At 55.5% G+C, this 57671-nt stretch carries 46 protein-coding genes (2 of these 46 only partly in view); 29 read left to right on the top strand and 17 right to left on the bottom strand.

The window, feature by feature from the left end; genetic code table 11:
* A protein-coding gene (locus RVY89_RS11730) for a peptidoglycan-binding protein (protein ID WP_484825397.1) crosses the window boundary here: on the bottom strand, window positions 1–119 show its 5' portion. It extends 1456 nt beyond the left edge of the window; only the first 119 of its 1575 coding nucleotides appear in the window; the start codon lies at window positions 117–119; the stop codon falls past the left edge of the window.
* Window positions 120–419: 300 nt separating this feature from the next.
* On the opposite strand from RVY89_RS11730, the gene gspC reads away from it, so the two are divergent.
* The 15 genes from gspC to RVY89_RS11655 all read left to right on the top strand — a co-directional run bounded on the left by gspC (window position 420) and on the right by RVY89_RS11655 (window position 16640).
* On the top strand, window positions 420–1151 hold the full coding sequence (gene gspC / locus RVY89_RS11725; protein ID WP_484827933.1) for a type II secretion system protein GspC: 732 nt from the start codon (window positions 420–422) through the stop codon (window positions 1149–1151).
* Window positions 1152–1164: 13 nt separating this feature from the next.
* On the top strand, window positions 1165–3090 hold the full coding sequence (gene gspD, locus RVY89_RS11720; RefSeq protein ID WP_484825396.1) for a type II secretion system secretin GspD: 1926 nt from the start codon (window positions 1165–1167) through the stop codon (window positions 3088–3090).
* A 12-nt stretch (window positions 3091–3102) separates the two neighbouring features.
* Window positions 3103–4581: a type II secretion system ATPase GspE gene (gene gspE, locus RVY89_RS11715; RefSeq protein ID WP_484825395.1), complete on the top strand. Its 1479-nt coding sequence runs from the start codon at window positions 3103–3105 to the stop codon at window positions 4579–4581.
* The gene (gene gspF, locus RVY89_RS11710; protein WP_484825394.1) at window positions 4581–5789 is read left to right on the top strand and encodes a type II secretion system inner membrane protein GspF; all 1209 of its coding nucleotides are present in this window, start codon (window positions 4581–4583) and stop codon (window positions 5787–5789) included. Before gspE ends, gspF begins: the two co-directional genes overlap by 1 nt.
* A gap of 2 nt (window positions 5790–5791) precedes the next feature.
* On the top strand, window positions 5792–6241 hold the full coding sequence (gene gspG / locus RVY89_RS11705) for a type II secretion system major pseudopilin GspG (RefSeq protein ID WP_029739462.1): 450 nt from the start codon (window positions 5792–5794) through the stop codon (window positions 6239–6241).
* On the top strand, window positions 6241–6726 hold the full coding sequence (gspH, locus tag RVY89_RS11700; RefSeq protein WP_371898451.1) for a type II secretion system minor pseudopilin GspH: 486 nt from the start codon (window positions 6241–6243) through the stop codon (window positions 6724–6726). Before gspG ends, gspH begins: the two co-directional genes overlap by 1 nt.
* Window positions 6719–7102 carry a type II secretion system minor pseudopilin GspI gene (gspI, locus tag RVY89_RS11695; RefSeq protein ID WP_484825393.1) on the top strand — a complete coding sequence of 128 codons (384 nt, stop codon included), beginning with the start codon at window positions 6719–6721 and terminating at the stop codon, window positions 7100–7102. Before gspH ends, gspI begins: the two co-directional genes overlap by 8 nt.
* On the top strand, window positions 7095–7775 hold the full coding sequence (gspJ, locus tag RVY89_RS11690) for a type II secretion system minor pseudopilin GspJ (RefSeq protein WP_484825392.1): 681 nt from the start codon (window positions 7095–7097) through the stop codon (window positions 7773–7775). The genes gspI and gspJ overlap by 8 nt, the downstream gene beginning before the upstream one ends.
* Window positions 7772–8791: a type II secretion system minor pseudopilin GspK gene (gene gspK, locus RVY89_RS11685; protein WP_484825391.1), complete on the top strand. Its 1020-nt coding sequence runs from the start codon at window positions 7772–7774 to the stop codon at window positions 8789–8791. The genes gspJ and gspK overlap by 4 nt, the downstream gene beginning before the upstream one ends.
* A gap of 15 nt (window positions 8792–8806) precedes the next feature.
* On the top strand, window positions 8807–9952 hold the full coding sequence (gspL, locus tag RVY89_RS11680) for a type II secretion system protein GspL (RefSeq protein ID WP_484825390.1): 1146 nt from the start codon (window positions 8807–8809) through the stop codon (window positions 9950–9952).
* Entirely contained in the window at window positions 9949–10434 is a 486-nt protein-coding gene (gene gspM / locus RVY89_RS11675; protein ID WP_484825389.1) for a type II secretion system protein GspM, read from the top strand. The genes gspL and gspM overlap by 4 nt, the downstream gene beginning before the upstream one ends.
* Entirely contained in the window at window positions 10431–11228 is a 798-nt protein-coding gene (locus RVY89_RS11670) for a prepilin peptidase (protein WP_484825388.1), read from the top strand. Before gspM ends, RVY89_RS11670 begins: the two co-directional genes overlap by 4 nt.
* A gap of 211 nt (window positions 11229–11439) precedes the next feature.
* Complete coding sequence (locus RVY89_RS11665) at window positions 11440–14082, top strand: glycosyl hydrolase family 18 protein (protein WP_484825387.1); 2643 nt, start codon at window positions 11440–11442, stop codon at window positions 14080–14082.
* A gap of 133 nt (window positions 14083–14215) precedes the next feature.
* On the top strand, window positions 14216–14668 hold the full coding sequence (gene iagB, locus RVY89_RS11660) for a type III secretion system invasion protein IagB (protein WP_371898443.1): 453 nt from the start codon (window positions 14216–14218) through the stop codon (window positions 14666–14668).
* Window positions 14669–14810: 142 nt separating this feature from the next.
* Window positions 14811–16640, top strand: coding sequence for a glycoside hydrolase family 19 protein (locus RVY89_RS11655; RefSeq protein WP_484825386.1), 1830 nt, complete (start codon window positions 14811–14813; stop codon window positions 16638–16640).
* Window positions 16641–16709: 69 nt separating this feature from the next.
* On the opposite strand, the gene RVY89_RS11650 is transcribed toward RVY89_RS11655, so the two are convergent.
* From RVY89_RS11650 to poxB, 4 genes are all read right to left on the bottom strand, one after another.
* Window positions 16710–17723: an NAD-dependent epimerase/dehydratase family protein gene (locus tag RVY89_RS11650; protein ID WP_484825385.1), complete on the bottom strand. Its 1014-nt coding sequence runs from the start codon at window positions 17721–17723 to the stop codon at window positions 16710–16712.
* A 92-nt stretch (window positions 17724–17815) separates the two neighbouring features.
* Complete coding sequence (locus RVY89_RS11645) at window positions 17816–19252, bottom strand: SDR family oxidoreductase (protein WP_484825384.1); 1437 nt, start codon at window positions 19250–19252, stop codon at window positions 17816–17818.
* 10 nt (window positions 19253–19262) lie between these two features.
* The gene (ltaE, locus tag RVY89_RS11640; RefSeq protein WP_484825383.1) at window positions 19263–20264 is read right to left on the bottom strand and encodes a low-specificity L-threonine aldolase; all 1002 of its coding nucleotides are present in this window, start codon (window positions 20262–20264) and stop codon (window positions 19263–19265) included.
* A 38-nt stretch (window positions 20265–20302) separates the two neighbouring features.
* The gene (gene poxB / locus RVY89_RS11635; RefSeq protein ID WP_484825382.1) at window positions 20303–22021 is read right to left on the bottom strand and encodes a ubiquinone-dependent pyruvate dehydrogenase; all 1719 of its coding nucleotides are present in this window, start codon (window positions 22019–22021) and stop codon (window positions 20303–20305) included.
* A 152-nt stretch (window positions 22022–22173) separates the two neighbouring features.
* Here poxB and RVY89_RS11630 point away from each other — a divergent pair, with 152 nt between their 5' ends.
* Window positions 22174–22608 (top strand): DoxX family protein, encoded by a 435-nt coding sequence (locus tag RVY89_RS11630; protein WP_484825381.1) that lies wholly within the window; start codon window positions 22174–22176, stop codon window positions 22606–22608.
* 91 nt (window positions 22609–22699) lie between these two features.
* Here the strand turns inward: RVY89_RS11630 and hcr are convergent, their stop codons facing one another.
* The 4 genes from hcr to aqpZ all read right to left on the bottom strand — a co-directional run bounded on the left by hcr (window position 22700) and on the right by aqpZ (window position 27248).
* A complete protein-coding gene (hcr, locus tag RVY89_RS11625) occupies window positions 22700–23668 on the bottom strand; it encodes an NADH oxidoreductase (RefSeq protein ID WP_484825380.1) in 969 nt (322 codons plus the stop codon).
* Window positions 23669–23678: 10 nt separating this feature from the next.
* Complete coding sequence (hcp, locus tag RVY89_RS11620) at window positions 23679–25331, bottom strand: hydroxylamine reductase (protein ID WP_484825379.1); 1653 nt, start codon at window positions 25329–25331, stop codon at window positions 23679–23681.
* A gap of 144 nt (window positions 25332–25475) precedes the next feature.
* On the bottom strand, window positions 25476–26375 hold the full coding sequence (locus RVY89_RS11615) for a LysO family transporter (protein WP_484825378.1): 900 nt from the start codon (window positions 26373–26375) through the stop codon (window positions 25476–25478).
* A gap of 177 nt (window positions 26376–26552) precedes the next feature.
* Window positions 26553–27248, bottom strand: coding sequence for an aquaporin Z (gene aqpZ / locus RVY89_RS11610; RefSeq protein ID WP_032642513.1), 696 nt, complete (start codon window positions 27246–27248; stop codon window positions 26553–26555).
* Between the two features lie 372 nt (window positions 27249–27620).
* Here aqpZ and RVY89_RS11605 point away from each other — a divergent pair, with 372 nt between their 5' ends.
* Window positions 27621–29279: an ATP-dependent endonuclease gene (locus RVY89_RS11605; protein ID WP_484825377.1), complete on the top strand. Its 1659-nt coding sequence runs from the start codon at window positions 27621–27623 to the stop codon at window positions 29277–29279.
* On the opposite strand, the gene RVY89_RS11600 is transcribed toward RVY89_RS11605, so the two are convergent.
* Window positions 29276–30232: a VirK/YbjX family protein gene (locus RVY89_RS11600; RefSeq protein WP_484825376.1), complete on the bottom strand. Its 957-nt coding sequence runs from the start codon at window positions 30230–30232 to the stop codon at window positions 29276–29278. The two genes, RVY89_RS11605 and RVY89_RS11600, sit on opposite strands and share 4 nt — an antisense overlap.
* Before the next feature lie 159 nt (window positions 30233–30391).
* Here RVY89_RS11600 and macA point away from each other — a divergent pair, with 159 nt between their 5' ends.
* The gene (gene macA, locus RVY89_RS11595; RefSeq protein ID WP_371898431.1) at window positions 30392–31507 is read left to right on the top strand and encodes a macrolide transporter subunit MacA; all 1116 of its coding nucleotides are present in this window, start codon (window positions 30392–30394) and stop codon (window positions 31505–31507) included.
* Window positions 31504–33444 (top strand): macrolide ABC transporter ATP-binding protein/permease MacB, encoded by a 1941-nt coding sequence (gene macB, locus RVY89_RS11590; RefSeq protein WP_484825375.1) that lies wholly within the window; start codon window positions 31504–31506, stop codon window positions 33442–33444. The genes macA and macB overlap by 4 nt, the downstream gene beginning before the upstream one ends.
* Window positions 33445–33514: 70 nt before the next feature.
* On the opposite strand, the gene cspD is transcribed toward macB, so the two are convergent.
* Window positions 33515–33736 carry a cold shock-like protein CspD gene (gene cspD / locus RVY89_RS11585; RefSeq protein WP_006809408.1) on the bottom strand — a complete coding sequence of 74 codons (222 nt, stop codon included), beginning with the start codon at window positions 33734–33736 and terminating at the stop codon, window positions 33515–33517.
* A 267-nt stretch (window positions 33737–34003) separates the two neighbouring features.
* On the opposite strand from cspD, the gene clpS reads away from it, so the two are divergent.
* Together clpS and clpA are read left to right on the top strand one after the other, a co-directional pair.
* Entirely contained in the window at window positions 34004–34324 is a 321-nt protein-coding gene (gene clpS, locus RVY89_RS11580) for an ATP-dependent Clp protease adapter ClpS (protein WP_006174393.1), read from the top strand.
* A gap of 27 nt (window positions 34325–34351) precedes the next feature.
* On the top strand, window positions 34352–36631 hold the full coding sequence (gene clpA / locus RVY89_RS11575) for an ATP-dependent Clp protease ATP-binding subunit ClpA (RefSeq protein WP_023335109.1): 2280 nt from the start codon (window positions 34352–34354) through the stop codon (window positions 36629–36631).
* Window positions 36632–36649: 18 nt separating this feature from the next.
* Here clpA and RVY89_RS11570 read toward each other — a convergent pair whose 3' ends face one another.
* Window positions 36650–38017: a hypothetical protein gene (locus tag RVY89_RS11570; protein ID WP_484825374.1), complete on the bottom strand. Its 1368-nt coding sequence runs from the start codon at window positions 38015–38017 to the stop codon at window positions 36650–36652.
* Between the two features lie 92 nt (window positions 38018–38109).
* Between RVY89_RS11570 and RVY89_RS11565 the strand changes: the two genes are divergently transcribed.
* Both RVY89_RS11565 and RVY89_RS11560 read left to right on the top strand, forming a co-directional pair.
* Window positions 38110–39663 (top strand): bifunctional metallophosphatase/5'-nucleotidase, encoded by a 1554-nt coding sequence (locus RVY89_RS11565; protein ID WP_484825373.1) that lies wholly within the window; start codon window positions 38110–38112, stop codon window positions 39661–39663.
* A 21-nt stretch (window positions 39664–39684) separates the two neighbouring features.
* Window positions 39685–41211, top strand: a complete 1527-nt coding sequence (locus RVY89_RS11560; protein WP_484825372.1) for an aryl-sulfate sulfotransferase — start codon at window positions 39685–39687, stop codon at window positions 41209–41211.
* Between the two features lie 206 nt (window positions 41212–41417).
* On the opposite strand, the gene infA is transcribed toward RVY89_RS11560, so the two are convergent.
* The 5 genes from infA to trxB all read right to left on the bottom strand — a co-directional run bounded on the left by infA (window position 41418) and on the right by trxB (window position 47241).
* On the bottom strand, window positions 41418–41636 hold the full coding sequence (gene infA / locus RVY89_RS11555) for a translation initiation factor IF-1 (RefSeq protein WP_002211347.1): 219 nt from the start codon (window positions 41634–41636) through the stop codon (window positions 41418–41420).
* Window positions 41637–41920: 284 nt separating this feature from the next.
* On the bottom strand, window positions 41921–42625 hold the full coding sequence (gene aat, locus RVY89_RS11550) for a leucyl/phenylalanyl-tRNA--protein transferase (RefSeq protein ID WP_484825371.1): 705 nt from the start codon (window positions 42623–42625) through the stop codon (window positions 41921–41923).
* A 45-nt stretch (window positions 42626–42670) separates the two neighbouring features.
* Complete coding sequence (gene cydC / locus RVY89_RS11545) at window positions 42671–44392, bottom strand: heme ABC transporter ATP-binding protein/permease CydC (protein ID WP_484825370.1); 1722 nt, start codon at window positions 44390–44392, stop codon at window positions 42671–42673.
* On the bottom strand, window positions 44392–46158 hold the full coding sequence (gene cydD / locus RVY89_RS11540; protein WP_484825369.1) for a heme ABC transporter permease/ATP-binding protein CydD: 1767 nt from the start codon (window positions 46156–46158) through the stop codon (window positions 44392–44394). Before cydD ends, cydC begins: the two co-directional genes overlap by 1 nt.
* Window positions 46159–46272: 114 nt before the next feature.
* Window positions 46273–47241 (bottom strand): thioredoxin-disulfide reductase, encoded by a 969-nt coding sequence (gene trxB, locus RVY89_RS11535; protein ID WP_484825368.1) that lies wholly within the window; start codon window positions 47239–47241, stop codon window positions 46273–46275.
* 543 nt (window positions 47242–47784) lie between these two features.
* Here trxB and lrp point away from each other — a divergent pair.
* The 6 genes from lrp to dmsA form a co-directional block, all read left to right on the top strand.
* Window positions 47785–48279 (top strand): leucine-responsive transcriptional regulator Lrp, encoded by a 495-nt coding sequence (gene lrp, locus RVY89_RS11530; RefSeq protein ID WP_000228469.1) that lies wholly within the window; start codon window positions 47785–47787, stop codon window positions 48277–48279.
* Between the two features lie 135 nt (window positions 48280–48414).
* The gene (locus RVY89_RS11525; protein WP_484825367.1) at window positions 48415–52113 is read left to right on the top strand and encodes a DNA translocase FtsK 4TM domain-containing protein; all 3699 of its coding nucleotides are present in this window, start codon (window positions 48415–48417) and stop codon (window positions 52111–52113) included.
* Window positions 52114–52241: 128 nt separating this feature from the next.
* A complete protein-coding gene (gene lolA / locus RVY89_RS11520) occupies window positions 52242–52856 on the top strand; it encodes an outer membrane lipoprotein periplasmic chaperone LolA (protein ID WP_032639238.1) in 615 nt (204 codons plus the stop codon).
* Between the two features lie 9 nt (window positions 52857–52865).
* Window positions 52866–54209, top strand: coding sequence for a replication-associated recombination protein RarA (rarA, locus tag RVY89_RS11515; protein ID WP_484827880.1), 1344 nt, complete (start codon window positions 52866–52868; stop codon window positions 54207–54209).
* Window positions 54210–54301: 92 nt separating this feature from the next.
* A complete protein-coding gene (gene serS, locus RVY89_RS11510; RefSeq protein ID WP_008499983.1) occupies window positions 54302–55594 on the top strand; it encodes a serine--tRNA ligase in 1293 nt (430 codons plus the stop codon).
* Between the two features lie 211 nt (window positions 55595–55805).
* A protein-coding gene (dmsA, locus tag RVY89_RS11505; RefSeq protein ID WP_484827879.1) for a dimethylsulfoxide reductase subunit A crosses the window boundary here: on the top strand, window positions 55806–57671 show its 5' portion. Its footprint extends 579 nt past the window's final position; the window shows 1866 of its 2445 coding nt (coding positions 1–1866); the start codon lies at window positions 55806–55808; its stop codon lies off the right edge, out of view.

Genomic DNA, 57671 nt, shown 5'->3' with positions numbered 1-57671 from the left:
TGGCACTTCTCTTTCAGCAAACCGAACACATCCTGATGATATGGAACAAAAAAATCACCAGGCACTCGGGTGATAGCCCGGAAAGGCTGGGTAGTGAAATTAAAATGGCGCATATACATAGCGTATTACCGTCTCTTTCATTCTTAACAAGGAGCCGGAAAAGTAAAGGAGATAGGCGGAAGGGGCAATTTAAATGCAGGATAAAAATATTCTGTCTGCGCTCCTATCATAGGTTTATTTAACGATCAATATTTTTCTAAATTATTGTTAGCGGAAGTGTGAATGGGCGGGAGCGAGGAAACACATTAGTATTTACATCACTCACTCATACAGCCCTGTGCTGTGAATTACTGACTGGCAGAAAGGCTCGTTAAAAAATGCGGATGTCATTTGTTACTCAATTGATTATGCCCTGCGTCATGTTTGTGCTGCTTATTTTCTGCGGCCAGCAAGGGTATATGGTTTATAAAGATTATAAAAAAGTGACGAACAGGTTGTCTGATTCAAAAAAGAATATGCACAAAAAAAGTCACGATGAAACTCAGTTTGTACTTTTTTCTCCGGCGGTGATGCCAGCGAAACAGCCAGCGGCGGTGAAAAAGCCGCTCAGTGCGGAAATCGAAGGTATTCTCAGCAGCGATGATGCCTGGCTGTCCTTTGCGGTGATAAAAACCCCCGCCGGACAAAAGAGCTATCGCGAGGGCGAAATGCTCGCTGGTTTTGACAATGCTTATATTGCCGAAATTCATCCTGATAATGTGGTGGTGAATTATGAAGGCGCACCGCAGGTTATTTCACTTAAAAAACAAGACTATTTCAAAGGCGGCGTTGACAGCGCCCCGGTAACCAAATCGAAGAAAGATGCAGGGCTGGATAATCTGCATCTGGATGATTATCTGGTGTTAAAGCCATTAATCGAAAAAGGCCAGCTGGAAGGCTACAACATTAATCCACGCAATGCGTCGCCTTTCTACAGCCATGCTGGCCTGGAAAAAGGTGATGTGGTGGTAAAAGTTGACGATGTGGATATGACTAAAGAGGCGCAGGCAAAAGAGCTCGTTGCCCGCTGGTCAAAAATGAAAGAGGCGGATGTCGTTATTCGGCGTCACGCTCACCTTGAAAATATTCGGGTCAATGTTCTAAACAATTAATAAGTGTACAGACATGAAGAAATTTCCATGGGCGTGCGTAGCGCTAACCGCATTGTCGTTATATTCTGGTTCGCTGTTCGCGGCGAACTTTAGCGCCAGTTTTAAAAATACCGATGTCCGCGAATTTATCGATACCGTCGGGCGTAACCTCAATAAAACCATTCTGGTCGATCCTTCCGTTCAGGGAACGGTGTCGGTTCGCACCTACAACGTACTGACGGAAGATGAATATTACCAGTTCTTCCTGAGCGTGCTGGATCTCTATGGTCTGTCGGTGATTCCGATGGATAACGGGATGGTGAAAGTCGTGCGCTCTTCGGTGGCGCGCATGTCGGGCGCACCGATTGCCGACAGCAAAAACCCTGGCAAAGGCGACGAAGTCATCACCCGCGTGGTGCGAATGGAGAACGTCCCGGTACGTGAGCTGGCCCCCCTGTTGCGTCAGCTGAACGACGCCTCCGGCATCGGCAACGTGGTCCATTTTGAACCGTCAAACGTGCTGCTGTTAACCGGCAAAGCCTCGGTGGTTAACCGTCTGGTGGATCTGGTGCAGCGTGTGGACCAAAGCGGCGTCCAGCGCCGTGAAATCGTGCCACTGCGTTTTGCCTCGGCCAAAGCGCTTTCTGACATGTTGAACAACCTCAACAACGAAGAGCAGAAAGGTCAAAACGCCCCGCAGCTGGCGACCAAAGTGGTCGCCGACGATGAAACCAACAGCCTGGTAATCAGCGGCAGCCCGGACGCGCGTCAGCGCACCCGAATGCTGATCTCCCAGCTCGATCGCGAGCAGAACAACGAGGGCAACACCCGCGTCTTCTACCTGAAATACGCCAACGCCAGCAAAGTGGTGCCGGTGCTGACGGGGATCGGCGAGCAATTGAAGGATAAAGTTGGCGGTGGCAAGAGCAAAGCCGCGCCGATGGCAGGCGATCTGAATATTTCCGCCGATGAGTCTACCAATTCGCTGGTGATCACCGCCCAGCCAAACGTCATGAATTCGCTGGAGAAAGTGATCGACAAGCTGGATATTCGCCGTCCGCAGGTACTGGTGGAGGCGATCATCGCCGAAGTTCAGGACGGTAACGGTCTGGATCTGGGCGTGCAGTGGACAAGTAAGCACGGTGGGGTTCAGTTTGGTTCTACCGGTCTGCCGATTAGCCAGATCAAGAAGTCAAAAGTCATTGGCAGCTATACGGGCCTGGCGACCGGTTTCTTTAACGGCGACTTTGGCGCGCTGATGACGGCGTTGTCCACTAACGGCAAAAACGACATTCTGTCGACACCGAGCGTGGTGACGCTGGATAACAAAGAGGCGTCGTTCAACGTCGGTCAGGATGTACCAGTACTCTCCGGTTCACAGACCACCAGCGGCGATAACGTCTTTAACTCGGTGGAACGTAAAACCGTCGGTACGAAGCTGAAAATCGTACCGCAGATCAACGATGGCGACATGATCCATCTGAAGATCGAACAGGAAGTTTCCAGCGTTGATAACAACTCGACGGCCGATGCCAGCCTGGGCCCAACGTTCAACACCCGCACCATCAACAACGAAGTGATGGTCCACAGCGGGCAGACGGTGGTGTTGGGTGGTTTGATGGAAAACGTCACCAAACAGTCGGTCTCTAAAGTGCCGCTGTTGGGCGATATTCCGGTGGTAGGCCAGTTGTTCCGCTATACCTCCCAGGACAGCGCCAAACGTAACCTGATGGTGTTTATCCACACTACCGTACTGCGCGACGATGACAACTACAGCGCGACGTCGAAAGAGAAATACGATCAGATCCAGGCGCGTCAGCAGCAGCGTATGGAAGAGCACAAGCTGGGCATCGTAGAGAATTCTGATTCACCGATACTGCCAGCCTATCCGTCCCAGAGCCGCGCCGCGCCGGTAAGCGCCAGTGCGCCGGTGTCGTCCCGCAACCCGTTTAAAGAATAAGGCGCAAGCGACATGACCGAGATGAGTAATGCGCTCTGTACCAGCACCTGGGCGAAAGAGAACGGGGTACTGTTCTATAACGACGAGGTTTATATCCGCGAGGATGCGCAGGCGTATGCTCTGCTGGAGATGCGCCGCGTGCTGGGGCGCTCCTATGCCCCGACGATCCTGACGGCGGAAGCGTTTGACGAACTGCTGACCAACATCTGGCAGCAGAACAGCGGCGTCTCGCAGCAGCTGGTGGACGACATGGACGCCGATATTGACCTGATGGCGTTAACCGAGGAGATCCCTGACAACGAAGATCTGCTCGATAATGACGAGAACTCGCCGGTGATCCGCCTGATCAACGCCATTATGGGCGAAGCGGTGAAAGAGGGGGCTTCCGATATCCATATCGAGACCTTCGAGCGCACCCTGAGCATTCGTTTTCGCGTTGACGGCGTGCTGCGTCCGGTGCTGCAGCCGGCGCGCAAGCTCGCGCCGCTGCTGGTGTCGCGTATCAAGGTGATGTCCAAACTGGACATCGCCGAAAAACGTCTCCCCCAGGACGGTCGTATATCTCTGCGCATTGGTCGTAAGGCCATTGACGTGCGTGTCTCTACTATTCCGTCTCAGTACGGCGAACGCGTGGTAATGCGTCTGCTGGACAAAAGCAACCTTAAGCCGGACATCAACAAGCTCGGTCTGATTGACGAAGAGCTGGTGAAGCTAAAGGGACTGATTGAACGTCCGCACGGCATCATCCTGGTGACCGGCCCGACCGGTTCGGGGAAAAGTACCACCCTGTACGCGCTGCTGTCGGCGCTTAACGGTCATGAACGCAACATTCTGACCGTGGAAGATCCGATCGAGTATGAACTGGAAGGCGTAGGGCAGACCCAGGTCAACCCGCGTGTGGATATGACCTTTTCACGCGGGCTGCGCGCCATTCTGCGCCAGGACCCGGACGTGGTGATGATCGGGGAAATTCGTGACGGCGAAACCGCGCAAATCGCGGTACAGGCCTCGCTCACCGGTCACCTGGTGATGTCCACGCTGCACACCAACAGTGCCGCGGGCGCCATTACCCGTCTGCGTGATATGGGGCTGGAGTCATTTTTAATTGGTTCGTCGCTGCTTGGCGTCATTGCCCAGCGTCTGGTGCGTCGGCTGTGTCCGCACTGTCGCACGACCAGTCCGCTGGATGACAATGAGAAAGCGCTGTTCACCTTTATGGAAACGCCGCCGAAAGCGATTTATCGCGCCGTGGGCTGTGAACAGTGTCGCCAGAGCGGCTACCAGGGACGCGCAGGCATCCATGAATTTCTGGTGGTCGACAGCGCCATGCGCCGTGCGATCCATGAAGATAAAGATGAAATGTCCATCGAAACGCAGCTTTTCAAAGAGGCCTACAGCCTGCGTGAAAACGGCCTGCTGAAGGTGATCTCCGGCGTGACCTCGCTGGAAGAGGTGATGCGCGTCACCGCCGAACGCGGAGGGGATGCGTAATGGCCTGGTATGCGTGGTCCGCGAAGGACGCCGCGGGGAAAACCCAGCGCGGCACCCTGCAGGCCGAAGGGCCAAAGCAGGTACGCCAGATGCTGCGCGAACAGAAGCTGATGCCGGTGAACATTGCGCCGACCAGCGATCCGGCGGCGGGAAAAAACGCCCGTAAAGGGGCAAAACTGTCGATTCCGGTGCTGTCGATGTTTACCCGACAGCTTGCGACGCTGGTTAATGCCGCGCTGCCGCTGGAGAGTGCGCTGAAAGCGATTGCGAAGCAGACGGAAGATAAAACCCTGGCGGCGATGGTGACCGAGATCCGCGACAAGATTGTGGAAGGTCACACGCTGTTCGACGCCTTCAGCCAGTTTCCGCGCAGCTTCGACAAGCTCTACTGCACCCTGGTCATGGCCGGTGAAAAAACCGGTCATCTCGGTGGCGTACTGGAAAAGCTCGCCGAGTACAACGAGCAGCGCCAGAAGATGAAAAGCAAGCTCACCCAGGCGATGGTCTACCCCATCACCCTGACGGTGGTGGCGATTGCGGTGATCTCCATTCTGCTGGTCGCCGTGGTGCCGCAGGTCATCGACCAGTTCACCCACATGAAACAAGAGCTGCCGGTGACTACCCGCACGCTGATTGCGGTGAGCGACTTTTTACAGGCCTGGGGCATCGTTATCGCCTGCGGCCTGTTCGGGGCATCAGCGAGCTTTAAATTTTGGATAAAAATAGAAAAGAACCGATTTGTTTATCATCGGTGGCTGTTGCTAAAGTCACCGCTGAAAAAACTGGTCTGCGCCATCAACAGCGCGCGCTACATCCGTACGCTGAGTATTTTGCAGGCCAGCAGCGTTCCGTTGCTGGAGGGGATGTACATCGCAATGGACGGGATTGAAAACCTCTATGCCCGTCAGGTGCTTGAGCAGGCGGCGGACACCGTGCGTCAGGGGGCATCCCTCTACAACGCGCTGGAACAGGCGAGAATTTTCCCACCCACCATGCTCTACATGGTGGCCTCCGGGGAGGAGAGCGGCGAGCTGGGCTCGTTGATGGATCGTGCGGCGGAAAACCAGGAATCTGCATTACAGCATCGAATTACTTTAACGCTGTCGGTATTTGAACCGGCACTGGTAGTAACTATGGCGACCGTTGTTTTATTTATCGTTCTTTCAATATTACAACCGCTTCTTCAACTTAATAATATGGTGGGTTAATCATGTCTTTGAAAAAAAATAGCCTGAAGCGTCAGGCGGGATTCACGCTGCTCGAATTAATGGTGGTTATCGTTATTCTCGGTGTGCTGGCCAGTATGGTCGTACCTAATTTAATGGGCAATAAAGAAAAAGCCGATATTCAGAAAGCGACCAGCGATATTGTGGCGCTGGAAGGTTCGCTGGATATGTACAAACTGGATAACCATCGCTACCCGACCACCGAGCAGGGGTTGCAGGCGCTGGTGACCAAACCTGAAATTGCACCCATTCCGAAAGGCTACCGTGACGACGGCTATATTCGCCGCCTGCCGCAGGATCCATGGGGCAATGACTATATTCTGGTCAGCCCGGGTGAGCATGGCGCTGTCGATATTTTCTCAGCCGGTCCGGATGCAGAAGCTAATACTGCTGACGATATCAGCAACTGGTCTTTTGATAAAAAAGATAAGTAATGAATAAGCAACGTGGATTTACCCTGCTGGAAATTATCGTGGCGCTGGTGATATTCGCCCTGAGCGCCATGATGGTGGTCACTACCATTCCATCACGCAGCGGCGCAGATACATTTGGTCAGCAGCTAAAATCCCTCGTTGAATATGGTTCTGACCGTGCGGTAATGGACGGAAATATCGTCGGGCTGGTGATGACCTCGTCAGAATTTGAACTGGTGACACAGGTTGGAAATAACGGCGAACGCCACTGGGCACCGTTAAAGTCGGGGCGGATCGCCACCCGCGGCGAGTTTCCTGAGGAGATGCATGTCTCCCTCTCATCGCGAACGCTGGCGGCCACGCTGGACGATGAGCCGCAAATCATTTTTTTGCCGGACGGCGAGCTTAGCCGCTTCACGCTCAGCCTCGAAAGCCTGGATAAAAAGCAGCGCTTTCACGTGACGTCACAGGGTTCTGTTCCCGTGGTGGTGGAAAACGATGACTAAACGCAAAACCAAAGAGCAGGGGATGACCCTGCTGGAAGTGATGGTGGCGCTGGTGATTTTCTCCACCGCGGCGCTAGCGCTGATGAACTCCGTCACCCTGAACGTGCGCTTTACCCACAGCCTGTCGGAAACACTGCAGGCGGGCTGGGTGGCGGAAAATCAACTGGCGCAAGCGCAGCTGGCTCAGACCGATTTCCCGGATGTCGAGCAGGTGGGTACCGAAACCATGGGCGGACAAACCTGGACATGGCATATCCAGCGGGTGAAAACCGCCGAAAATACCTTTGTCGATGAGGTACGGGTTTACAGCGAAGGAAGCGATGCGCAACCGGTGGTGGCGCTTCAGCTCGCCGAACCGGAGGTAAATCGTGAGTAAGGTGCAGCGTCAGCAGGGCTTTACCCTGCTGGAAATTATGATTGCGCTGGCTATCTTCGCGGTGATCAGCATTCTCGCCTGGCAAATTCTCGACGGCGCGATGCGCACCTCGACGGCCAGCGACGAGGCGGCGACAAAAGTGACGGCGCTTCAGCGCACGTACAACCTCCTCTCGCGTGACTTTTATCAGCAACAGGCGCGCGCGCCGCGCAACAGCGGCGAGGTGTTCGTCCAGCAGCAGAATGGGGTGGAAATGACAACCCTGAACGGCATCAGCGGTCAGGTGCAGCTGGAGCGGGTGCGCTGGATCTTAAAGGACAAGCGCCTGTGGCGCAGCGTCTGGGCTGCTATCGACGGTCCTCCCAGCGCGCAGCCGGAAGAAGTGCCGATTCTGAACGACGTGAAAGCGATGAAATGGCGCTTCTGGCACGAAGGCTGGCAGGAGAAATGGACCGACATCGCCCATCAGCCCGATGGCGTTGAGCTAAATCTGACCATGGAAAACGGGGAAACCTGGCGCTGGGTTTTTATCACTCCCGGCGATATGCCTGAGATCCAGACCGCGCCAAAAGAGACGAATGCGGACCCGGCGCAGCCGGCAGCGGAGAATGCGGCCCAGCCCGTAACCACCCCGCAGACCGATACGGCAGTACATTCTGGAGTGAGTTCATGAGCGGCAAAACAGCGCGAAAAGAGCGTGGCGTGGCGCTGCTGGTGGTGCTGATCCTGCTGGTGATGATGTCCGCCCTGGCTGCGAAAATCAGTCAGCAGTTCTGCCGCCACCTGCAAAAAACGCATTATCAGGTCAGCCAGCAGACGCTGCGCTGGGCCATTGCCCGTCAACAGAAGGTGCTGGAAAACGTATTGCAGAAAGCGGCCAGTTCCGAAGGGGCGGGGCTGTCGCCGCGAGGCGACTGGGCGCAGCCGCTGGAAACCCACGGGGAAAATTACACCGTGGTGAGTCAGGTGGAGGATGCCAGGACCTGCTTTAACGTCAATAGCCTGCTGGCCGTTGACGCGGCGCCAGCGGCGCCGGCCGACGCCACTGCGCTGCCGGAAAAACCGGTCAAAGAGCAGATTATCGAACAGCTGCTGACAGAAAGTGGCGTCGGGACGCTGGCGGCAGAAGAGATTTACCAGCAGCTGGTGGATTATCTTGACGCCGACGACGTGACGGCGAAACAGGGCCAGGAGGCCGATGCCTGGGCGAGCGTGACGCCCGCCCGCGGTCCGGCGAATCAAATGATGCGCACCATCAACGAAATCAGACTGCTGCCCGCCTTTCCGCAGGCCGCGTGGCCGAAGGTCAGCAAGCTGATGTGCGCCTTGCCGGATACGGATGGCACCATAAATGTGAATACCTTAACACGCGAACAGGCGCCGCTGCTGGCGGCGGTTTTTACCGGCGTGTTAAGCACGGACGACGCTGCGCGCCTGATCGATTCACGCCCGGAGGAGGGGTGGGAGTCGCTGGAGGCATTCAGCAAAGTGCTGGAGAGCAACTATCCGCAGACCAAAGATATCCTGGCGCAGATTCAGGACAGGGTTGCGGTCAACAGTCGCTATTTTCGGGTGGATACCACCGGCAATACCGATGATTTAACGCTGCGCGTCGTCAGTCAGATTCACGTTGACAGTGAGGCTGGCAAGGTCGTGACCTGGCAACGCCGCTACCGAATGGTTGAATAAGATAAGTAGAAGATAATGAAAAAGGTGCTTTTTATTCGTCCCGATACCCGTGAGGACGGCAAAATCTGGTGGTGTGAATCCGGTAACGATCGGGTGGAATATCTGACGGGCTGGAGCGCACTGAGCGAACTTTCCTGTCACCCGTTTTCTCAGCAGGTGTGCCTGTTGCTGCCGGCGAGCGAGACGATCTTTCGTCATTTTACCCTGCCGAAAAAAGGGCTTTCCGCCCAGACGGCACAGTTCTCGTGGATGGCGGAAGAGACGCTGCTCGGCGAGGTGGATACGCTGCACTGGACGGTGCTGAACAAAAAGGGGCCGGAAGTGGATGCCGTGGCCATCGACGCTGAACGTCTGCTCCACTGGCTTGAGCTGTTCGCTCAGGCGGGGCTCGCGGTGGTCCAGGCGCTGCCGGATGCCTGGCTGCTGCCGGTGAGCGAAGGAGGCACTACGCTGGTGAGCCTGGAGGAGAGCTACTGGCTGCGTTTTTCCCCCGGCAGCGCTGGCGAAGCCGATGCGGTTCTGCTGCCGCTGCTATTAAGTAAATGCCCGGAGGGTGAGGTGCGCTGCTACGGCGATGCGCCGCAGGAGGTACAGGTGGATGAACTGCTGGCGTGGCAGCATCCGCTGGTGCTGATCCAGCCCCAGTGGCAGGGCTCTCGTATCAACATGCTGCACGGGGCGTTTTCCGGGCGCAGCGCCACCGGTCCGCGTTTTCGCCACGCGAAAACGGCCCTCGCGGCGGCAGCGCTGCTTTGCGTCGGTCTGCTGATCGGCCCTCGCGTTGGTATGGCGTTGATGCTCACTCATCAGCAAAGCGAGATCCACCGGGAGATGACCACCGTAGCGCAGCACTATTTCCCGACCCTGCGCCAGACCAGCAACCTGAAATATTACGTCGGGCAGAATATCAGCAAGGCCAAGAAAGGGATCTTCCTGCAGCTCGAAGCGCTGAATCAAATCAGGCAGTCATTGCCGTCTCTGGAGCTCAATAACGTGGAATATGACGAAACGCAAAATCAGCTGACGTTGAATGTGAAATCCATGGATAAACAGGCCCTGCAGGATTTTGTCGCACGTAGCGCCGAAACCTTTGAATTTACGATGCAGCCGATTTCCGGCGAGGCGCCTTATACCGCTATTATTACCGGGAGCTATAAATGAAAACGCAATTAGCCCAGTTAAAAAAACGCTGGCAAAATTACAGTCCACGCGAGCGTAATTTATTTAAACTCTGCGGCGGGGCACTCTGCTGTGCGATGGTTTATTACGGCGCGATGATGCCGCTCGATACTCTGATCAAAAATAACGAGGCCGTGTTATTTAAGCAGAAGCAGACGCTGAACTGGATGCGCCAGGAAATTGATAAAAACCATCTTCAGTCCAGAATAGTCAACACCCCGAACCCGCGCAGCGTGGTGGAAGAAAGTGCCAAAGTCGTGCACGTCGCGTTGACAGACGTGCGTCAGGATGAGCAGTCGCTGACCTTTGATGTCGAGCGCGTCAGCGTTTCTGCCCTGCAAAACTGGCTGCGTGAGATGAACGTCTCTTCCGGTATCCATCTGGAGAAACTCGCGTTAACGCCGGTGGATCGTCAGAGTGACGTGAAAGCGCATATTACGCTGAGCTGGGCGAAAAGCGCATGAACCCGATAATGCTGTTGCAGCAGGCGAATCTGCCGGGTCTGTGCGTAATGAGCGGAGCGCTGGGCGCGATCCTCGGCAGTTTCCTCGGCGTGGTGGCGGAGCGTATTCCGCCGCTGGTTATGGAAGAAGAGGGGGCAGGAAATCTGCTGTTTCCCGCCTCTCACTGCCCGGAATGCCACCACGCCCTGAGCGCGTGGGAAAATATTCCCATCATTAGCTGGTGTGCGCTGCGCGGTCGCTGCCGCCACTGCCATAGCGCGATCCCGCTGCGACTGCTGCTGGTGGAAGTCTGTAGCGCTCTCTTCTTTGCCGCCAGCGCCGCGCTGGCACCGTCGTTTTTGGCGCTGGTCGCGCTGTGGATAATGTGGAGTCTGCTGCTGCCGCTGGTGGTGATCGATGCGCGCCATATGCTGCTGCCGGACTGCCTGACCCAGCCGCTGCTGTGGACGGGGCTGATGTTCCATGCCCTGTTCCGTACGCTACCGCTGACCGATGCTATCTATGGCGCGGTGGCGGGATATCTGTCGCTCTGGCTGGTTTACTGGGCATTCCGCCTGCTGACCGGCCGGGAAGGATTAGGCTATGGTGATTTTAAGCTGCTGGCGGCGCTAGGCGCCTGGTGCGGCTGGCAAGCGCTACCCTCTATTGTGCTGATCGCGGCGCTGGGGGGCATTATCATGCATTGCCTGCTAAAGCCCTTTGAGAATAAAAATAACCTTATTTCCTTTGGCCCCTATATTGCTTTTTCCGGTCTGGTTGTATTTATCGCGAAAATTTCACCTCTCATCTTTTAAATAATGCAGTCAAGTTTTTTTTGAGGTTTTTTCATCGGGGGAATGAAAGGCGAAAATAAATTCCCCAATGTATTCTTCTCAACGCAATAATAAGCAGGTCTTTCGCGAACCAGAAACGTTCACGATTAATTTATCAGTAAATAACGTTTGTCCATGTTAATGGAAAAGCATGGGTATTTAATTTCACAAATCGTATTATCAGGATCAAATAATGAAATTTCTGAAGCCTAAATATCTGGCACTCTTCGTTGCAGCGGCTGCAAGCCCGGTGTTCGCAGCCGTGCCGGGTAAAGCAACTATCGCCAGTGGTAATGATAAATTTGCCATTGTCGAAGTTGATCAGTCTGCTACTGCTTACAACAGCCTCGTCAAAGTCCATGATGGCGCCGATGTTAAAGTGCAGTGGGATGTCTGGAGCGGCGCGGCGCCGACTTCTGCGAAAGTGTTGCTCGACGGCAAAACCGTCTGGACCGGTGCAGGCAGCATGTCCGGCACGGCAACATTTAAAGTGAAGAAAGGCGGTCGCTACCAGGAAACGGTTGAACTCTGCAATGCCAGCGGGTGCAGCACCAGCGCCAGCAAACTGATTATCGTCGCGGATACCGACGGTAGCCATCTGCTGCCACTCAACACCACCATGCAGGAAAATAATAAGACCCTCTCTAAGCACACCGATAAAGTGGTCGGTGCCTATTTCCCTGAGTGGGGCGTTTATGACCGTAAATTCCCGGTGGATAAAATCCCGGCAGCTAACCTTAACCACATTCTGTATGGCTTTATTCCAATCTGCGGCGGCGATGGCATCAACGACAGCCTGAAAACCATCGAAGGTGGTAACAGCTTCGAAGCGCTGAAACGCGCCTGTGCGGGCCGTCAGGACTTCCAGGTGGCGATTCACGACCCGTGGGCGGCACTGCAGGAATCTCGGCCTGGCGTCAGCAGCTGGGACGACCCCTACAAAGGCAACTTCGGCCAGCTGATGGCGATGAAGAAAGCCAATCCAGGGCTGAAAGTACTGCCGTCTATCGGTGGCTGGACCCTCTCAGATCCGTTCTTCAAAATGCATGACAAAGCGATCCGCGATCGCTTCGTGGCTTCCGTGAAAGATTTCCTGAAAACCTGGAAATTCTTCGACGGTGTGGACATCGACTGGGAATTCCCGGGCGGCGGCGGTCAGAACGAAACGCTGGGCAACCCGCAGCAGGATAAAGAGACTTATACCGCACTGATGCGCGAACTGCGCACCATGATGAATGAACTGTCAGCCGAAACCGGCCGTACCTTTGAACTGACCTCAGCAATCGGTTCAGGCAGCGACAAAATTGAAGACGTTGATTACACCACTGCCCAGCAGTACATGGATCATATCTTCCTGATGAGCTACGACTTCTACGGCGGCTGGAGCAACACCGAGCTGGGCCACCAGGCGGCACTGCGCGCGCCGGCGAACAAACCGGATACCAATTACACCACCGAAAACGGCGTGAATGCGCTGCTGGCGCAGGGTGTACAGCCTGGCAAAATTGTCGTGGGGACGGCCATGTATGGTCGCGGCTGGACCGGCGTTCACGGTTACAGCAATAACAACCCGTTCACCGGCACGGCAACGGGCATGGTGAAAGGGACCTGGGAACCGGGCGTGGTTGACTATCGTCAGATCGTTAACGAGTACAAAGGCAAAGCGGGCTGGGAATACAACTATGATGCTACCGCTGAAGCGCCGTATCTGTTTAACAAAACCACCGGCGATCTGATCACCTATGAAGATGCGCGCTCCGCAACGGCGAAAGGTCAGTATGTGCTGGCGAAAAACCTGGGCGGTCTGTTTGCCTGGTCTATCGACTCCGATACCGGAGACATTCTGAACGCGATGAATGAAAGCCTGACAGGCGGCGGCGCTGCGCCGGTTGATCCGGTGGTGACCAACCATGCGCCGGTGGCGACTTCCTTTGACCAGAGCGTAACCGGTCCGGCGACGGTGACCCTGGATGGCTCGGCTTCTACCGATCCGGATGGCGATGCCATCACCTACAAGTGGACGCAGATCTCTGGCCCGTCGGTGACCATCACTAATAGCACCAAAGCGAAAGCGACCTTCAACGTTGCCGCTGTCACCAGTAACCAGACTCTGGCGTTCCGCCTGACGGTCACTGACGCGAAAGGGTTGAGCAGCACCGCTGACGTCCAGGTCGTGAACAAAGCGCCGAAAGCAAACCAGGCGCCGGTTGTGAATCAGATGGAAGCCGTGACGCTGGAAGCGGGCCAGAGCTACTCTCTGCACGCTCAGGCTAACGATCCTGATGGCGACGCGCTGACCTACTCCTGGAGCGTTCCTGCGAATATGCAGGCGACAGGCGCAGACACCGCGAACCTGAACATCACCGCGCCGGACGTGGACGCGGAATCAACTTACACGCTGACCGTGGTGGTAAGCGACGGCAAGTCCAGCGTACAGACTAACGTACAGGTGACGGTAACGCCTAAAGCGGCGGAAACGCCGTCTGACGAAGGTTCTGCCACCAATAGCTGCGATAAGCCTGTTGACGCCAACGCCAGTAAATACGCTGCCTGGAGCGCAAGCAAGGTTTACAACGCGGGCAATACCGTCAGCTTCGACAGCCTGGTCTGGAAAGCAAAATACTGGACTCAGGGCAACCAGCCGGGCTTCGGTGTGGATGCATGGGAGCTGGTAAGTCAGGTGAAATTCAACTGGCGCTCCGACGTGGTCTATAACGGCGGCGACACCACTACCTACAACGGTTACACCTACACCGCAAAATGGTGGACGAAGGGTGATAAACCAGGTAGCAGCGATGTATGGGTGAAAAAAGGCCCTGCGGCTGACTGCAAGTAAGTCACTGCCATAACGATGCGGGTAAGGAACTTGCCCGCCATCACGGTCCACGTCCCGCGACGGACGTGGACCGTAAATCAGGAAACAGAGCAATAAGCGCGTAAGGAGACAATGAAAAAGAGCCGGACTGAAAATGAAAACGTTATTTTTATTGTTGCTGATAATAAGCCATAGCGTCTTTGCCAACTGCTGGGATAAAGCCGCCAGTTATTATCATGTGGATCCTTATCTGTTATATGCCATTGCTAATGTTGAGTCGGGAATGAATCCCAATGCAATTGGACAGAATCATGATGGCACGCGTGATGTCGGCCTGATGCAGATTAACAGTTCACATTTTTCCGAGCTGGAGCAAAAAGGCATTAATGAGTACCGGTTAATTACCGAGCCCTGCACCTCAATTATGGTTGGCGCATCGATATTATCCGGAATGATTAAAGTTTATGGCTATAACTGGGAGGCGGTCGGCGCCTATAACGCGGGGCTGAAAAAAGAGAATTACGCGCAGCGCATGGTCTATGCCCGTAAGGTCTGGAATAAATATCAGAAGTTAAAACGCAGCACCCGTAATCGTTATTATTATTGATTTTTGTTTTTTGAAGAGTACCGACTGGTGTTCTTCATAAAACGAAAACTGCTCCCTGGTTTATTTATTAAATGATTAATAAATAAACCGCGAAACAAATTAACTTTTATTGACCCTTAATATAATTAAGAGGACCATTTATATGAACAAAAGAACATTACTCAGTGTTCTTATCGCGGGCGCATGCGTTGCACCGTTTATGGCTCAGGCAACCCAACTGCAGGCCAGCAGCGAACCTTACACCGTTAAGGCCAGCGATCTGCAGAAGAAAGAGCAGGAGTTAACCAACTTCCCGCTGATGGCTTCAGTGAAGTCAACCATCCGCACGCTGGACAACAGCCTGGTGGAACAAATTGAGCCGGGTAAATCGACAAACCCGGAAAACGTCAAGCGCGTGGAAGGAATTATCAAGGCCAGCGACTGGGAATACCTCTTCCCACTGCGTGCGCCGGAATATACCTACAGCAACTTCCTGAAAGCGGTCGGTAAATTCCCGGCACTGTGCCAGACCTATACCGACGGTCGTAATAGCGATGCCATCTGCCGTAAGTCTCTGGCAACCATGTTCGCGCACTTCGCGCAGGAAACTGGCGGCCACGAGTCCTGGCGTCCGGAAGCCGAGTGGCGTCAGGCGCTGGTATACGTGCGTGAGATGGGCTGGAGCGAAGGTCAGAAGGGCGGCTATAACGGCGAATGTAACCCGGATGTCTGGCAGGGGCAGACCTGGCCGTGCGGTAAAGACAAAGATGGTGATTTCGTTAGCTACTTTGGCCGCGGTGCGAAACAGCTCTCCTATAACTACAACTACGGCCCGTTCTCTGAAGCGATGTACGGCGACGTCCGTGTACTGCTGGAAAAACCTGAGCTGGTGGCTGACACCTGGCTGAACCTTGCTTCCGCGATCTTCTTCTTCGCCTACCCGCAGCCGCCAAAACCGAGCATGCTGCAGGTTATCGACGGCACCTGGCAGCCGAACGCTCACGATAAGGCGAATGGTCTGGTACCGGGCTTCGGCGTGACCACGCAGATCATCAACGGCGGCGTGGAGTGTGGCGGCCCGACCGAGATCGCCCAGTCTCAAAACCGTATCAAATATTACAAAGAGTTTGCTAACTACCTGAAAGTGCCTGTTCCGTCTAACGAAGTGCTGGGCTGCGCCAACATGAAGCAGTTCGACGAAGGCGGTGCCGGCGCGCTGAAGATCTATTGGGAACAGGACTGGGGATGGAGCGCGGATACCCCGTCAGGCCAGACCTACTCTTGCCAGCTGGTGGGCTACCAGACGCCATTCAGCGCCTTTAAAGAGGGTGACTACTCCAAATGCGTGAAGCATTTCTTCAATGTGAACGTGGTGGGTGAAGACGGGACTTCCGACGGCGGCAGCGTCACGCCAGCCCCGACGCCGACCCCTGTCGACCCAGCGGACGAAGGCAACACCACGCCGGTGCCAGACGACAACACCCCGGCTCCGGACGATAATACGCCAGCGCCGGTAAACCATGCGCCGGTAGCAAAAATCGCCGGTCCGGTGGGGGCGGTTGAAGCGGGTAAATCTGTTTCTCTGAACGCGTCTGGCTCAACTGATGAAGACGGTAACCACCTGACTTATACCTGGACGGCTCCAAACGGCCAGACCGTAAGCGGCGAAGATAAAGCAATTATTACCTTCAATGCACCGGAAGTGGCAGCGGCGACGCAGTACCCGATCAACCTTACCGTCAGTGACGGCGAGCTGAGCAGCACCACCACCTATACGCTGAACGTACAGGCTAAGCAGACCAACGGCGGCCAGACCGGGACTTACCCGACGTGGACCTCCAAAACCAAATGGAAAGCAGGCGATATCGTTAACAACCGCGGCCAGCTGTTCCAGTGCAAACCTTATCCGTACAGCGGCTGGTGCAATAACGCGCCATCCTACTACGAGCCAGGTAAAGGGATTGCATGGCAGGATGCGTGGACTGCCCTGTAATCACCAAAATGACAAACGGCAACCTTCGGGTTGCCGTTTTATTTTCCATCGTAAACTGCAGGACCAGATCTACCGAGGAAGCTTCCCGTGATCCCGCAGCCACGCCGCCGTACGCATAATCCCTTCATCCAGGGTCACGACCGGTTTATATCCCAGCTCGTTCTCTGCCCGCGAAATATCCAGCGTGAAATCAAAGTTAAGCTTCGATACGCCGTAATGCGTCAGCGCAGGTTCTTTGGCCGATTTATTGCCAAAACGCTCCATGCTGCGGGCAATCATATCCAGCATTGGGTAAGGGACTGAACGGATGCGGCAGTCGATCTGCAGCTCATCAATTAAGCGCTGCACAATGCTGCGCAGCGTGCAGGGTTCGCCGTTAGTGATGTTGTAGGCGCGACCGGAGATCAGCTTATCGCAGTCCGGCTGGCTTGCCAGCCACATGGCGTGGACGGCGTTTTCGTAATAGGTCATATCCACCAGCGCATCGCCGCCGCGCGGCAGCAGCACGCTGCCGTAGTGGTGCATCATCTGCGCCAGACGCGGAATAAACACCTTGTCGTGCGGCCCGAACAGGCTCTGCGGACGCAGAACCGTAAAGCGAGTATGCGGGTTTGACTGCGCCAGCAGATCAATGACCTCTTCGCTGGCCGCCTTGCTGCGGGCAAACTCACAGGCAAAGCGGGCAGGGCGGAAATCTTCCTGCACGTCACGATGGTGGTGATAATCGAAATAGAGTGACGGTGACGAGATATGAATAAAGTTACGCACGCCCCAGGCAACGGCCCATTCACCCAGACGACGGGTGGCCCGCACGTTGGCAAGATCGAAGGCTTCCTGGGTCCCCCACGGAGAGGTAAAACTGGAACAGTGCCATAGCGTGTCGATACCGGCGAGCATCACCTTCGCCTGCGAAGAGACCAGCTCCGTCAGGTCGGCATGAACGAACTCTGCGCCCATTTTTTGCAGCAGTTTACCCATCGCTTCGTTGCGACCGGTAGCCCTGACGCTAATGCCTTTATTGCGCAGAAATTCGACCGCATTTCGGCCTAAGCCGCTGGTCGCACCGGTAACCAGTACCTTCATAACTATCCACTGTGTTGAAAAGAATTTCGTGCGCATTCTTTCGTGAATTACGGCGCTATGCAATGGGAAAGGTGAAAGAAAGAGAGTTTTATTTAGAACTTTTCCATCTTTTGTTCTGCCCGTTGCGCAATGCGTTTCGCCATGCCCCGGAAGATGAACAGGTGGGCAGGGATCATCAACAGCCAGTAGAACAGACCCGGCATTCCGTGCGGATGCCACCATGCGCGGACGTCCAGCTCACGGTAATCGCCTTTGTCTTTCAGGGTAAAGCAGAGTCGGCCCAGCCCCGGGGCTTTCATGCCGAACAGCAGCGCCAGCTGCTTTTCGGGTTCGACAATGATCACCTTCCAGCTATCAACCGCGTCACCCACCTCAAGATACGGGCGTGCCGGACGGCCTTTTGCCAGCCGATGGCCCACCAGCAGGTCCATCGCCCCGCGCGTTTGCCAGAGAATATTACCGAAGAAATACCGTTCTTTGCCGCCAATCTGGTTCACCACCTCCCACAGCGCGGCCAGGCTGGCAGGGGTTTTCACCGTACAGCCCGCCTGTTTCGGGTAATAGCCATACTCCGGCCGCCAGCGTGCAAACGCCTGGGCGTCGTAACCCCAGTCGCTGGAGTTCACCAGCTGCTCTTCTTCTTTCAGCGTATTGCGCACGGCATCGTCAAAGCGGATCAGATCCTGGGGAATTAAGGCGCGCAGCGCCCGATCGTCGGCCAGTAAATCGTGCTTCAGCCCCTGGATCAGCGCTTTGGCGGTGGTCGGCGGCACCGAGGTGATCACATTCAAAAACCACACCGAAATCCAGCGGGTCGGAAAGGGGATGGGGATCAGCCAGCGGCGGCGTCCGCTGACGCGCATGAAATGTTCGAACTGCTCCTGATAGCTCAGCACTTCCGGGCCTGCCGCCTCGAGCACGCGGTGTTGCTCTGCCGGGTGATCCAGCAGAGCCACCAGATAATGCAGCAGGTTCTCCAGCGCAATCGGCGTGGTGCGCGAACGGACCCAGCGCGGCGGCGTGAGCACCGGCAGGTTGTAGACCATATCGCGCATCACTTCGAAGGCGGCAGAGCCTGCGCCGACGATGATCCCGGCGCGCAGTTCGGTGACGGGGATATTCGCCCCGCGCAGGGTTTCAGCCGTCAGATGGCGGGCGCGCAGGTGATCTGACTGCTCATGTTCAGGTGCCTGGAGTGAGCTGAGAAAAATCACCTGCTTCACCGGGGTTTGCAGCAGGGCATCGCGGACGTTCATCGCCACCTGACGCTCGTGGGCGATAAAATCCCCGCCTTCGCCCATGCTGTGAACCAGGTAATAAAGCGTGTCGACCTCTTCCAGCAGGGCGGGAAGCTCCCTCGGCCAGTTGAGGTCAACGTTGTGGCAGGTGACGCCCGGCAAACCGAGTTTTTGCAGGCGCTCCGTGTTGCGTGCCGCTGCCAGCACCCGATGTCCCTGCTGGCTTAACGCCGCGGTGAGATGCTGACCGATATATCCGCTGGCGCCGAGCACCAGAATGCGTTGCGGCACGTGCTGCTCCTTATCGCTGTAAAAACGCCTGCCAGTGTTTCACCACGTCGGCCAGCTGCTCGCGGTTCACGTCGAGGTGCATCACCAGACGCACGACAGGTGAGGCGTTAATCAGCACGCCACGTGCTTTCATAAATTCACCCAGCGCAGCGGCGCGATCCTCGCCCACGCGGACGAACAGCATGTTAGTGTCGTTGCGCATCACGTCGGCGCCAATCTCGCGCAGCTGCGCCGCCATCCACGCGGCATTGTCGTGATCGTCCTTCAGGCGCGCCACGTTGTTTTTCAGGGCGTACAGTCCGGCAGCCGCCAGAATACCCGCCTGACGCATGCCGCCGCCGGTCATTTTACGCCAGCGGTTGGCTCGCTTGATGTAGTCCGCATTGCCGACCAGCAGGGAACCCACGGGCGTTCCTAGCCCTTTTGAGAGGCAGATGGTGAACGAGTCGCAGTATTGCGCAATCTCTTTCAGCTCGCAGCCATACTCTACTACGGCGTTAAAGATACGCGCGCCGTCAACGTGCAGGCCGAGCCCGCGCTCGCGGGTGAATTCCCACGCTGCTTTCAGGTACTCGCGCGGCAGCACTTTGCCGTTGTGGGTGTTTTCGAGGCTGAGCAGCCTGGTGCGGGCAAAGTGAATATCATCGGCTTTGATTTTTGCCGCGACCTTATCAAGCGGCAGGCTGCCGTCCGGCGCTGCGTCAATTGGCTGCGGCTGAATGCTGCCGAGCACCGCGGCACCGCCGGCTTCGTACAGATAGTTATGCGCGCCCTGGCCGACAATGTACTCTTCACCGCGCTCGCAGTGGCTGAGCAGCGCCACCAGGTTAGCCTGCGTACCGGTTGGCAGGAACAGGGCGGCCTCCTTGCCGCTCAGTTCAGCCGCGTAGCGTTGCAGTTCGTTGACCGTCGGGTCATCGCCGTAGACGTCGTCCCCGACCGGGGCGGCCATCATCTCTTCGAGCATGGCGCGGCTCGGGCGGGTTACGGTATCACTGCGTAAATCAATCATTTCACATCCCTTTAATTTAAGAGGTCATGCGAAATGTTTTACCTGAGCCAGTTTGTTTTTGCCAGTTCGATCACCTCGTCACCGCGACCGCTGATGATGGCGCGCAGCATATAGAGGCTAAAGCCTTTGGCCTGTTCAAGCTTGATCTGCGGCGGGATCGCCAGCTCCTCTTTGGCGACGACGACATCCACCAGCACCGGACCGTCGATGGAAAACGCGCGCTGCAGGGCTTCATCCACCTCTGAGGCTTTCTCCACGCGAATACCGGTGATGCCACAGGCCTCGGCAATGCGCGCGAAGTTGGTTTCGTGCAGCTCGGTACCGTCCGTCAGGTAACCACCGGCCTTCATCTCCATCGCCACGAAGCCCAGCACGCTGTTGTTAAAGACCACGATTTTCAGCGGAAGCTTCATCTGTACCACCGACAGGAAATCCCCCATCAGCATGCTGAACCCGCCGTCGCCGCACATCGCCACCACCTGACGCTCCGGGGCTGTCGCTTTTGCTCCTAGCGCCTGCGGCATGGCGTTGGCCATCGAGCCGTGGTTGAACGAGCCGAGCAGGCGGCGTTTGCCGTTCATCTTCAGATAGCGGGCCGCCCAGACGGTTGGCGTGCCTACGTCGCAGGTGAAGATGGCATCGTCGTCCGCGAAATGACTGATCTGCTGCGCCAGATATTGCGGGTGAATGGCTTTGTCGCTCGGTTTGGCGAGATCGTCCAGCCCCTTGCGGGCATCGCGATAGTCGCTTAGCGCTTTATCGAGGAACTTGCGATCGGTTTTCTCTTCCAGCAGCGGCAGCAGGGCGGCAAGCGTGGATTTGATGTCGCCCACCAGCGCCATATCGACCTTGCTGTGCGCGCCGATGCTGGCCGGGTTGATATCAATCTGAATGATTTTGGCGTCCGTCGGGTAGAACGCGCGATACGGGAACTGGGTGCCGAGCAGGATCAGCGTGTCGGCGTTCATCATGGTGTGAAAGCCGCTGGAAAAACCGATCAGACCGGTCATCCCCACGTCGTAAGGGTTGTCGTACTCGACGTGCTCTTTGCCGCGCAGGGCGTGGACAATGGGGGCCTTAAGCTTACCCGCAAATTCAAGCAGCTCCTTGTGCGCGCCCGCGCAGCCGCTGCCGCACATCAGGGCGATATTGCTGGAGTACCGCAGCAGCTGCGCCAGCTTTTTCAGCTCCTCCTCGGCTGGCGTCACCACCGGCTGCGGCGCGTGATACCAGTGGGTGCTGGCCCCTTCTGGCGCAGCCTTGAGGGCCACATCGCCCGGAATAACGACCACCGAAACGCCGCGATTCAGCACGGCTTTGCGCATGGCTATCGCCAGCACCTGCGGGATCTGCTCCGGGGATGAAACCAGCTCGCAATAGTGGCTGCATTCACGGAACAGCTCCTGCGGATGCGTCTCCTGAAAATAGCCGCTGCCGATTTCGGAAGAGGGGATATGGGCGGCAATGGCCAGCACCGGCACGTGGTTACGGTGACAGTCAAAGAGGCCGTTGATCAGATGCAGGTTACCCGGCCCGCACGATCCGGCACACACGGCCAGTTCTCCCGTGAGCTGTGCTTCAGCGCCTGCGGCGAAGGCAGCAACCTCTTCATGACGGGTGGGCATCCATTCGATGGTTTTCATCTTGTTGAGGCTGTCGCTGAGTCCATTCAGGGAATCGCCGGTGACGCCCCAGATACGTTTTACGCCAGCCTGTTCGAGCGTTTTCGCTATATATGCAGCCACGGTTTGTTTCATGGTTGTCCGTCTCCTTTTTGTGATATCGCTTACAAGCTTAGAAGAAAGTCTCCGTATTGCCCGTCGCATCATCCCAATTAAAAGGTGCTTTTCATGCGCAATTATTCGGCATAATCTGGTGGTGTCACTGTTAAAAAAAGGAATAATTTCAAATGGTTAAATCATTGTTAATTGCTGTTAATGAAAAGCTATCGTGCGACGATCTTGGCAAACTCTTGTTACGACTTGCCGTCGGCGGGCTGATGCTCTTTCACGGTTTGCACAAGCTTTTTGGCGGGGTGGGCTTTATCAGCGGCATGCTGGTGGAAAAAGGGTTGCCGGGATTTATCGCCTACGGCGTGTTGATTGGCGAAGTGGTGGCACCGATCCTGATTATTGTCGGGCTCCTTACGCGCCCTGCCGCGCTGGTGCTGGCCTTTACGATGATTGTGGCGTGGCTGATGGTGGGAATGGGTGAAACGCTCGCCCTCGATAAGGTAGGCGCATGGGCGATTGAAAGCCTGGTGTACTTCTTTATCGGCTCGCTGGCGGTCGCGTTTTTAGGAGCGGGGCGGTTTGCGTTAGGGAAAACGCCCGCGTGGCGGTAGGGCGGTTGTAGACCGGGTAAACGCAGTGCCATCCGGCAAAAAAGCCCGGTGGCGCTGACGCTTACCGGGCCTGCAAACGAAAGCATAACCTTTATGCGAGGATGAGATCGCCCTGAGGATGGCACGAACATGCCAGCACGTAACCCTCTGCAATTTCCGCGTCGGACAGAGTCATAGTACTGGTGACGCTGTACTCCCCTGAAACCACTTTCGTCTTACAGCAGCCGCACACGCCCGCCCGACAGGCCGCCACGACCGACACCTTGTTGCTTTCCAGCGCCTCCAGCAGCGTGGTCCCCACGCGGCCAAAGAAGGTCTGAGCAGGCTGCAGTTTGGTGAACGTAATGCCGCTGGTTGCCGCTTCCGCCACCGGCGTGAAGAACTGCTCTTTGAAGAAGCGGGTCACGCCAAGCGCTTTCACTTCTTTTTCAACGATATCCATGTACGGCGCCGGACCGCAGGTCATCACGGTGCGGTTCGCCATATCCGGCACGCTTTGCAGCAGTTCGCGGCTCAGGCGACCGGACACAAAGCCGTGGGTCGCGTTGTGTTCCGCCACCAGCGTCACCGGATAATCACGCCACTCCCCGGCGAAAATCACATCGTCCGGGGAACGGACGCTGAAGATAACTTGCACGTCGGCCTGCGGGCGGTTCTTCGCCAGCCAGCGCCGCATCGACATAATCGGCGTCACGCCACAGCCCGCCGCCAGCAGCAGGAATTTATCGTCTGTTTTGTCGTCACAGGTGAATTCACCCTGCGCATCGGACAGCCAGATATAATCCCCGCGCTTCACGTCCCGGGTCAGCCATTCTGAACCGGCTCCGCCTTCAATGCGACGGACGGTAAGCGTGATGTATTCGCTCACGCCTGGCGTTGAGGATAGGGTATAGGCGCGCAGGGTGTCCGCCGAATTGCGAACGCTGACCAGCGCATACTGGCCTGCACGGTACGGATAGTAGTCATGGCACAGCAGCGACAGCGTCCACACATCCGGCGTCTCCTGGTGGATGTGGTGAACCTGCATCCGCCACGGACATTGTGGGGTTGGCATGGTCATGGATAACTCCTTACGCGCTCAGCAGCTGCTTCATATCATCTTCAACGTTGGTCACGGAACGCAGACCGAATTTCTCGTTCAGCACCGCCAGCAGGTCCGGCGTCAGGAAGCCAGGCGCGGTCGGGCCGGTCACGATGTTGGTTACGCCAAGAGAGAGCAGGGTCAGCAGGATGACAATCGCTTTCTGCTCAAACCATGACAGCACCAGCGACAGCGGCAGGTCGTTCACGCCGCAGCCCAGTTTCTCCGCCAGGGTGACCGCCAGAATGATGGCCGAATAAGCATCGTTACACTGGCCCGCATCGATCAGGCGCGGCAGACCTTCGATGTCGCCGAAGTCCAGCTTGTTGAAACGGTATTTGCCGCACGCCAGGGTCAGGATCAGGCAGTCTTCCGGCACGCTGGTGGCGAAATCGGTGAAGTAGCTACGCTCGCCGCGCGCGCCGTCGCAGCCGCCGACGAGGAAGATGTGGCGCAGCTTTTCACGGCTGACGAGATCGATCAGCGAATCAGCGGCGCCGAGCAGCGTCTCGCGACCAAAGCCGACGGTGATCATGTGCGGGATCTCGCTGTACGGGAAGCCCGCCATCTGCTGCGCCTGGGCGATAACCGGACCGAAATCGTCACCTTCAAGATGGCTCACGCCCGGCCAGCCGACGATGCTGCGTGTCCAGATGCGATCGTCATACGCGCCCACGGTCGGGTCGATGATGCAGTTAGAGGTCATCACGATAGGGCCAGGGAAGCGGGCGAACTCAACCTGCTGGTTCTGCCAGCCGCTGCCGTAGTTACCGATCAGATGCTTAAATTTACGCAGCTCCGGATAGCCGTGGGCCGGCAGCATTTCACCGTGGGTATAAACGTTAACGCCGGTGCCTTCGGTTTGCTTCAGCAGGTTGTAGAGATCTTTCAGGTCGTGACCGGAAATCAGGATGCACTTGCCTTCGGTTGCTTTGACGTTGACCTGCGTCGGCGTTGGGTGGCCGTAGGTGCTGGTTTCACCGGCATCCAGAATGCTCATCACCCTGAAGTTCATCTGGCCGATTTCCATTGAGCACTCAAGCAGGGCATTCATATCGTCAGGCCAGGTACCCAGCCACGCCATGATTTTATGGTACTGGGCGTAGATGTCGTTGTCGTATTGACCGAGCACGTGCGCGTGTTCCATATAGGCCGCAGCGCCTTTCAGCCCGTACAGGCACAGCAGGCGCAGGCCGAGAATGTTCTCGCCAATTGCCGCTTTGTCTTTATTCGGGGTGAATTCTGCCGCCTGACGCTGGAGGTCGCCCAAATCGTCGCTGACCAGCTGAAGTTCTGACATCGGGTTTTCCACGCGGGCGCTGGCATCCGCCTTCAGGCACTGTGCTTTCAGCGCTTCACGCAGGGCAATCGCTTCGCGGGCGTAGCCCACAATGCGCGGAGAATCGAAGTTGACGTTGGTCAGCGTGGAGAAAAACGCGCGTGGAGCGAAGTTGTCGACGTAGTGGTCGACAATACCATATTCGCGGGCTTTGAACGCCCAGGCGGAAAGGCCTTGCAGAGCCGCAATCAGCAGGTCCTGCAGGTCAGATGTTTCTGCGGTTTTGCCGCACATACCTTGTGCGTAGGAGCAGCCGTTGCCTGCCGGGGTACGGATGGTTTGTTCACATTGCACACAAAACATAATCACACCTGTTAAAGTTATATTTGATATACATGTTTAAGGTTATGCCTGTGCCAGAACGGAGAAAAGGGCTTTCTGCTACAAAATAGAGGGAGATTGATTTAGCGCAATTTTGGCGGCAGGAAACCTACCGCCAAAGAAGTATCAGGCAGAGAAGAAGGCCATCAGAACCGGAACCAGCAGGCTTAAAATAAAGCCGTGCACGATAGCCGCGGGTACCATCTCCAGCCCGCCGGAGCGTTGTAATACCGGCAGGGTAAAGTCCATCGACGTCGCGCCGCACAGACCCAGCGCGGTAGAACGACTGCGGCGAACCAGGCTCGGGATCAGCATGATGGCAATTAGCTCGCGGGCCAGATCGTTAAAGAAGGCAGCGCTGCCGATCACCGGGCCGAATGATTCAGTCAGTAGAATACCGGAGAGGGAATACCAGCCAAAACCTGACGCCATCGCCAGGCCGGTTTTCAGCGGCAGATCGAGAATAAAGGCATTAATGACGCCCGCCACCATTGAACTGGCGACAACCATGACGGCAACCATCATCCCCCGACGGTTGAGGACAATTTGTTTCAGCGTCATGCCATTATTTCGCAGCTGAATACCGATCAGGAACAGCAGGAAGATCAGAGTATATTCACTGGCCTCAGTCGCGTGCTGTAAAAAAGCCCAACCGGTCAGCCCAAGAAGAAAACCGAGCACCACGACGCCGCATAATTTTAATGATTCAAGCGCCATTGCAATTCGTGAAGGGAGTTTTTCCTGATGATGGTGGTTTTTCCATGGAATAGTGCGTTCCAGCCACAGCAGCGCGGCAATATTGCACAGCAAAATAACCACCACGGTGACGACAGAATAATGGAGGATGGAGAGTAAATTCGCCGACAGGTTGTCCAGAAATGCCAGGCTAATCCCCATAAAGAAAAGAATGACGTAAACAATCCAGCTGAGAAAACGGTTGATAAGCCGTAATGCAGATTCCTGATGCAGCGGGATAAGGTAGCCCACAATCAGGGGCAGCAGAATAATGAGGAGTCCTGAAAACATGAACAGCCGGTCCTTTTGAGTATCTGTTGAGCGCCAGAGACACTACCCAATAAAGGCTGTTCAGTAAAGCGGCAAAAGAAAGCCGGGCGGCGGTTACGCCTTACCCGGCCTACAAAGTGCACACTCACATAGGTCGGGTAAGCGTTAGCGCCAACCGACATTACAGGCCGCACTTAATTAATCGCGTTTTTCCAGCAGGGTGCGATACAGCACGCCGCCCAGAATACCGCCGACGATTGGCATTACCCAGAACAGCCACAGCTGCTCAAGCGCCCAGCCGCCCTGGAAGATGGCAACGGCGGTGCTGCGTGCTGGGTTAACGGAGGTGTTGGTGACCGGAATAGAAATCAGGTGGATAAGCGTCAGCGCCAGACCAATGGCAATCGGGGCAAAACCGGCTGGCGCGTGTTTGTCCGTTGCGCCGTGGATCACCAGCAGGAAGCCGGCGGTCAGCACAATTTCAATCACGATGGCAGACAGCATGGAGTAGCCACCCGGAGAGTGTTCGCCGAAGCCGTTAGAGGCGAAGCCGCTGGCCGCCGCGTCGAACCCGGCTTTACCGCTGGCAATCACGTACAGGACGCCAGCCGCAATAATACCGCCAACCACCTGTGCCACAATATATCCAATCACGTCTTTCGCCGGGAAACGACCGCCAGCCCACAAACCTAACGTCACTGCCGGGTTAAAATGACCGCCGGAAATATGCCCCACGGCAAACGCCATGGTTAATACGGTTAAACCAAAAGCCAGCGCGACGCCGACAAAACCGATACCTAATTCCGGGAATGCTGCTGCCAGAACGGCGCTACCGCAGCCACCAAATACCAGCCAGAATGTACCAAAGCATTCTGCTGCCAATTTTCTAAACATAACCACCTCAAATAATTATCCGCACGCTTTCCCGCGTGCGGGATATATCGCCATAAAGGGATGACGACTCAAAGAGTTCGTATTTTAAAAACCAACAACACCCCTTCGCCACTTAAATAAATTCGATTAATTTGATTTAAGGCAATGTGATGTCAATCCTTGTTCAAACTGGAGGTAAATAGAGCATAGTCCAATTTTCGGGCGGTAGTATCTTGCTATATGAGGGTTATTTCAAATGAAACCTGATGGATAAATTCTGAATTTTTCGTGCTTCCTCCAGGTTATGGAGGCGGATTGCAGTGTCAAGCCTGTGTGCATCCCGCTATACTGCTGATAACTTGAAGGAAAAAGTGATCATATCGCGGGGGATTTATGCTTCTCGAACGTGTGGAAATTGTCGGGTTTCGCGGTATTAACCGCCTGTCACTGCAGCTGGAGCAGAACAACGTCCTTATCGGCGAGAACGCGTGGGGTAAGTCCAGCCTGCTGGATGCGCTGACGTTACTGCTTTCACCCGAGGACGATCTGTATCAGTTCGTCCGCGACGATTTTTGGTTTCCGCCCGGCGACGTGACGGGGCGCGAGAAGCACCTGCATATCATCCTGACGTTCCGCGAATCCGAACCCGGACGTCACCGCGTGCGTCGCTTCCGCCCGCTGTCACCCTGCTGGGTGCCTTGCGATGACGGTTTCCACCGGATTTTCTATCGGCTGGAAGGTGAGATGGCGGAGAACGAGGGTGTACTCACCCTGCGTGATTTTCTCGATGAGAAAGCCAACCCGATCCCGCTGGACAATATCGACGATCTGGCCCGCCACCTGATCCGCCTGACGCCGGTGTTACGCCTGCGCGATGCGCGTTTTATGCGCCGTATTCGTAACGGTACCGTACCCAATATGCCGGACGTGGAAGTCACCGCCCGCGAGCTGGATTTTCTGGCCAGAGAGCTGGTGTCACGTCCGCAGAATCTGACCGATGGTCAAATCCGTCAGGGGTTGTCCGCAATGGTACAACTCCTTGAGCACTATTTTTCCGAGCAGGGAACCTCGGAGTCGCGCCATCGCCTGATGCGCCGCCGCTCCCATGATGAGCAGCGCAGCTGGCGCTACCTCGACATCATTAACCGGATGATTGACCGGCCCGGCGGTCGTACCCATCGGGTGATTTTGCTGGGGCTGTTTTCAACGCTTCTGCAGGCTAAAGGCACCGTTCGTCTTGACCGGGACGCCCGGCCGCTGCTGCTGGTGGAAGATCCGGAAACGCGCCTGCATCCCATTATGCTTTCCGTGGCATGGCATCTGCTGAATCTGCTGCCGCTCCAGCGTATTACGACCACCAATTCCGGGGAATTATTATCGCTGACGCCGGTAGAACACGTCTGTCGCCTGGTGCGTGAATCCTCCCGCGTCTCCGCTTTCCGCCTTGGGCCGGGCGGTTTGAACGCGGAAGACGGGCGGCGCATCGCGTTCCATATTCGCTTTAACCGGGCGTCGTCGCTCTTTGCCCGCTGCTGGCTGCTGGTGGAGGGGGAAACGGAAACCTGGGTCATCAACGAACTGGCGCGCCAGTGCGGCCACCATTTTGATGCGGAAGGCATTAAGGTGATTGAATTCGCCCAGTCGGGATTAAAGCCGCTGATAAAATTTGCCCGCCGGATGGGGATCGAGTGGCACGTGCTGGTCGACGGTGATGAGGCGGGCAAAAAATATGCCTCGACCGTACGCAGCCTGCTGAATAACGAGCGAGAGGAAGAGCGCGACCATTTAACCATGCTTCCCGCGATGGACATGGAACACTTTATGTATCGTCAGGGGTTCGACGACGTCTTCCATCGAATTGCCATGGTGCCGGTCGATGTCCCGATGAATATGCGGCGGGTGATCGCCAAAGCCATTCACCGTTCGTCAAAACCGGATTTAGCCATTGAAGTGGCGACGGAAGCGGGGAGACGGGGCGTGGAGGCGGTACCGACCCTGCTGCGGAAGATGTTCTCCCGCGTGCTGTGGCTGGCACGCGGGAAAGCGGATTAGCGTTGGGTCGCCTGTTTCACCTGCTGAATCAGGCTATCAAGCAGCTCGTAGCGGCGGCGATATTCGGAACGTTTTTTGCTGGCGATCTCTTCCATCGGCTTACGCGGCATGACGAGCGGCAGCATAAAATTACCGTTGTCCTGCTTTTCACCGCCGATGGAGATCCAGAAACTGTCGTAATCGGCCAACAGTTTCCCCTCTTTTTTCCTGCGGTAGCGCCAGCTGCGATAAATATGGGTATCGTTACTGACGGCGACAATTTGCTCTACCGGGAACGCGGCGCCGAGCGTCATTGCGGCCTCGACCAGCAGACGTTTCGGGAACAGACCGTGGCAGGCTTTCGTCGCGCCCTGGATCAGCTCATGGGGAACATGCGCTTTTGCGCCCTGTAAACCGCCAATGAACAGCGTCGATTTTCCCTCAAACTGGCATAGCGTAAAGGTCATCTCCGCCAGCGCCGTATTTTGACTGTCACAGAAAACGAGGGTAGCTTCTCCCTCTTTATCCATAAACGCGTCCGCACACAGACGGACGGTAAATTGCTGTTCATCTTTTCCGGTTAAGGTCAGCAGAGTCACGCCCTGCTTTGAAAGGTAACCATGAGTCAGCGTCGCCGGCAGCTGGCGGCACATCATCTGATAGTGGCAGGACAGCGAAGCCAGCGCACGCTGTCGATCCATATTGACCGTTAACCACGGACGATGAAGGCGGCAGGGCAACCCCGGCTGAACCTGGAGCATTTGCATCAGATGCGGATGTTTTGCAAGCTCAGACAGCAGGCGAGCGGTGCTGAGCGGTGTTGCCAGTGAACGCAGCATAAACTTACGTCGATAGGCGGTTTTTTCCCATGCCAGCCCGGGCGCGATCTCACCGAAAGCCAGGTTTTTGAAGAGCTGCCAGCCCGATTTTGGCTGCGGCAGGTTTGAAAGTGATGTATCGACGATAGAAGACATGGTAGATCCTGATCCTTTTGGAATATCGCTATTTCAGCAGGGGAAATGTCAACATCTCGTAAACAAATTAGGACGATTTCGGAGAACAGGGCTTTCGTTGAAGAGTCGTTTAGTTAGAATCAACACTTATCATTGCCAGAACATTTATTTGGAATATTTATGAACCTCAAGGGAAAACGCAGAACGCTGTTTCTGCTGCTGGCGGTCGTGGTTTTAGCCGGTGGGTACTGGCTGTGGCAGGTGCTGAATGCGCCGGTGCCACAGTATCAGACACTGATCGTTCGCCCGGGCGAACTGCAGCAAAACGTCCTCGCGACGGGCAAGCTTGACGCGCTGCGCAAGGTTGACGTCGGCGCTCAGGTCAGCGGCCAGCTCAAAACGCTGTCGGTTGAGATAGGCGACAAGGTAAAAAAAGGCCAGCTGCTCGGCGTTATCGATCCTGAGCAGGCTGAGAACCAGATCCGCGAGGTGGAAGCCACGCTGATGGAACTGCGCGCGCAGCGTGCGCAGGCGCTGGCAGAACGTAACCTGGCCCAGGTGACGCTGACCCGTCAGCAGGCGCTGGCCAAAACCCAGGCTATTTCGAAACAGGATTTAGATACTGCCACTACTGAACTGGCGGTGAAACAGGCGCAGATTGGCACGATTGACGCGCAAATCAAACGCAATCAGGCCTCGCTGGATACGGCGAAAACCAACCTCGACTACACCAAAATCGTCGCGCCGATGGCTGGCGAAGTCACCCAGATCACCACGCTGCAGGGCCAGACGGTGATTGCCGCGCAGCAGGCGCCAAACATTCTGACGCTGGCGGACATGAGTACCATGCTGGTCAAAGCCCAGGTTTCCGAGGCGGATGTTATCCATCTTAAGCCGGGACAGAACGCCTGGTTTACGGTGCTTGGCGACCCGCAGACGCGCTACGAAGGTGTGCTGAAGGATATTCTGCCGACGCCGGAAAAAGTGAACGACGCAATCTTCTACTATGCCCGTTTTGAAGTGCCAAATCCGAAGGGCGTGCTGCGTCTCGACATGACCGCGCAGGTGCATATTCAGCTGACCGGCGTGAAGAACGTGCTGACCATTCCGCTCTCTGCCCTGGGTGAATCCGCCGGGGAGAGCCGTTATAAAGTGAAAGTGCTGCGCAACGGCGAAACGCGCGAGCGTGAGGTAGTGATTGGCGCGCGCAACGACACCGACGTGGTGGTGGTGAAAGGGCTGGAAGAGGGCGAGGAGGTTGTTGTCAGCGAAAGCCTGCCCGGAGCCGCCAAATGACGGCGCTGCTTGAGCTGAATAACATTCGTCGCAGCTATCCCTCCGGCGATGGTCCGGTGGAGGTGCTGAAGGGCATCTCCCTGCGCGTGGAGGCAGGCGAGATGGTGGCGATTGTCGGCGCATCGGGTTCCGGTAAATCGACGCTGATGAACATTCTCGGCTGTCTGGATAAACCGACCAGCGGTACCTATCGCGTGGCCGGGATGGATGTTTCCACGCTGGACGGCGACGCGCTGGCGAAGCTGCGCCGGGAACACTTCGGCTTTATTTTCCAGCGCTACCATCTGCTTTCTCACCTTAGCGCGGCGCAGAACGTGGAAGTGCCTGCGGTCTATGCGGGCGTCGAGCGTAAAAAGCGCCTTGAGCGCGCGCAGATGCTGCTGACGCGTCTGGGGCTGGCGGAGCGGGTGGAGTACCAGCCCTCGCAGCTGTCCGGCGGCCAGCAGCAGCGCGTGAGTATTGCCCGCGCCCTGATGAACGGCGGGCAGGTGATCCTCGCGGATGAACCGACCGGGGCGCTCGACAGCCATTCCGGCGAAGAGGTGATGGCGATCCTCCATCAGCTTCGCGATCGGGGGCACACGGTGATTATCGTGACCCACGATCCGCAGGTGGCGGCGCAGGCGGAACGAATCATAGAGATCCACGACGGGGAGCTGGTCAGCAACCCGCCGCCGCGTGAGTCCAGTGCAGCGGCGCCGAAAGAAGCGCTTCCGGCATCAACCGGCTGGGGTCAGTTCTCCAGCGGCTTTCGCGAGGCGCTGACTATGGCGTGGCTGGCGATGGCGGCTAACAAAATGCGTACCCTGTTGACGATGCTCGGCATCATTATCGGTATCGCCTCGGTGGTGTCGATTGTGGTGGTGGGCGACGCGGCCAAGCAGCTGGTGCTGGCGGATATCCGCGCCATCGGCACCAATACCATTGACGTCTATCCCGGCAAAGATTTTGGCGACGACGAGCCGCAGTATCAGCAGGCGCTGAAGTACGACGATCTGGCGGCGATTCAGAAGCAGCCGTGGGTTAACTCCGCCACGCCTGCGGTTTCGCAGAACCTGCGTCTGCGCGTGGGCAATGTTGACGTTGCCGCCAGCGCTAACGGCGTGAGCGGAGACTATTTCAACGTCTACGGCATGACTTTTAGCGAAGGCGCTACCTTCAACGCCGAGCAGCTGGCGGGCAGGGCGCAGGTGGTGGTGCTGGACGCGAACTCGCGCAGGCAGCTCTTCCCCAATAAAGCCAACGTGGTGGGCGAAGTGATTCTGGTCGGCAACATGCCTGCCACGGTCATCGGCGTGGCGGAAGAGAAACAGTCGATGTTTGGCAGCAGCAAGATCCTACGCGTCTGGCTACCCTACACCACCATCTCCGGGCGGATTATGGGGCAGTCCTGGCTCAATTCCATCACCGTGCGCGTGAAGGAGGGCTACGACAGCGCGCTGGCCGAACAGCAGCTTGAGCGGCTGTTAACCCTGCGCCACGGGAAGAAGGATTTCTTCACCTGGAATATGGACGGCCTCTTGAAAACGGCGGAAAAGACCACACGTACTCTTCAGCTGTTCCTCACGCTGGTGGCGGTGATTTCGCTGGTCGTCGGCGGCATCGGGGTGATGAACATCATGCTGGTGTCGGTAACCGAGCGTACCCGGGAGATTGGCATCCGCATGGCGGTCGGGGCCCGGGCCAGTGACGTGCTGCAGCAGTTTTTAATTGAAGCCGTGCTGGTGTGTCTGGTCGGCGGTGCGATGGGGATTGCGCTCTCGATGATGATCGCGTTTGCGCTCCAGCTCTTTTTACCCGGCTGGGAGATTGGCTTCTCGCCGGTCGCCATTATCACCGCGTTTTTGTGTTCGACCTTTACCGGCATTTTGTTTGGCTGGTTGCCCGCCCGCAACGCGGCGCGGCTGGATCCGGTGGACGCGCTGGCTCGGGAATAACCCGAAAATAAAAATGCCAGCCGATCGGGCTGGCATTTTGACTGCGGGATGTACACAATAAAACAGAGAGCTATGCAACCGTCTCTGCTTCAACGGGTACGATTAGGCTTGCATGATTGCCTTTTGGTCCCTGGTGTACATCGAACCGGACGGACTGCCCGGCTTTGAGCGTTCTGTAACCATCCATCTGAATGGTGGAATAGTGAGCGAAGATATCCTCGCCGCCGCCTTCGGGGCAGATGAAGCCAAACCCTTTGGCGTTGTTGAACCACTTAACAGTACCCATTTCCATGCTTCGACATCCTTCGTAAATCTTATAAGTTAAGATGGAATGAACCGGTGGTGGAGTGGGGGCTGTTCAAAACCTCGCCATCTCACGCTTGTACAATTTAGAGAAACGAAAGAAGTCGTCAAGCGTTTGGCGCTGGAGATGGGACAATAATCAACCAAAGTTTGAAGCAGTTAACGCTATTGCAACAGTTTGTGACAGACATCGCGGATGACAGTAATAGATGATTGTTATCTAACATCTGAGGTAGATTCAAAGTGGTTATGCAAAATGGGTAAGACCAACGACTGGCTGGATTTTGACCAGCTGGCGGAAGACAAAGTGCGCGACGCGCTAAAACCGCCATCTATGTATAAAGTTATGTTAATGAACGATGATTACACGCCGATGGAATTTGTTATTGACGTGCTACAAAAGTTCTTTTCTTATGATGTAGAACGTGCAACGCAACTGATGCTTACCGTTCATTATCGTGGCAAAGCTATCTGCGGCATCTTCACTGCCGAAGTGGCGGAAACCAAAGTGGCGATGGTGAACGACTATGCGAGGGAGAACGAGCATCCGTTGCTGTGTACGCTGGAAAAGGCCTGATAAGGCATAAAATTGGGGGAGGTGCCTATGCTCAATCAAGAACTGGAACTCAGTTTAAACATGGCTTTCGCCAGAGCGCGTGAGCACCGACATGAGTTTATGACCGTCGAGCATTTACTGCTCGCACTGCTTAGCAACCCATCTGCCCGCGAAGCGCTGGAAGCCTGCTCCGTGGATCTGGTGGCGCTACGTCAGGAACTCGAAGCCTTCATCGAACAAACCACACCGGTGCTGCCAGCCAGTGAAGAAGAGCGTGACACGCAGCCGACGCTCAGCTTCCAGCGCGTGTTGCAGCGTGCGGTATTCCACGTCCAGTCTTCCGGACGTAGCGAAGTGACTGGCGCAAATGTATTAGTCGCCATCTTCAGCGAGCAGGAGTCACAGGCTGCCTACCTGCTGCGCAAACACGAAGTTAGCCGCCTCGATGTGGTTAACTTTATTTCTCACGGAACGCGCAAAGACGAGCCTAACCAGGCCTCGGATTCCAGCAATCAGGTCAACAACAATGAAGAGCAAGCAGGCGGGGAGGATCGTATGGAAAACTTCACCACCAACCTTAATCAGCTTGCTCGCGTTGGCGGTATCGATCCGCTGATTGGTCGCGATAAAGAGCTGGAGCGTGCGATCCAGGTCCTGTGCCGTCGCCGCAAGAACAACCCGCTGCTGGTGGGGGAATCTGGCGTGGGTAAAACCGCGATTGCCGAAGGGCTTGCCTGGCGTATTGTGCAGGGCGACGTGCCGGAAGTGATTGCCGACTGCACCATCTACTCGCTGGATATCGGCTCGCTGCTGGCGGGCACCAAATACCGCGGTGATTTTGAAAAACGCTTCAAGGCGCTGTTAAAACAGCTGGAGCAGGACACCAACAGCATTCTGTTTATCGATGAGATCCACACCATCATCGGTGCAGGTGCGGCCTCCGGTGGCCAGGTGGATGCGGCTAACCTGATTAAACCGCTGCTCTCCAGCGGCAAGATCCGCGTGATTGGCTCCACGACCTACCAGGAGTTCAGCAACATCTTTGAGAAAGACCGCGCGCTGGCGCGCCGCTTCCAGAAAATCGACGTGACCGAACCGTCCGTCGAGGAAACGGTGCAGATCATCAACGGCCTGAAGCCGAAGTACGAAGCGCACCACGACGTGCGATACACTGCGAAAGCGGTTCGTGCGGCGGTGGAGCTGGCGGTGAAATACATCAACGACCGTCACCTGCCGGATAAGGCGATTGACGTGATTGATGAGGCAGGGGCGCGTGCGCGCCTGATGCCGGCCAGCAAGCGTAAGAAAACCGTTAACGTGGCGGATATTGAGTCCGTGGTGGCCCGCATCGCGCGTATCCCTGAGAAGAGCGTTTCTCAGAGCGACCGCGACACGCTGCGCACCCTTGGTAATCGCCTGAAAATGCTGGTATTTGGTCAGGATAAAGCCATTGAGGCCTTAACCGAAGCGATCAAGATGGCCCGCGCCGGGCTGGGGCATGACCATAAGCCTGTCGGTTCCTTCCTGTTCGCTGGCCCGACCGGCGTGGGGAAAACCGAGGTGACGGTTCAGCTCTCCAAAGCGCTGGGCATAGAGCTGCTGCGCTTTGATATGTCCGAGTATATGGAGCGTCACACCGTCAGCCGTTTGATTGGTGCGCCTCCGGGCTACGTGGGCTTTGACCAGGGCGGCCTGCTCACCGACGCGGTGATCAAGCATCCGCACGCGGTTCTGCTGCTCGATGAAATCGAGAAAGCGCACCCGGACGTGTTCAACATCCTGCTGCAGGTGATGGACAACGGGACGCTGACCGACAACAACGGGCGCAAGGCGGACTTCCGCAACGTCGTGCTGGTGATGACCACCAACGCCGGGGTGCGTGAAACCGAGCGTAAATCCATCGGCCTGATCCATCAGGATAACAGCACCGATGCGATGGAGGAGATCAAGAAGATCTTCACGCCGGAGTTCCGTAACCGTCTGGACAACATTATCTGGTTCGATCACCTGTCTACCGACGTGATCCATCAGGTAGTGGATAAGTTCATCGTCGAGCTGCAGGTTCAGCTGGATCAGAAAGGCGTGTCGCTGGAAGTAAGCCAGGAGGCCCGCAACTGGCTGGCAGAGAAAGGCTACGACCGTGCGATGGGTGCCCGTCCGATGGCGCGCGTGATTCAGGACAACCTGAAGAAACCGCTGGCGAACGAGCTGCTGTTTGGCTCGCTGGTGGACGGCGGCCAGGTGACCGTGGCGCTGGATCAGGCGAAGAACGAACTGACGTACGATTTCCAGAGTGCGGCGAAGCACAAGCCGGAAGCGGCTCACTAAGTGAGTTGAACGTTAATGTTAAAAACCGGGCATTTGCCCGGTTTTTTTATGCCTGCCTTTCTCCCTCTCCCTGTGGAAGGAGGCGTCGGAGTGTTCGCCGTTTATCTGTTGGTTATAAATACAGCCAAGACCCACTAAATGCTGGCTCACTACCCGCGCCCCATAGTTATGACACTGTAATGACCATGGATGGGCTCTCAGCCAGACAGCAAATGCATTACAGGGAGCAAGTGTAATCAACGCGGGTTCCGCTGTACTTTGCTGTCCGGTCAGGAGCCCAATCATCTTGCAACTTTCGCCATTATCCCAGCGCTCCCACACATTCTTCCACCATCCCATTTCCCAGCTACCAGTCAGGTAAAATGACCTGTCAGAGAACATAACGTCGTCAGCCTTTTCAGACACAAACCACAGATCGGTTTTCCCAAGACGAACCTCTGTTGACCAGGCCGTAATAGCACCGCCGCGCAAGACACACTCATGTGCGAGATAATGATCGGTTACGCCCGGAAAGCGTCGTTTTAAACGCTGGAAATGACTGTGTATGGCTATGACAGGACGGACTATGCTTCCGCGGTCGTTTCGCTTAAGTTCGGCGTTACCGTACTGAATTTCATCAAATTGACTTCGCGTTAGAAATTGTTTCTCTCGTTCCCGAATAAGATCAACATCGCTCGACGGTGATATCGCAGAAGGGCTGGGCTTTGAACTTTTATAGAGCAACGAGTCACCTGCCCTCCAGTCGCTATAGTTGGTTGTGATTTGCATAATTTTTCCCGAATCAGCATCGGCGCTGATCACAACATACAATTCCTGTCTCGCAGCGCGGCCCTGAAACGGTATAACCATCGGCATCGTTGAGACCCTTGTTAATCCAGGGACAGAAACATGAAGATCGTGTTCGAACCCGTTAACCGCGTGCGCAAGCGCCCTTTGATTTGTCGTTTCGCCAGAGTGCACACCTTGTTCGAGCCGTGAAAGAAGGGAGATATTTTTATCCAGGCATAGAGCATTGTCATAGGGTGGAGTAAACACATAGCGGCAGGTACAACATTGAAGGCGTGGGGTTCTGGCTTTTGTATATCCATAGTGAATGACGTGAGCTGTAAAACAGCGGGGACAACCTTGTCCTGTATTTCCTAATTTTTGTTGCATGAAGTGGCTGAACCACTCGTCACATTCTTTTTTATTAAACAATGGAGGAAGGCTGCCACATTTTTGACATTCAAGTGCAGCGTAGCCCAGACGATAAACAGGAACAACATAGTCATTCGCATCTGGTATTCCAAGATTAGGGCATGACCAGCTTTTACAAACATTGAGATCTATTTTTGGAGTGCATTCCATGCATGTCACCAACTGATTCTGTGAGTCGACGATTTTCACTCCCCCCTTTTTTATATGCCGTGAGAAAGTTCACAAAATCTGTTTTTCGCTAATCGATAATGAAATTCCTTCTTAAATTCGAGAGTTAAAAAATGAAAAAAACAGTAATCGCGGTTTTATTACTATCGGGGTATGCTTCGCTAAGTCCTGCTCAGGATGTAACCTTCATTTTTACCAATGACCTACATGCACATGTTGAGCCCTACAAAATTCCTTATGTTGCAGAAGGTAAAAGAGCTGTCGGTGGCTTCGCAAATATTGCAACATACGTCAAGCAAGAAAAGAAAAAGAATAAAGCTACTTTTTATTTTGATGCTGGCGATTACTTTACCGGTCCGTACATTAGCAGTCTGACAAAAGGGCGGGCAATCATAGATATTATGAATACAATGTCTTTTGATGCTGCGTCTGTAGGCAATCATGAGTTCGATCATGGTTGGGATAATACGCTGATACAGCTCAGTCAGGCTAACTTCCCGATACTGTTAGGGAACGTTTTTTATAAAAATAGTAACGTCCTCTTCTGGAATAAGCCGTATACCATCATCGAAAAGGATGGCGTAAAAATTGGGGTCATTGGATTGCATGGCGTGTTCGCTTTCGATGATACCGTTTCATCTTCAATGCGTCAGGGCATTGAAGCGCGTGACGAGGTGAAATATCTCCAGCGTTATCTGGATGAACTCCGCGGGAAAGTGGATGTTACCGTGGCACTCATGCATGAAGGTTTCCCTGCACGCCAGTCCAGTATCGGCAATACAGATGTGAAGCGTGCCCTTGATAAGGATATCCAGACGGCGAAGCAGGTGAAGGGGCTGGATATTCTGATTACCGGACATGCACATGTTGGAACAGTGGAGCCGCTCAAAGCAGGTAACACGCTGGTACTTTCGACCGACAGTGGTGGGATTGATATCGGTAAGCTGGTTCTGGATGTAGATCTAAAAACACATCACCAAAAAATAAAAAGCTTCGAACTTAAAACCCTTTATGCCGATGAATGGAAACCCGATCCTGCAACTCAGAGCGTTATTGATAGCTGGAATAAAAAACTTTCCGAGACGGTTCGCCAAAAAGTTGGAGAGACGCCTGTTGCGCTTACGCGCGCCTATGGTGAATCATCTTCGCTGGGAAATTTATTTACCGATGCAATGCTTGCTGCAGCGCCTGATGCGCAGCTGGCGCTCACTAATTCAGGTGGTCTTCGCGCAGATTTGAATGCTGGTCCGATAACCCTTGGCGATGTTATTAGCGCTTTCCCGTTTCCCAATGAGCTCACTGTAATGGATTTGAAAGGGAAATCCTTACGCAATCTTATGGAACACGGTGCGTCACTTACTAATGGTGTCTTGCAAATGTCGAAAGGACTGGAAATGCGCTACGACCAACATAAACCTGTTGGGCACCGCGTTGTGCTATTTACGCTTAATGGCAAGCCGATTGTAGATACTGATACCTATCGCGTAGCGACAAATAGTTTCCTTGCCCCGGGTGGCGATGGCTTTAACGCATTTATCGATGGTCAGAATAAACAGGTAAAAGGTGGGTATAACCTTTCTGATGCGGTTATTGATTATCTGGTGAAAGGAAATAAGATCATTCCCCAACAGGTGAATGAGATGCGAGTAAAAGAAGTTAAACAGTAATATTTAAAAAAGGTGAATAACATGGCAATTACCTATCTTGGAATGGATCTCGCGCCTGCAAATAACCAGCTTGCGGTATATCTGAAATTTAGGGTTGATGAGGCGGCAACATATTCCTATACGGTTCTGGGAAGATTAACTAGCGCATCAAGTTTAGATTTTACGTATTCATCAAATGACATTATCTCTTTACCTGAGATAAAAATTCCGGTTATTGGACTGTACGCCAATTATCTTAATCAAGTACAGGTGGTTTTTAAAAACCTTAGCGGAGGGGAAATTTTTAATCAAACCATTCTGGTAAGCACACAGGAACAAGTCTACCGCGATGCGACAATTTTCCATATCGATATTGAGCAAACGGATCCCGCCAACTTTGCGGCCGTATGGGGAAACAGTTGGTTAATGACCACCAATTGTGATGGTTACGACCAAAACGGCGATCTTCGCTGCTATTACGCTCAGCCCTATCGTAATCAAATGTTAAAAACGAATAATGGCTATTTCTATATCGGCAGTGATGAAGATGAACACTGGTATGGTCGACGCTTTTTTAAAATCGATATTTTAGGCAATGAGATTCTGGAATTTGATTTACGCGACCGCGATGGTAACCGCTATGCTAACACCCACGATCTGATCTGGGATTCAGCCGGTAATCTCTTCATGATTGGTAATGATAACCCGGACCGTTCGACCAATACGATGAGACAGGACGCATCAATTTTAAAATTTGATGAAAAGACAGGCGTGATGCTGTGGGCAAAAAATTATACGCGTGCATTTGATAATACGCAGATCCTGAATAATAGCCCGACAAACGATGCTCACCTTAACTCGCTTTCCTGGATCCCCGGAGGGAAGGCAAATGCTGAAGCGATTGTTGTCCATACCCGCTCTGCAGGCCTGACGTTTGGGATTTCTCCTGCCGATGGTAAGATATTATGGAGTATTAATACTGGGGGATTTAACAGTAATTTCGCAGCAGGGCAGGGCGTTACGCAGATAGATACTTCCGGTATTGAGAATTTTGAAAATGGCGCTCATACCGTATTCGTTACGAAAAATAGCGCTTTTGCTGGGTTAAGCAATGGGACTGAAGGAAAATTTGTTCTTTCACTATTTGATAATGGCTCCTGCGTCGATAATGCAGGCAACGCGGTTACTCGAGATATTGCCCTTGATTCAACGGCTGATTCTTACAAAACCGATCCTGCGAGAGTCATGTTCTATGCTGTTGATCTCGTCAACAAAACAGCAACCCAGGCAGGTAGCATTATCCAGTTACCTTCCGATCGTGTTCCTCAAATTACTGATTTTATGGGGGCAGCAATAGATTATGGTGACTACTATGGCATCTACACCAACCACGCACGCTCTTTCTTTATCAGCAATGCCACAGGCCATATTATTGCCACAATCTACGATCTGATTTGCTCGCTGGATGGCTATCCAGAGTTCCCTGGCGAATGCTACAGGGCAAGGTTGTTTGCAAAAGACGAGCTTGATGCTTTGATTGAAATAGGTTATCAGGTGGCAAACGGCTGATAGCATAGCGAGACACAGCCATTAAAAGGGCATTGCTGCTGCTAATTCGTCCCTCCCCCTTTCTCTATGCACTGTCGAACAGACAGCCCTGGCGCAGAAACGTACAGCCAAATAATTGTTCAAATAATCGCCTGCAGCGCAAAAAAGTAAGGCCGGGAAAATCCCGGCCTTATTTAATATTCATCTGCCATTACAGGCGAAAACAATTAGCGACTACGGAAGACAATGCGGCCTTTGCTCAGGTCGTACGGGGTCAGTTCAACAGTCACTTTGTCGCCCGTCAAAATGCGGATGTAGTTTTTGCGCATTTTACCGGAGATGTGCGCAGTTACCACGTGACCGTTTTCCAGCTCTACGCGAAACATGGTATTAGGCAACGTATCAAGTACGGTACCCTGCATTTCAATATTGTCTTCTTTGGCCATCTAATCCTCTGGGGTATCACTACCAAGTTTTGAACCGGCAAGATAATGCCGAAATTCATCAATTAAGTAAAGAATTGCGCGATTAAAACGCAGCAAAACAGTTTCGGCGCATTGCCCAAGCGTCACGGTACAACCGAACAGGAAGCGCATTCGTAAAGGGGAGACGACAGGATAAACGTCAGGACGTTATCTGAAGCGAGGGTCCCAAACGGCGGCGGGGCAACAGGCAGAAGCTACTCTGCGGCATAATTATAACACCCTCACAAAAAATATGCGGAAAACATTTAGGCATTGGGCATAAAGAGCGTTCTCGGTATCCAGAAGTCGCGCGGGAGCTTCTCCTGGCGGCTGACGTCCAGATGCTCGATATACTGGCGTCGCGGGATTTCAACAGCACCCAGCGAGGCCGTGTGCTCGTTGAGCACCTGACAATCGATCAGGCGTCCGCCGCGCTGGGCAAACGCCTCGCAGAAGACCAGCAGTGCGGTTTTCGAGGCGTTAACTGCACGAGAGAACATCGACTCGCCGCAAAATAGCGTACCTTGCGCCACGCCGTACATGCCGCCGACGAGTGCTCCGCCTTCCCATACCTCGATGGAGTGGGCGTAGCCAAGCTCATGAAGTTGATGGTAGGCGGTAATAATATCGCGGGTTATCCATGTCCCTTCATAGCGGTCTTCTGCACAGCCTTCAATGACCTGACCAAAGGCGTGGTTCAGAGTGACGCGGTAGGGGGATTTCGCATGGAAACGCTTCATGCTGCGGCTCAGGTGAAACTGCTCTGGCCACAGAACGGCGCGCGGATCGGGGGACCACCATAAAATCGGGTCGCCGGGAGAAAACCAGGGAAATATACCGCGCTGGTACGCCATTAAAAGCCGCGCGGGACTGAGGTCACCACCAAGGGCCAGCAGCCCGTTGGGCTCACGCAGCGCCCCTTCCGGAGAAGGGAACGCGATGTTATGACGAGAAAGCTGGACCAGGCGCATGACAGCAAAACTCCAGTACGCGAGTAAGGACGCTACAAATATAGTCTACAGACGCTGTTTAAACTGGTAGTAGCGACCCTGTTTCGCCAACAGCTCTGCGTGACTACCTTGCTCAATAATGTGTCCGTTGTCCATCACAATTATCCGATCAAAACTCGCAAGGCCGCGCAGGCGGTGCGTGACCATCAGCACGGTTTTGCCGGTCATAACATTCGCCAGTAAATCAAGGATTTGGCTCTCGGTTGTTGCATCCAGCCCTTCGGTGGGCTCGTCGAGCAGCATCAGCGGCGCATCGTGCAGCAGCGCGCGCGCGATTGCCAGACGGCGCAACTCACCGCCGGAGAGCTGACGGCCGCCTTCGCCCAGCCAGCTGTTCAACCCTTCGTCCTCAAGCAGCTTTTGCAGCCCGACCTGTTCCAGCACGGCGCGAAGCGCATCATCAGAGGCCTCTGGCGCGGCCAGCAGCAGGTTATCGCGCAGCGTGGCGCTAAACAGATGCACGCGCTGCGGAACGACGCTCACAGTCTTGCGCAGAGCCTGCTCGCTGAAATCAGTCAGCAACGTATCATTAAAACGAATCTGACCGCGCTGCGGATCCCAGGCGCGGGTCAGCAGCTGCAGCAGCGTCGATTTACCGCAGCCGGTACGCCCAAGGATCGCAATCCGCTGACCGGCGCTGACAGAAAGGGTGATACCGTCCAGCGCGTTCTGCGCCTGTTTATCATAGGCGAAGGTGACATCTTCAAGCGCCAGTGCAACCTGCTCTGGTACAGCGGTTTGCCCGGCACTAAACGTGACTTCAGGCTCCTGCTCCGCAATCTGCGTGATGCGCAGGGCAGAAGCAATTACCTGACCCAGATGCTGGAAGGCGCCCGTTACCGGGGCCAGCGCCTCAAACGCAGCCAGCGCGCAGAATACGAAAAGGGCAATAAGAGGACCCGGCTGCGAATTCCCCCCGACATCGCCGGAAGCCAGCCACAGCATGGCAATCACCGCCACGCCGCCGATCAGCATCATCAGCGCCTGAGAAAAGGCCGTCAGCTCCGACTGGCGGCGCTGGGCCTCATGCCAGTTAAGCTCCGTACTTTCCATCCGCGCGCGGTAGCGCTTGCTGGCGCCAAAAATAGTCAGCTCTGCCTGCCCCTGAAGCCAGGAGGTTAGCTGCTGGCGGTAGTCTCCGCGCAGGCGCGTCAGGTTTTCCCCGGTGGATTTCCCGGCGCGGTAAAACAGCGGCGGCAAAATGATAAGCGTCAGCAGCATGATCCCGCCCAGCGTCAGCGCAACGGGAACATCCAGAACAGACAGCCCCAGCGTGACCACCACAATCACCACAAACGCGCCCACGATCGGGGAAATCACGCGCAGGTAAAGGTGATCCAGCGTATCGACATCCGCCACGACGCGGTTAAGCAACTCACCCTGACGAAAACGCGCCAGCCCGGCAGGGGAGAGGGGCAGTAGTTTACTGAAGGTGTAGATACGCAGGTGCTGCAGCACGCGGAAAGTGGCGTCGTGGCTGACCAGCCGTTCAAAATAGCGTCCGGCGGTACGGGTGATGGCGGTACCGCGAACCCCGGCAGCCGGGAGCATATAGTTGAAGCTGTATAAACCGGCAAAGCCCGCGACGGCCGAGGCCGACAGGAACCAGCCGGAAAGCGTGAGCAGGCCGATGCTGGCGAGCAGCGTGACAATAGCCAGCACAATCCCCAGCGTCAGCATCCATTTGTGGCGTTTATAGAGCGCAAGATAAGGCAGCAGAGCACGCATCAGATATCCTCCTGACGGTTCGCCAGCAGGGCGGCAAACGGTCCCTGCGCGGCAACGAGAGAGGCGTAATCGCCTTGCTCAACGATACGGCCGTTCTCCATAACCCATATCTGGTCCCAGTCGGCAATGCCTTCCAGCTGGTGGGTAACCATCAGGGTGGTTTGCTGCCGGGAGGCGGCGTTCAGGGCCTCCATTACGCGCTGTTCGCTATGGGCATCCAGGCTGGCGGCGGGCTCATCCAGCAGCATCAGCTGACATGGGTTAAGCAGGGCGCGGGCAACGGCCACACGCTGCGCCTGTCCAACCGACAGCCCGGCGGACTGGTCGCCGACAACGGTATCCACCCCTTGCGGGAGCAGGGGCAGAAACTCGCTGACCCAGGCGCGGTCGAGAACCGATTGCAGTTCATCTTCACGCGCGTCCGGGCGCGCCAGAAGCACATTTTCACGCAGCGTAGCGGCGGGAAGCTGCGGGTTTTGGCCTACCCAGCTGAGCTGTTTACGCCAGGCATCAGGGTCGAGTTTGCGCAGTTCGGTTTTGTTGATCCGCAGTGAACCCGTGTAGGCCATAAAACCGGATAGCGCATTCAGCAGAGAGCTTTTCCCGGAACCGCTGATGCCGACAAGGACCACGCGTTGCCCGGCAGGTAAGGTAAAGTTCAGCGGACCGGCGAGCACTTTGCCTTCGGGCGACAGAATGGAAAAGTCCTGCGCTTCAACGGTCACCGGATCTTTCGCATTCAGCGTTACGTCACCGCGCTCCGGGTGGGCCAGCGGCGTTTCCAGGAACGTTTTAAGGCTATCGGCGGCGCCAACCGCCTGAGCTTTGGCGTGATAGAAGGTTCCCAGATCGCGAAGCGGCTGGAAAAACTCCGGGGCCAGGATCAGCGCCAGGAAACCGGCAGAAAGAGTCACCGCCGTGCCGTAATGGCCGAAATCCAGCGCGCCGAGGTAGGAGAAGCCGAAGTAGACCGCCACGAGGGCTATCGACAGTGAGGTGAAGAATTCCAGTACGCCAGAAGACAAGAAGGCGAGGCGTAACACTTCCATGGTGCGCTGACGGAAGTCCTGTGACGCCAGGCGAATGTTTTCGGTTTCCGCTTCACCGCGGCCAAAAATGCGCAATGTCTCCATGCCGCGAAGACGATCGAGGAAATGGCCGCTCAGGCGACCCAGTGCCAGGAAGTTACGGCGGTTGGCATCCGCTGCCCCCATCCCGACCAGCGCCATAAACAGCGGGATCAGCGGGGCGGTGCCCATCAGAATCAGCGCAGCCATCCAGTTCACCGGGAAGATGGCGACCACGATCAGCAGCGGAACGAAGACGGCAAGGGCCATCTGCGGAAGATAGCGCGCGTAGTAGTCGTGCATATCGTCAATCTGCTCAAGGATCAGCGTCGCCCAGCTACCGGCCGGCTTTCCCTGGATCCACGCGGGCCCGGCTTCCTGAAGACGATCGAGCACCTGACGGCGGATCTCGTAGCGGATGTGCTGTCCGGCGTGAAAACCGACGCGCTCACGCAGCCATACCACCCAGGCGCGCAGAACAAAAATCAGGATCAGGACAATAAAGGGCAGCAGGAGCGCTTCGCGCGGGATGTTCTCCATGATCATGTGATTAAGAATGCGGGCCAGCAGCCATGCCTGGGCAACAATCAACAGACCGCTGACGAAACCCAGGAAACGGGAAATCGTAAGCCAGCGGCGGGAAATAACGCTTTGCTGTTTCAGCCAGCGTGTTAACTCTTGTTGACGGGTTTTTTCCATTGCGTACTTTGCAGGTGACGTTATTAGAAATTGGGCAGCGCAATGTTACAACGGGGAGACAATAAAGGCGACTTATCGCCGCCTTTATTTACGTTTGTTACTGACTTGTAAAGATTATTTACCTTGTTCAGCCAGTCCATCGAGGTAGCATTCAGCGTCCAGCGCGGCCATACAGCCGGTGCCCGCAGAGGTAATTGCCTGACGATAAATGTGATCCATCACGTCGCCGGCCGCGAATACGCCCGGGATGCTGGTTTGAGTCGCATTACCGTGAATGCCGGACTGCACTTTGATGTAGCCGTTTTCCAGCTCCAGCTGACCGTCGAAGATTGCGGTGTTCGGGCTGTGACCGATGGCCACAAACAGACCCGCCACTTCCAGCGTTTCGACGTTATCGGTGTTCTGGGTATCACGGATACGCAGACCGGCAACGCCCATCTGGTCGCCTGTCACCTCTTCCAGGGTGCGGTTGGTATGCAGCACGATGTTGCCACTTGCCACTTTATCCATCAGACGTTTGATCAGGATCTTTTCTGCGCGGAAGGTTTCGCGACGGTGAATCAGGTGCACTTCAGAGGCAATGTTCGCCAGGTAGAGTGCTTCTTCCACAGCGGTGTTGCCGCCGCCGATGACCGCGACTTTCTGATTGCGGTAGAAGAAACCGTCGCAGGTTGCGCAGGCAGAGACGCCGCGGCCTTTGAACGCTTCTTCAGATGGCAGACCGAGGTAACGGGCAGAGGCACCGGTGGCGACGATCAGCGCGTCGCAGGTGTATTCGCCGCTGTCGCCCGTCAGGCGGAACGGACGGTTCTGCAGATCGACCTTATTAATGTGGTCGAACAGAATTTCGGTTTCGAATTTGGCGGCATGCTCGTGCATACGTTCCATCAGCAGCGGCCCGGTCAGGTCGTTCGGGTCCCCTGGCCAGTTTTCCACTTCGGTGGTGGTGGTCAGCTGACCGCCTTTTTCCATACCGGTGATAAGTACCGGGTGCAGGTTAGCGCGTGCAGCATAGACCGCTGCGGTATATCCCGCAGGTCCAGAACCAAGGATTAGCAGCTTACTGTGTTTGGCCGTGCCCATGAGATCCCCATTGTTGTTGGCAGACATTTGGCTGGATTGTAGGGAATTTGTTGCCGTAAAAAAAGAGCACAGCAATTTTGATATCAATCTGTGTAATAGCCACGGACGATGAATGAGGCGCTATAACATCACATTTTTCCAGAAAAGCGGTCGTTTGTAAGGCAATAAAATGAGGATTAATACCCTGCCGCAATGAATATCCGGCATGTTGTACTAAAAAAAGATGTTTTGCTTTGACAATCCCCTGCGCTTTTGCGAAAACATTCAAGGAAGAAAAAAAACCGCGTTAACCGTATGCCGCATAGGCATGCACGTAAATGCCATTTTTACCGGGTCAGTGAAATCTACGCATGGCGTGGACAGACGCCATACGTGATGTCGGTGACTGCCTTCGGGCAACGGTCTTCTTACCAACAGAACCCGAATCCGCATCGCGTCTATAACATAATCAGGCGATGTGATGACTAACGGGTACAGGCTCTGAACAGTGATGTGCACAGGGTCCAGGCAGGAGTAGGGAAGGAATACAGAGAGACAATAATAATGGTAGATAGCAAGAAGCGCCCTGGCAAAGATCTCGACCGTATCGATCGTAACATTCTTAATGAATTGCAAAAGGATGGGCGTATTTCCAACGTCGAGCTTTCAAAACGTGTGGGACTTTCCCCGACGCCGTGCCTTGAGCGTGTGCGCCGACTGGAAAGACAGGGTTTCATTCAGGGCTATACGGCTCTGCTGAACCCGCATTATCTGGATGCCTCACTTCTGGTATTTGTTGAGATTACTCTGAATCGTGGTGCGCCGGATGTGTTTGAGCAATTTAACGCCGCTGTACAAAAACTTGAAGAAATTCAAGAGTGTCACCTGGTGTCCGGTGATTTCGACTACCTGTTGAAAACCCGTGTGCCTGATATGTCCGCCTACCGTAAGCTTCTGGGGGAAACCCTGCTGCGTCTGCCAGGCGTGAACGACACCCGTACCTATGTGGTGATGGAAGAGGTCAAACAGAGCAATCGTCTGGTTATTAAGACGCGCTAACACGGAACAGGTGCAAAATCAGCGTAGTTTGATTACACTCCTGTTAATCCATACAGCAACAGTGCCGGGGAGTCCCGGCGCTGTTGTCCGTTTTAGCAAAAAGGCAGGAAATGCCTGATACCTGGAGAGCCTTTTTTGAGCCAGGAATACACTGAAGACAAAGAAGTCACACTATCGAAGCTAAGCAGCGGACGTCGTCTCCTCGAGGCTTTGCTGATTGTTATTGCCCTTTTTGCCGTCTGGCTGATGGCTGCCTTACTCAGTTTCAACCCCTCAGATCCCAGCTGGTCACAAACTGCATGGCATGAGCCTATCCATAATTTAGGCGGTGTCCCCGGTGCCTGGCTTGCGGACACGCTGTTCTTCATTTTCGGTGTGATGGCCTACACCCTTCCCGTCATTATCATTGGCGGATGCTGGTTTGCATGGCGTCATCGTCAGAACGATGATTACATCGACTATTTTGCCGTATCGCTGCGCCTGATTGGCGCGCTGGCGCTGATCCTCACCTCGTGCGGGCTGGCGGCAATCAATGCGGATGATATCTGGTACTTCGCCTCTGGCGGGGTGATCGGCAGCTTACTCAGTTCTGCGCTGCAGCCTATGCTACACAGCAGCGGGGGCACGCTGGCGTTGCTGTGCATTTGGGCGGCCGGGCTAACGCTGTTTACCGGCTGGTCCTGGGTTAGCATTGCCGAGAAAATTGGTAGTTTTATCCTCACTATTCTGACCTTCGCCAGCAACCGTACCCGCCGTGACGATACGTGGGTTGATGAAGACGAGTACGAAGAAGAAGAGGAAGATAACGCACCTGTGCAGCATCGCGAGTCTCGTCGTGCGCGTATTCTGCGCGGTGCGCTGGCGCGTCGTCAGCGTGTTGCTGAGAAATTTGCCAACCCCCTGGGCCGTAAAACCGATGCGGCGCTCTTCTCCGGTAAACGCATGGATGAAGACGAGCAGGTGGCGTATCGTGCTGCGGGTGTCGCAGTCGATCCTGACGATGTGCTCTTCTCCGGCAGCCGGGCCACGCCTGGTGACTTCGACGAATACGATCCGCTGTTAAATGGCCACTCGGTTACCGAGCCGGTTGCGGCAGCCGCAGCCGCGACGACCGCTGCGCAGGCGTATGCCGCGCCAGTCGATGCAGTGATGCCATCCGCGCCGGTTTCGCCGCCGGAATCCGTTATTCAGCAGCCTCAGGTTGACTGGCAAACTGCGCCAGGCGTTCATACGCCGGAGCCTGTTATCGCGCCTGAACCTGAAAGCTACATCCCCGTGCAGCAGGAGCAGTGGCAGCAGCCTTATCAGCCGCCGCAGCCTGCGTATGAGCCGCAAGATTACCCGCACTATGAACAGCCTGTGGCCCAACCTTATCAGGAATATGCGCCTGAACCGGTTGAACCCGTGCAGCCTTATGTAGAGCCGCAGCCTGAACCTGAAATCGTGGAAGAGGTAAAACCCTCTCGTCCACCAATGTATTATTTTGAAGAAGTCGAAGAGCGTCGTGCGCGTGAACGCGAGCAGCTTGCTGCCTGGTATCAGCCTGTACCTGAACCGGTGCAGGAGCCAATTGCGAAAGCGCCTTCTGTTTCCGTTCCACCGGTCGACCCGACACCTGCTGTTGCACCCGTAGCGGAAAGCGTGAAGCAGGCTACCGCGGCCGCTGCAGTGGCTGCACCTGTCTTTAGCCTGGCAACCGGAGGGACGCCACGTCCTCAGGTGAAGGAGGGGATTGGTCCACAGCTGCCTCGTCCTAACCGCGTTCGCGTACCAACCCGCCGTGAACTTGCCTCTTATGGTATCAAGCTGCCTTCCCAGCGTATGGCCGAAGAAAAAGCGCGCGAGCCTGAGTACGAAGATGACGCCGATGAAATGCAGCAGGATGAGCTGGCCCGTCAGTTCGCCGCGCAGCAGAATCAACGCTACGGTGAAGAATATCAACACGATGAACCGCTGCTTGAAGACGAAGATGACGCAGCAGAAGCGGAATTAGCGCGCCAGTTCGCCGCCACCCAGCAGCAGCGCTATTCAGGTGAACAACCGGCTGGTGCAAATCCGTTCTCGCTGTCTGATTTTGAATTCTCACCCATGAAGGATCTGGTGGATGATGGCCCGAGCGAGCCTTTATTTACCCCGAGCGTGATGCCGGAAGCAGAGCCTGTACGCCAGCAGCCAGCACCACAGGGCTATGTGCAGCCGCAACAACCTGTTCAGCAGCCGTACGCGCAACCGCAGCAGCCACCACAGCCACCACAGCCGCCGCAGTTCCAGCAGCCTGCGCCTCAGCCGCAGGAGAGCCTGATTCACCCGCTGCTGATGCGTAACGGTGACAGCCGTCCGCTGCAGCGTCCAAGCACGCCGCTGCCGTCTCTGGATCTGTTAACGCCGCCGCCGTCAGAAGTGGAACCGGTTGATACCTTCGCACTGGAGCAGATGGCGCGTCTGGTTGAAGCCCGTCTGGCTGATTTCCGCATCAAGGCGGACGTGGTGAACTACTCACCGGGTCCGGTGATCACCCGTTTTGAACTGAACCTGGCACCGGGCGTTAAAGCGGCGCGTATTTCTAACCTATCCCGCGACCTGGCGCGTTCTCTCTCGACCGTTGCGGTACGTGTGGTGGAAGTGATTCCGGGCAAACCTTACGTTGGCCTTGAGCTGCCGAACAAGAAACGTCAGACCGTCTACCTGCGTGAAGTGCTGGATAACACCAAGTTCCGCGATAACCCATCTCCGCTGACCGTGGTGCTGGGTAAAGATATCGCGGGCGATCCGGTCGTGGCAGACCTCGCAAAAATGCCTCACCTGCTGGTCGCGGGTACTACCGGTTCCGGTAAGTCAGTCGGGGTGAACGCCATGATCCTCAGCATGCTGTATAAAGCGCAGCCGGAAGATGTGCGTTTCATCATGATCGACCCGAAAATGCTCGAACTGTCGGTCTACGAAGGCATTCCGCATCTGCTGACCGAAGTTGTGACCGACATGAAAGACGCCGCCAACGCCCTGCGCTGGAGCGTCAATGAGATGGAACGCCGCTACAAGCTGATGTCTGCGCTGGGCGTGCGTAACCTGGCCGGTTATAACGAGAAAATCGCCCAGGCGGTACGCATGGGACGTCCGATTCCGGATCCTTACTGGAAGCCGGGTGACAGCATGGATGCCCAGCATCCGGTGCTGGAAAAACTGCCTTATATCGTCGTGCTGGTCGATGAATTCGCTGACCTGATGATGACCGTCGGTAAGAAAGTGGAAGAGTTGATTGCCCGTCTGGCGCAGAAAGCGCGTGCGGCCGGTATTCACCTTGTGCTTGCGACCCAGCGTCCTTCCGTGGACGTTATCACTGGTCTTATCAAAGCGAACATTCCGACGCGTATCGCGTTTACCGTATCAAGTAAAATTGACTCCCGTACCATTCTTGATCAGGGCGGCGCAGAGTCGCTGCTGGGTATGGGTGACATGCTCTATTCCGGCCCGAATTCCACCTCTCCGGTGCGTGTCCACGGGGCGTTCGTTCGCGATGAGGAAGTTCATGCCGTCGTGCAGGACTGGAAAGCGCGCGGTCGTCCGCAATACGTTGACGGTATTACCAGCGACACGGAAAGCGAAGGCGGTGGCGGTGGCTTCGACGGCGGCGAAGAACTGGATCCGTTATTCGACCAGGCGGTTAACTTCGTTACCGAAAAACGCAAAGCGTCCATCTCTGGCGTGCAGCGTCAGTTCCGCATCGGCTATAACCGCGCGGCGCGCATCATCGAGCAGATGGAAGCGCAGGGCATTGTGAGCGAGCAGGGCCATAACGGTAACCGCGAGGTGCTGGCACCGCCGCCGTTTGATTAACCTTCAGCGATTGCAAAGAAGGGTAAATCAGCCAAAATTAAGCATTTTCTTCTGTCGCCTGCCTCCGGGCAGGTCCAGAATAGAAGACGGAAACCCCATACCGGGAAGACGTATTTTAAGGAATAACAATGAAAAAAATCGCCATCGCCTGTGCATTACTCACCAGTTTTGTCGCCAGCAGCGTCTGGGCTGATGCAGCCAGCGACCTTAAAAGCCGACTGGATAAAGTAAGCAGCTTCCACGCAAGCTTCACGCAAAAAGTGACTGACGGCAGCGGCAACGCGGTGCAGGAAGGCCAGGGAGATTTATGGGTAAAACGCCCAAATCTGTTCAACTGGCATATGACCCAGCCGGATGAGAGTATCCTGGTGTCTGACGGCAAAACCTTATGGTTCTTCAACCCGTTCGTTGAGCAGGCGACTGCAACGTGGCTGAAGGATGCCACCAGCAATACGCCGTTTATGCTGATTGCCCGTAACCAGGCCAGCGATTGGCAGCAGTACAATATTAAACAGACGGGTGACGAGTTTGTCCTGACGCCGAAAGGCAGCAACGGCAACCTGAAGCAGTTCACCATTAACGTAAGCACTAACGGTACTATTAATCAGTTCGGCGCGGTTGAGCAGGACGATCAGCGCAGCAGCTACCAGCTCAAGTCTCAGCAGAACGGCGCCGTTGATGCATCGAAATTCACCTTTACCCCGCCGCAGGGCGTAACGGTGGATGACCAACGCAATAAGTAAGAGGCATGAGTGGGCAATCTGTCGCTCGATTTTTCAGATAACGCGTTTCAACCTCTGGCCGCTCGTATGCGGCCAGAAAATTTAGCGCAGTACATCGGCCAGCAACACCTGCTGGCTGCCGGTAAGCCATTGCCGCGCGCCATTGAGGCCGGGCATCTCCATTCGATGATCCTCTGGGGACCCCCTGGCACCGGCAAGACCACGCTTGCAGAAGTGATCGCCCGCTATGCCAACGCGGACGTCGAACGCATCTCGGCGGTCACCTCCGGCGTGAAAGAGATCCGTGAGGCGATCGAGCGTGCGCGGCAGAACCGCAATGCCGGGCGGCGCACCATCCTCTTCGTGGACGAAGTCCATCGCTTCAACAAGAGCCAGCAGGATGCCTTCCTGCCGCATATTGAAGACGGCACGATCTTCTTCATCGGCGCGACCACCGAAAACCCGTCGTTCGAACTGAACTCGGCGCTGCTGTCCCGCGCGCGCGTTTACCTGCTCAAATCGTTGACCACCGAGGATATCGAAAAGGTTCTCAGCCAGGCGATGGACGACAAAGCGCGCGGCTACGGCGGGCAGGATATCGTTCTGCCTGACGACACGCGTCGTGCGATTGCCGAGCTGGTCAACGGCGATGCGCGTCGGGCGCTGAACACGCTGGAAATGATGGCCGATATGGCCGAAGTCGACGATGCCGGGAAGCGGGTGCTGAAGCAGGAGTTGCTCACCGAAATTGCCGGGGAACGCAGCGCGCGCTTCGATAACAAAGGCGATCGTTTTTACGACCTTATCTCGGCGCTGCATAAGTCCGTGCGCGGCAGCGCGCCGGATGCGGCGCTTTACTGGTACGCGCGCATTATCACTGCGGGCGGCGATCCGCTCTACGTCGCGCGCCGCTGTCTGGCGATTGCCTCAGAAGATGTCGGCAATGCCGATCCTCGCGCCATGCAGGTCGCGCTGTCGGCCTGGGACTGCTTCACCCGCGTTGGACCCGCGGAGGGTGAGCGAGCCATTGCGCAGGCGATTGTCTATCTGGCCTGTGCGCCGAAAAGCAATGCCGTCTATACCGCCTTCAAAGCGGCGATGTCCGACGCGCGCGAACGCCCGGATTACGATGTGCCGGTTCATCTGCGTAACGCGCCGACCAAACTGATGAAAGAGATGGGTTACGGGCAGGAGTACCGCTACGCTCACGACGAACCCAATGCCTACGCTGCCGGGGAGGAATATTTCCCACAGGAGATGGCACAAACGCGCTATTATCACCCCACAAACAGAGGTCTTGAAGGCAAGATTGGTGAAAAGCTCACCTGGCTCGCCGGACAGGATCAAAATAGCCCTATAAAACGCTACCGTTAGTTCAATCGTTGCGGTAATGTTGGCAATGTATCCTTGTGGCCGCAGGCTGTGGTCACATTTTCCTATTTTAATTCGATAAGCACAGGATAAGCATGCTCGATCCCAATCTGCTGCGTAATGAGCCAGACGCAGTCGCTGAAAAACTGGCACGCCGGGGCTTTAAGCTGGATGTAGATAAGCTGCGCGCTCTTGAAGAGCGTCGTAAAGTACTGCAGGTACAAACTGAAAATCTGCAGGCAGAGCGTAACTCTCGATCGAAATCCATCGGCCAGGCGAAAGCGCGCGGGGAAGATATTGAGCCATTACGCCTGGAAGTGAACAAGCTGGGTGAAGAACTGGATCAGGCGAAAGCTGAGCTGGACGTTCTTCAGGCCGAGATTCGTGATATTGCCCTGGCTATCCCGAATATTCCTGACGACAGCGTGCCTGTCGGCAAAGATGAAAACGACAACGTTGAAGTGAAACGCTGGGGTACGCCTCGTGAGTTTGACTTCGAAGTGCGCGATCATGTAACGCTGGGCGAAATGCACGCGGGCCTGGACTTTGCGGCAGCGGTTAAGCTGACCGGTTCTCGCTTCGTGGTGATGAAAGGCCAGATTGCCCATCTGCACCGCGCGCTTGCGCAGTTCATGCTGGATCTGCACACCGAGCAGCATGGCTACAGCGAAACCTACGTACCGTATCTGGTCAACCACGATACGCTGTACGGTACGGGCCAGCTGCCGAAATTTGCCGGCGATTTGTTCCATACCCGTCCGCTGGACGAGGAAGCAGACAGCAGCAACTACGCGCTGATCCCAACTGCGGAAGTGCCGCTGACTAACCTCGTGCGTGATGAGATCATCGACGAAGACGATCTGCCGATCAAACTGACGGCGCACTCTCCGTGCTTCCGTTCTGAAGCAGGATCTTACGGTCGCGACACGCGCGGTCTGATCCGTATGCACCAGTTCGACAAAGTTGAGATGGTGCAGATCGTCCGTCCTGAAGAGTCCATGGACGCGCTGGAAGAGATGACCGGCCACGCTGAGAAAGTGCTGGAGCTGCTGGGTCTGCCGTACCGTCGTATGGCCCTGTGTACCGGTGATATGGGCTTTGGTGCCTGCAAGACCTTCGATCTGGAAGTGTGGGTACCTGCGCAGAACACCTACCGTGAAATCTCCTCCTGCTCTAACGTCTGGGATTTCCAGGCGCGCCGCATGCAGGCACGCTGCCGCAGCAAATCTGACAAGAAAACTCGTCTGGTGCATACCCTGAACGGTTCTGGTCTGGCTGTGGGCCGTACCCTGGTTGCCGTGCTGGAAAACTACCAGCAGGCAGACGGTCGTATTGAGATCCCTGAAGTGCTGCGTCCATACATGAAGGGCCAGCAGTACATCGGCTAATAATTTGTCTTAAAACAAAAAAGCGCCTCAGGGCGCTTTTTTTATGCCTTTGATTTGATACGACGCAATAACCCCTCCCACTAAAGTAGTAATACTCCTCCGAATGAAAGTCAGCATAAAAAGCTGATAACGAAGATATTCGTTATATATAAAACTACATAGCGGTTTGCGCCGCCTCTCTTTTCTTTGTGAGCAACCAAAGTGAGTCTCTATGAAAATCAACGCGCCTGAAGCATTAATGGCTGCCGAGGTCACTCGCCGTGGGTTGATGAAAACCACGGCAATTGGCGGCCTGGCCGTAGCCAGCAGTGCCTTCACGCTCCCTTTTACCCGACTGGCGTCGGCGGCAGAGGCTCTGTCTCCGGCCACTTCGCCGGAAAAAGTAGTGTGGAGTGCCTGTACCGTCAACTGCGGTAGCCGTTGTCCGCTGCGTATGCACGTGGTGGACGGTGAAATTAAATATGTCGAAACCGACAATACCGGGGACGATAACTACGAAGGGTTACATCAGGTTCGTGCCTGTCTGCGCGGTCGCTCCATGCGTCGCCGCGTGTACAACCCGGATCGCCTGAAATACCCGATGAAGCGCGTCGGTAAGCGTGGGGAAGGGAAGTTCGAGCGGATTAGCTGGGATGAAGCCTACGACATCATCGCCACCAACATGCAGCGTTTGATTAAAGAGTACGGTAACGAATCTATCTACCTGAACTACGGTACCGGGACGCTCGGCGGCACGATGACCCGTTCCTGGCCACCGGGAAAAACGCTGGTGGCGCGCCTGATGAACTGCTGCGGCGGTTATCTCAATCACTATGGCGACTATTCCTCGGCGCAGATCGCGGCGGGACTGAACTACACCTATGGCGGTTGGGCGGACGGCAACAGCCCGTCCGATATCGAAAACAGTAAGCTGGTCGTGCTGTTCGGTAACAACCCGGGTGAAACCCGCATGAGCGGTGGCGGAGTAACCTACTACCTCGAACAGGCTCGCGCCAAATCCAATGCCCGCATGATCATCATCGATCCGCGCTATACCGACACCGGTGCCGGACGTGAAGACGAGTGGATTCCAATCCGACCAGGAACCGATGCGGCGCTGGTTTCAGGGCTGGCGTGGGTAATGATCACCGAAAACCTCGTCGATCAGCTTTTCCTGGATAAATACTGCGTCGGCTATGACGAGAAAACCCTGCCAGCCAGCGCGCCGGCTAACGGTCACTACAAGGCGTATATTCTCGGTCAGGGCAGCGATGGCGTGGCGAAAACGCCGGAGTGGGCCTCCACCATCACCGGTATTCCTGTGGAGCGTATCGTTCAGCTGGCGCGTGAGATTGGCTCAGCCAAACCGGCCTACATTAGCCAGGGCTGGGGTCCGCAGCGTCATGCGAACGGCGAAATTGCGACCCGTGCCATCTCCATGCTCTCCATTCTGACCGGCAACGTCGGCATTCACGGCGGTAACACCGGCGCGCGTGAAGGCTCGTATGAAGTGCCGTTTGAACGTATGCCCACGCTGGATAACCCGGTTCAGACCAGCATCTCCATGTTTATGTGGACCGATGCGATCGAACGGGGTCCGGAAATGACCGCCCTGCGCGACGGCGTTCGTGGCAAAGACAAGCTGGACGTGCCGATCAAAATGATCTGGAACTATGCCGGTAACTGCCTCATCAACCAGCACTCCGAAATCAACCGCACCCATGAAATCCTGCAGGATGACAAGAAGTGCGAGATGATTGTGGTGATCGACTGCCACATGACCTCCTCGGCGAAATATGCCGATATCCTGCTGCCGGACTGCACCGCCTCTGAGCAGATGGATTTCGCGCTGGATGCCTCCTGCGGCAACATGTCCTACGTGATCTTTACCGACCAGGCGATTAAACCGCGCTTCGAGTGCAAAACCATCTATGAGATGACCTCTGAGCTGGCGAAACGTCTTGGCGTTGAGCAGCAGTTTACCGAAGGGCGTACTCAGGAAGGGTGGATGCGCCATCTGCATGAACTCTCCCGTAAGGCGGTCCCTGACCTGCCTGATTTTGATACCTTCCGCAAGCAGGGTATGTACAAACAGCGC

This window comes from Enterobacter sp. 3U4 (genome assembly GCF_057224565.1).
The sequence above is the reverse complement of the archived record's forward strand: the minus strand, read 5'-3'. Positions and strand labels throughout refer to the sequence as shown.

Coding starts and splice junctions, on each gene's coding strand:
- RVY89_RS11665 (WP_484825387.1), top strand. CDS start 11,440: ATGAAATTTCTGAAGCCTAAATATCTGGCACTCTTCGTTGCAGCGGCT.
- RVY89_RS11630 (WP_484825381.1), top strand. CDS start 22,174: ATGGTTAAATCATTGTTAATTGCTGTTAATGAAAAGCTATCGTGCGAC.
- macA (WP_371898431.1), top strand. CDS start 30,392: ATGAACCTCAAGGGAAAACGCAGAACGCTGTTTCTGCTGCTGGCGGTC.
- gspE (WP_484825395.1), top strand. CDS start 3,103: ATGACCGAGATGAGTAATGCGCTCTGTACCAGCACCTGGGCGAAAGAG.
- infA (WP_002211347.1), bottom strand. CDS start 41,636: ATGGCCAAAGAAGACAATATTGAAATGCAGGGTACCGTACTTGATACG.
- aat (WP_484825371.1), bottom strand. CDS start 42,625: ATGCGCCTGGTCCAGCTTTCTCGTCATAACATCGCGTTCCCTTCTCCG.
- lolA (WP_032639238.1), top strand. CDS start 52,242: ATGAAAAAAATCGCCATCGCCTGTGCATTACTCACCAGTTTTGTCGCC.
- cydD (WP_484825369.1), bottom strand. CDS start 46,158: ATGGAAAAAACCCGTCAACAAGAGTTAACACGCTGGCTGAAACAGCAA.
- RVY89_RS11670 (WP_484825388.1), top strand. CDS start 10,431: ATGAACCCGATAATGCTGTTGCAGCAGGCGAATCTGCCGGGTCTGTGC.
- RVY89_RS11560 (WP_484825372.1), top strand. CDS start 39,685: ATGGCAATTACCTATCTTGGAATGGATCTCGCGCCTGCAAATAACCAG.
- gspK (WP_484825391.1), top strand. CDS start 7,772: ATGAGCGGCAAAACAGCGCGAAAAGAGCGTGGCGTGGCGCTGCTGGTG.
- gspF (WP_484825394.1), top strand. CDS start 4,581: ATGGCCTGGTATGCGTGGTCCGCGAAGGACGCCGCGGGGAAAACCCAG.
- serS (WP_008499983.1), top strand. CDS start 54,302: ATGCTCGATCCCAATCTGCTGCGTAATGAGCCAGACGCAGTCGCTGAA.
- trxB (WP_484825368.1), bottom strand. CDS start 47,241: ATGGGCACGGCCAAACACAGTAAGCTGCTAATCCTTGGTTCTGGACCT.
- aqpZ (WP_032642513.1), bottom strand. CDS start 27,248: ATGTTTAGAAAATTGGCAGCAGAATGCTTTGGTACATTCTGGCTGGTA.
- ltaE (WP_484825383.1), bottom strand. CDS start 20,264: ATGATTGATTTACGCAGTGATACCGTAACCCGCCCGAGCCGCGCCATG.
- poxB (WP_484825382.1), bottom strand. CDS start 22,021: ATGAAACAAACCGTGGCTGCATATATAGCGAAAACGCTCGAACAGGCT.
- gspC (WP_484827933.1), top strand. CDS start 420: ATGTTTGTGCTGCTTATTTTCTGCGGCCAGCAAGGGTATATGGTTTAT.
- hcp (WP_484825379.1), bottom strand. CDS start 25,331: ATGTTTTGTGTGCAATGTGAACAAACCATCCGTACCCCGGCAGGCAAC.
- clpA (WP_023335109.1), top strand. CDS start 34,352: ATGCTCAATCAAGAACTGGAACTCAGTTTAAACATGGCTTTCGCCAGA.
- gspG (WP_029739462.1), top strand. CDS start 5,792: ATGTCTTTGAAAAAAAATAGCCTGAAGCGTCAGGCGGGATTCACGCTG.
- lrp (WP_000228469.1), top strand. CDS start 47,785: ATGGTAGATAGCAAGAAGCGCCCTGGCAAAGATCTCGACCGTATCGAT.
- RVY89_RS11605 (WP_484825377.1), top strand. CDS start 27,621: ATGCTTCTCGAACGTGTGGAAATTGTCGGGTTTCGCGGTATTAACCGC.
- RVY89_RS11565 (WP_484825373.1), top strand. CDS start 38,110: ATGAAAAAAACAGTAATCGCGGTTTTATTACTATCGGGGTATGCTTCG.
- RVY89_RS11650 (WP_484825385.1), bottom strand. CDS start 17,723: ATGAAGGTACTGGTTACCGGTGCGACCAGCGGCTTAGGCCGAAATGCG.
- gspI (WP_484825393.1), top strand. CDS start 6,719: ATGACTAAACGCAAAACCAAAGAGCAGGGGATGACCCTGCTGGAAGTG.
- iagB (WP_371898443.1), top strand. CDS start 14,216: ATGAAAACGTTATTTTTATTGTTGCTGATAATAAGCCATAGCGTCTTT.
- RVY89_RS11615 (WP_484825378.1), bottom strand. CDS start 26,375: ATGTTTTCAGGACTCCTCATTATTCTGCTGCCCCTGATTGTGGGCTAC.
- gspM (WP_484825389.1), top strand. CDS start 9,949: ATGAAAACGCAATTAGCCCAGTTAAAAAAACGCTGGCAAAATTACAGT.
- hcr (WP_484825380.1), bottom strand. CDS start 23,668: ATGACCATGCCAACCCCACAATGTCCGTGGCGGATGCAGGTTCACCAC.
- gspL (WP_484825390.1), top strand. CDS start 8,807: ATGAAAAAGGTGCTTTTTATTCGTCCCGATACCCGTGAGGACGGCAAA.
- macB (WP_484825375.1), top strand. CDS start 31,504: ATGACGGCGCTGCTTGAGCTGAATAACATTCGTCGCAGCTATCCCTCC.
- cydC (WP_484825370.1), bottom strand. CDS start 44,392: ATGCGTGCTCTGCTGCCTTATCTTGCGCTCTATAAACGCCACAAATGG.
- RVY89_RS11600 (WP_484825376.1), bottom strand. CDS start 30,232: ATGTCTTCTATCGTCGATACATCACTTTCAAACCTGCCGCAGCCAAAA.
- RVY89_RS11655 (WP_484825386.1), top strand. CDS start 14,811: ATGAACAAAAGAACATTACTCAGTGTTCTTATCGCGGGCGCATGCGTT.
- cspD (WP_006809408.1), bottom strand. CDS start 33,736: ATGGAAATGGGTACTGTTAAGTGGTTCAACAACGCCAAAGGGTTTGGC.
- clpS (WP_006174393.1), top strand. CDS start 34,004: ATGGGTAAGACCAACGACTGGCTGGATTTTGACCAGCTGGCGGAAGAC.
- gspH (WP_371898451.1), top strand. CDS start 6,241: ATGAATAAGCAACGTGGATTTACCCTGCTGGAAATTATCGTGGCGCTG.
- gspD (WP_484825396.1), top strand. CDS start 1,165: ATGAAGAAATTTCCATGGGCGTGCGTAGCGCTAACCGCATTGTCGTTA.